This is a genomic window from Robinsoniella sp. RHS (assembly GCF_001029355.1).
Classification (GTDB): Bacteria; Bacillota; Clostridia; order Lachnospirales; family Lachnospiraceae; genus Robinsoniella; species Robinsoniella peoriensis.
Genome location: NZ_JNGB01000007.1, coordinates 1 through 52,612 on the forward strand (window position 1 = coordinate 1; position 52,612 = coordinate 52,612).

Sequence of the window (52,612 nt, forward strand, 5' to 3'; positions counted from 1 at the left end):
CGAAGCCCAGTATGACGGCTTATATGCAGTATGTACCGACCTGCTTGATGACGATGTTTGTGACATTCTGAAAGTAAGTGAGGGCAGATGGCAGATAGAAGAATGTTTTAGAATCATGAAAACAGATTTTTCAGCCAGACCTGTTTATCTGCAAGACGAAAACAGAATAAAAGCGCACTTTCTCATCTGTTTTCTGGCCCTTCTCTTTTATCGCTTACTTGAGAGGAAAATGGATAATAAGTACACTTGCGAAACAATTTTAGAAACATTAAAAGCAATGAACTTTGCTGAAATCCAAGAGCAGGGATTTATGCCCCTGTACAAGCGTCAAAAGATCACGGATGACCTTCATAATGCCTGTAATTTCCGCACGGATTATCAATTCATCACAAAAAGTCAGATGAAAACTATCCAGAAAAAAAGCAAGGGCAGAGAATAAATTACTATAGTCTGTGACACGCAGTAAAACGGCTGCATCCCTCATAAAACAAGGGGATACAGCCGTTCTTTACGTATTCAACTGTCAAAGACAGGATTTTATCACAGGGTATTTTGATTTACAATATATCCCAAAGATATTCTGTAACGTAAAATTGGGATTATCGGGGCCAGCGCTTTTCTCTGCAGGGCAAATCAGGAAGAGGACGGTGCGGTTCTGACTGATACCAATATGCCACACTGGAGAGATCATCCTGCCTTTCAAATAAACCATTGTGAGAGACTCCGATTTGCTGGACTGTCACCCGCAGGTCATCTTCGAAAAAGACTGGATCAGGAATGTGCCACCGGTAAAATCCTCTCATCGGAGGGCAGTCATCATTATGATATGGATTGGAAAGCAAATCGTCATGCCGGGAGTAATAAGGGTATCCCAGATACGGCGTACAATAGGTAGTTTCTACTGTTTTCTGGTTCACTTGAGTAGCAAAACTCCAGGACCCTCCAAAGTAGTCTTCCATCCCTGTTCCGCAGATTGTGGGATATTCCCTGTCACCGTCTATGTAGAATTTCACCTCACCTTCTCCCCACCAATACCGCTGTAAAGCGGATAGTGCAAGATAGGTCCCGATATAATGTCCCTGTCCTTTGATTTCATCTGCTATGACATAGTCCATTCCCGTCTCCGTAACCGGCTGTCTTCTCCAGCTGGCATGAAAATAGCTGCATTCACTTGGCAGTGAATCATAGAGACAGTAGTCTATTTGATAGAAAAAAGCCGGTATCGGATTCACATGCTGGTTCTCCAGGGTAATGCGTGCTCCCTTATGAAACGGCATCTGAAAATATGAATTAAATCCCCTTAATGGCACCACCACAACCGGAAGTGAATTTACCATACATTCCTTCCCAAAGCCACAGCAGAAGAAATCCCCCAGGGGCACCTGCACAGAGGGATATTCTTCCCCGTCCCAGTACATGCGCAGTATCAGATCCCGAAGTACAAAGCAGTCTCCCGGTGATGTTTTATTATCCACCGTAATCCAGATATGACTGATGATGCCGCACCCCTTAATGTCTCCAAGAACAATCGTCTCGCCGGATGGAATATTTTTAAGACAGGGACTTCCTTTTCTGGAAGGCCCCAGGGGACTTGCCGACATACCGCCCTTTCCCTTTTCCCCTGTTGGATTTTCCGCATTCACAGCCCTAGATTTTCCACGCCGGAAAAAGGGAATTGCGCTTAATTCTCCCGGAATGCTTCCATATCTCTCCATATCTATATCACCCCTTATATTCTTTCTTTACTTTCTAGGTTTTTTTATGGGTTCCTGTAACCATCATTCTCCATACCTTGTTTGTCTTTTCCCATCAATCAGTTTTTCCTTCCTGATTTCCAGATATTTTTATCCCTTAGTAGCGCCCATAGTCATCCCTGATGTTACCCATTTATTTAACAAGAAATAAATCACCAGCGGCGGCAGAATTGATATTACGATAGCCGCAAAGGTAGAGCCCCAGTCTACATTTCCAAACGCACCTACATAATCTTTTAACCCCATAGCCACGGTTTTCGCCTTGGAATCGCTGATAAAAGTATTGGCGAAAATAAAATCATTCCAGATTAATATGCTATACATAGATGCAATGGTGATGACCGTATTTCTGGCTAAAGGAAAAACAATCTGTCCAAAGATGCGGTATGATGAACAGCCGTCTACAATGGATGCCTCAATCAGTTCGTTGGGAACAAAACTGTAGAAGCTGACAAACATCATAACGGACAGCGGAAGGGCAAATCCTACCTGCGGCAGAATCATGGAAAAACTGGTATTTAGCACCCCCATTTTGCTGTAAAATATAAAGAGCGGAATCAGGGTAATCTGAACCGGAACCATAATACCAAAAGTAAAAAACGCATAAACTCCCCGGTTAAATCTTATATTAAATTTAGAAATAGCAAAACCGGCAGTCGCACTTAATGCCACAATTAAAATCAGGGATATTCCTGTAACTTTTAAACTGTTCCACATATAACCCCCGATTTTTCCGTCTGAAAGTACCTTTATAAAATTTTCAAAAGTAACTTTACTGGGCAGTGCAAATGGTGCGCTGGCAAGCTCCACAGAAGGCTTAATACTTGCGATAAATAGCCAGATCACCGGATAAATCTGAATAACCAGAAATCCCAGAATGAATATGATAAAAATAATTTTCCCGACTTTTCTTTTCATCCCTTTGCCCTCCTTCGCTTTCTTCTTTCTTTTTCCAACGCTTTCATTTCCCGATCCTCTTTGCTGGTAAACAGTTTCCGGAGTGTAAATACCACTAATACACTTTCAATGATAATAAACACTGCAAGCGCACTTCCATAGCCGTATTGGTTGCTGGAAAATGCCTTCTTATACATATAAGTCGACATGAGCTCACTGGTATTTCCGGGTCCGCCGCTGGTCAGTAAGAACGGGATATCAAATCCTCTGAGTGCCCCCGTCAGGCACATGGTCAGGGTAAGCAGCAGAATATCTTTGATCAGCGGAATTTTGATCTTAAACAGAATCTGAAGTTCTGATGCCCCATCCATCTTGGCTGCTTCGTAGACAGAAGGGTCAAGAGATACCAGGGCTGCATAAAAGATCACCATGTACATACCCGTAAACCTCCAGCCCTCCGGTACCGAGACAGCAGCCAGTACCGTTTTGACATTCGCCAGCCAGGATGTCGCAAGTCCGCCAAGACCCACGGAATTCAGTATTTGGTTTAAAAGTCCCAATGGGCTCCGTGGAGTAAATGCTTCGGAATAGCTGGGTTACCGCCACGGTGGTAACAATACACGGAACATAATACAGCGTCTTTACCAGCGTTACTCTTTTCGTCATATAGGTCAGCAATATGGCAAACAGCAAACCAATCGATAACTGTATTACCACTACAATCAGCAGGTAAACCAGATTGTTTACAAATGCCGTGTAAAATACCTTATCCTTAAACATGGCTATGTAATTATCAAACATTACAAAGGTTTTATTCCCAATCCCGTTCCACTTCATAAAGCTCAGCCTTATAGATTCCTCAATTGGGTAAAACACCGCAAATATGTAAAACAATAATGCAGGGAGCAGAAAAACGGCATAAGCCTTTTTATCGCGTATAATTCCCATATCTTCCTCCTTAAATTAAGTTGTCCAGGGAGCGCCGCCCCCTGGATCTCATGCCGGGTCAGAAATTAATTCCCCGCATTTGCCGCTACAGAATCGTCCACCAGTTTGCAGAAATCTTCTGCCGACATATCTCCCGATGCTAATAACAGCATGTTGTCCTGCATCGTGGTATTGGTATCCGCATCCAGATAAGTATCCCAGGGCTTTAAGAAATGTTCTCCGGTAGACTGCATATCTTTTTGTATTCTCAGATATAAGTCCGAATAACTGACTTCCGCCGGCAATTCTGTTTTAATGGGAGACATCTGCTGTCTTCCTGCATAAAGAGCACCATAATTATCAATTACATACAGAACAAAATCTTTTGTTTTTTCATCAAAAGTTTCCGTGTTAAAAGCCATTCCTATTCCGGAGTTTACACAGAATTCATTTGCTCCGGTCTTTGCCCCCTCTGTGGCGGGCAGATAAAAATAATCAATTTTTCCCGCATCATATGCTTCCTGCATTGCTCCAATTTCCCAGTCACCGATATAATACATTGCCGATTTCCCATCTAAGAACATAGACTGGGCGGTGGCATAATCCGTTGCCGCAAAGCCGTCGTTAAAATACTGACCGATATCCTGCAGGAATTTTACGCCTTTCATTCCCACTTCACTGCTCATAGACTCTTTCCCGTCACGCAGGCCGATAATAAAATCATTTCCGCTTTCCCGAAAAGGCATCATCGCCAGATAACGCTGCACAGGCCAACGGTCTACGCCATCCACGGAAATGGGTGTGACTCCATTATCTTTTAAGGTCTTGCATACATCCAGCCACTCGTCCATAGTCTCTGGTACCTGCAGGTTGTATTTCTGGAAAATCTCCTTGTTATACCAGGTCATTTCCACATGATATTCCAGGGGAAGCGTATACATCGTACCATCTGTAAATTCCTGATATTTCAGCGCCGTGGGATAAAAAGAATCGTATTTTCCATTGTCCTCCAGGAATTTCTTCACATCTACCAGCATTCCGGCTTCCACCAGTTCCTTACAGTAGGGATCCGCATCAATATCTATAATGTCCGGCATATTTCCGCCAGCAATCAAAGTCTTTAATTTTTGCAGATAAGACGGGCGGTCTGCTGTTGTCTCGATTTCAATCTGCCAGTTTCCCCCCTTTTCCTTACTGTACTGCTCTGCAATTTCCCTCATTGTCTGATCAATAGCACCGTCTACCGGCCTGGAAGTTAACCACTTTACACTGGTTACCCCCTCCCCGCTATCCTGTGCTGCTTTATCTGCAGTCTCACTTCCTGCCTTCTTTTCCGTTTTCACTTCCGTACCTTTACTACTCCCGGCTCCACATCCCACCGCAAGTACCGCTGCAGCTGCCATCGCCATCAATACAACCAATGTTTTCTTTTTCATAAGAATACCCCTTTCATTCCTTTTACAATTTATTAGTTTTCACACAGTAATTTATTAGTTTCACACTGCCCTGAATCACATAGATTCCGGCTTTTCCGCCCTTATAACGATACATCCTGGTAGACATCGCTACCTCATCATTTATATATACCACACAGATATCATCCTCCCGGATCAGAAATAATTTAAACCGTTTTCCCTGTGGAAGCTTCCTTGCCGTTTCGATCTGATACGGAACATCTCCTTTAATCTGCCATTGGTAAAATCCCTTTTCGGATCTGGGCCACATATCCCATGCCACCTGATTGCGGCTCCTGTTCATACGCAGGAAATACCCCGTTTCCAGTCCTTTATCCGTATGTAAGGCTATACCGAATTCATGGACATTCGCAGCCTCAAATTCCAACTCCACAGAAAAACAATCTTCCGGTATATCATACAAAATTGCCCCTAAGGTTTCACTGGAAATATCTCCCTCCGGTGACAGACTGCAATTATAGCAGTCCGGGCTTACCGGCTCTGCTGCTGTTTGATAGAAATCTTTCAGAGCCTTCGTAGGCACAGTACGGAGCAAACCGGATTCCGGATCCTGGATCAGCTCGTGAAATGCCATGGTACCGCCCCATTCCCAGGGCCCAAAATCATCCGCTCCAAACTTACTTGCAATCCAGCCGAATGCATAACGTCTCTTCCCGTCAGAAGCTGTCTTAATAGCATAATTTGCTCTGGTGTCAAATACATCATCCTCCGGAATCAGCCAGGGTCCTGACAAACTTTTTGAATAACGGTAATGGGTGGTAAACTGATCGGAAAACGTGGAAAAAACCAGGTACCAGTACTCACCCATCCGGAAAACTTCCGGACATTCCATTGTAATATACATTTTCGGGCTGTAGAAAGGTTCTGCATAAGACCAGTTCACCAGATCTGAAGATTTTGAAAGACCGATGCAACCGCCTCTTAAATCTCCGGAGTCTTTCAGCCTGGCAGCTAATAGCATGTAATAACAGCTTTCCTCTTCATTCCAGAAAACAAATGGGTCACGCCAGTCAAATTCTTCATATATCTCACCATCCGCCGCAAAGAGGAAATCCTTTTTTGTTACCAGATGTTCCGGATCCTCTCCCAATGCCTGCATTACGGTCTGCACGCTTTTTCCATTTATTTTGATATCCGCATTATATGCCGTATAAAATGCATGGTATATCCCCTCTTGGTCTTTCATTACCGATCCGGTGTATGCATTTTTGTTCGGTTCCTCATCTCCTCCTCTTGCGATAGCTTCTCCTTTGTATTCCAGATTTACAAAATCCCGGGTTGTCACCAGATGCCAGGTAGTTTCTTCTGCATACTCTTTCTCTTTCAAACGAGGATCATGAAGATAATAACCATAATAAATTCCATTCTCATAATAAGGTATTAAATCACCTACCCAAGCATTTTCCGGTTGGTAAAACAGCTTTTTCATATCGCCTCTCCTTTCGTGCATAATCTATTTATGCACTGGTGCATTTTGTTTTGTTTGTAACTAAATATTATCATAACGCCTCATCATTTTCAACCTTTTTGCCCCATTTTTTGTATATTCTCTACAATTTACTAGTATTTTTTTATGCATTTTGTGTATAATTTATATATTTATTGTTTATTACCGTGCATTTCGTGCATATTAGATTGATTTTTAATTTTATTGTGCTATAATGGGTATTAAACAGGAGGAGTATCTATGAAATGCACGATTAAAGATATCGCAAAAGAACTGAATTTATCCAGAAATACTGTGGCGAAAGCCCTAAAAGGAAGCAGCGAAGTTTCTCCCAAAACCCAGGAACTGGTTCATGCAAAAGCAAAAGAAATGCACTATACTAACCACTCAGAGTTTTCTCCATCCGCGGCAAAGCCTGCTAATAAAGGTTCCATTCTCTTTTTAACCCGTACTTATGCAAATGATTCCGAATTTTGGAGCAGCGTACTGAAAGGAATTGAAGCCATTCTCTCTGCGGCAAACTACCATCTTGTTCTGGGAATTATGTCTGACACCGATTTAAAAACCCTTCAATTTCCGGGTTCCATCTACGATCCCAATATAAAAGGCATAATCATTGTTGAGATTTGTTATGAATCGGTATGTAAAGCGCTTTTGCAGTTCCACCTTCCCATTGTAACTGTGGATATGCCAAAGAACTACCACGACCTGATTGGAAAATTTGATATTATTACAATGGAAAACAAGATAAACATTTTTAATATTACAATACAGCTCCTGAAAAAAGGAGCAAAGAGATTTGGATTTATTGGAGATATTTACACATCAAATGTAGGGCGGGGATTCCAGGAGAGATATGATGCCCTGAACGAATGTCTCAAAGAACATAATTTAAAATTGGACCAGAACTGTTCTCTGCTCCACGAAACAACAGATGACTTTCGCAATTTTGGGTTAGTAATTGAAAAAATCCAACAGATGTCCGGTCTTCCTGACGTCTTCATCTGTGGAAACGACTGGCTGGCAATCCAGCTTATTTATGCCCTGCAGTTTTTGGGTTATAAGGTTCCCCGGGATGTCAGTGTTACGGGTTTTGATAATATTCCCGCCTCCGAACGGATTGTCCCGGCGCTTACCACCATCAGCACCCCCAAAGAATATCTCGGCATAGCTGCCGCCAGGCAGATTATTGAGCGAATCGATCATCCGGATGCACCCTGCATTTTTGCCCAGTATGCCACTGAACTGATTGTCAGGGGATCTACTGTTTGATTTTGTTATTTGATTTGTTATTTGATTTGTTATTTTATTTTCATTGTTGCTTTCTTCGTCCTGAAACGTATATAAATATAGGGGGAATAAGATCCAAAAAATTGAAGATAAACAGATCCAGCTAAAAAACGGCTGTAAAATATTTATCAGCCGTAATCTGGTACAAAATGTAATTCAATTGTTTCATGAATGGCAGCCTGTAATACAATAAAGCAAAGTGTGGAAATCAGCATTATTATAACAAAATCCCCCTGCAATCTGAATTGCGGTATACAGACGGCAATTCTCCCACCTCATTCTTAAATACCTTTGTAAAGGTACGGTAATCCTGAAAACCTACCTGCAGCGCAATTTTCGCAATGCTTTCATCGGTTGTCAGCAATAATTTCTTAGCCCGCTCCATTCTCAGTCTGGTCAGATAAGCGTGGTAATTCACACCTGTTTCATTTTTGAAAATCCGGCTGATGTAAGCAGAATTTAAATAAAATTCATCCGATAATATTTGAAGGCTGATGTCTTCCGACAGATGATCCTGTAAATATTCCGTCATTCGGTATATGAGCCGGTTGTCAGAATCCGGCGTTAGCTTTTGCTTCTCCTTTTCCATTTTTTCATGCAGAAGCTTTACTTTTAAGTCTTCAATTACCTTTCCGAAACCGGCGAAATTAACCGGCTTTAAAATATAATCCGCCACCTGCAGCCGCAGCGCTTCCCTGCAGTAGGAGAATTCATCATAGCCGGATACCACAATGTATGCGGTATCCGGTCTGTGCTCCTGTATAATGCGGATTGCTTCCAAACCTGAGATAATTGGAATATTGATATCCATCACGACGATATCCGGTTTATATGTTTTCGCATAGTTGACCGCCATCATGCCATCGGTTGCTTCACAGACAATCTCACAGCCATACAAACCCCAATCGAATAATTTCCGAAATCCTTCCAAAATGATTACTTCGTCATCTACAAGCATTACTTTCAGCTTCCGCATATCTTCTCCCTTATTTCATCTTATAATTTCATCTTACAATTTAATCTTTTCATTTCATCTTTTCACTTCATCTTTATTAAATTATATTTTAATCGAATTATCAATTGGTAATGATTTATTTTTCTCTCATCAGGGTAACTTTTACAACCCCATAGGAGTGGCGTCCCTCCAGTGCGGTGTCAACGATCAGTTCCAGTCTGCTGCCTTCAAACTGGTCCGGATTAAACGTAAATTCTACACCGGCATTTGATCCATGTAGATTATTAAGGGGCAGTAATGCGCTTTTTGCTCCCAGAATCTCCACTCCGGAAGGGGTATATAAGGTAATCCTTGCCCACTGCTGCTGGCACATCGCCTTTACATTTGTTACCATAACTTTGATGCTTCTATTTTCCCCATGCTTAAAATGAACAGATCCCTGATAGTCCACCATAACATGAAAAGCCGGAAAGGACTGGCGAACCACATATGGCGAGAGAGCACAGAGGCTTTGTATGGGCAGAAGTTCATTTTTCCCGCCTCCAATACCATTGATAAGCGGAAGGTATTCATCTGTTTTCCTGCAATACAAGTCCTCTCCCTCTTTGCAATTTATATCCATGCCGCCCTCTGCAAATATATCACAAATCTCCTGCCCCAGGAAAGAAGGCATAACCCTCATAACACGGTTTGACAGTTCCGTTGCAGTCTGTGGAACCCACAGCATATGACTGGTTTTGTCAATGCACAAGGTTGCTATTTTATCATCCAGAGGATCCATCCACTTTTCAGGAAGATTGGAAACACCTTTTATAATACCCAGAATTGCCCCAAGCGTAGCACAGGTACAATCCGTATCTTCTCCAAATGCAACCGCCTTACACAGACAGTCACCAAAATCTTCATTTCCATAGAGCCAGCCCGCGATAGTAAATGCCACATTTTCAGGTGCATCAAATCCAGGAGCTCCAACTTCCATCCCTTCATTATCCGGAGTGTTTATTTCACTTAATTTCATTCCCTGTATTCCAAAAGTTCCCGGTGCGGTATTATGAATTTCTTTTCTTGCTTCCCTCAGGCTCATGCCATTGTCGTAACAGGCTATTGCTTTTTTTATTGCTTTTGCGGTAATGCTTTCCTCTGGAATATAGGACAGCCCGATATCAATTAGTTTCCTGGTGCTGCATTCCACAAATGCCGCACTCTGAAGTGCCGCAAAAAAGATTTCTCCATACATGCCTTCACCCGCATGGTCAACAATAGCATCTTCATAAGCATAACGCGCCGCTATTTCCGGATGTCCTGGCGCCAGACATGCCCAGATCTCAGAGCGTATATAGCATCCACAGCTGTCTTTATAGGTATTGTCTACCTGACCGGAAAGGGGCGGCTGCAGTCCTGCACGCAGATTTGCCTTCCCCATGCCATACTCTACCCAGTTGGGAATAATGAATGACAGCCAATATTCCCCTAGTATAGATGCGTCAACGCTGCGGCCGTAACGTTCCACTGCAGCAAGCCATACAATCTGCAGATCCAGATCGTCATTGGGCGGCGGTCCCATGGATAAATCCTGTGTATAAAAATCAATTTCATTTATCTGACGCAAACCCTCAAAAGGTGCGCCTAACACTCCTCCGATATTTTTACCTGCCCAACATCCCATTACTTTGTCCTTATACTGTTCAAAATTTAATTTCATTCTGTATCTCCTTTACTATTTTTAATATAAAAAGTTACCGTAACCCCACCTTGTGGGTTTTCCGTATAAATCAGTCCCCGCTCCCGGGGATAATACATCATCAGCCTATTCTGCACATTTTTGATACCAATATGCCGGTCTTCCCTTTCATCAGTAACAACGCAATCCCCTTCGCTTAAAAGCTGCTCTACCATTTCCCATGCTTCTTTTTCCATACCAACTCCATTATCGGATACCGTTATCTTGACGTAATCCCTGCGGGTCTCGTCCGCTTGTACCGAAAGGCTGATCATCCCCGTATACCCTTTATTGCGCAAACCGTGCATCACACTGTTTTCTACAATGGGCTGCAAAATAAAATTAGGAATTTCAGCCTGTTCCAGCATCTGATCAATTTCATAGGCACACCGGAGGTTGGGATACCGGCAGCTCATCAGCCCCAGATAAGCCTGTACTAATTTCACTTCATGGGCAATGCTGACGATCTGGCTGTCTACTTTCACACTCAGCCGAAAAAAATCTACCAGCATCAGAATCATATTGGCTACTTCCATATCCCCGTTCAGTTCCGATTTCAGCCGGATTGTATCCAGGGTATTGTACAAAAAATGCGGATTGATCTGATTCTTCAAATAAAGCAGCGACATTTTCTGCTGTAAAAGCTGTGCCTCCTTTAGCCTTACTTTTCCTTTATACTCCGATTGGATTAACTCATTGATTCTATCCATCATCTGATTAAATGCTGCAATCATCTGCCCAACCTCATCCTCCACCTCTACTTCAAACCTGAGATTTAGCTTGTCCGGATCAAAGTTTTCCAGGGAATGGGAAAGCGTTAACAGCGGCTGCAAAGTCTTTTTCGTAAAAAAGTAATTAAAGAAAACCGTTACTGCTACCAAAGCAAAAAATAATATACTTAATATCTTTATAAACAACATTGCATTTCCGGTAATAATTTCCATGGGCTTTCGTATAATCAGGGTCATACTGCTATATTCTGAAGTCTGGTACGAAACCAGATACTGCCCCTTTTTGCAGATGCCATTCCTGGCAACCACTCCTGTTTCCTTTACACGATACCGGTCAGAATGAATTTCATCGATATTTTTTCCAATATAGTTCTGACTACTGTCACATACAATATCCCCTTCTTCCGTAATCAGGGTAAATTCCGAATCACCATCCAGATATTCCTCCAGTACCTCCTGCATCACCTCCACCTGGGCGGTTAAAACAATGTGCCCGATCCGCTTGTTTGGCGAAAACCCCTTCACTTCCCTTACCAGATACAGGCAAGTATTCTTTAGTGGGTTTTTTAACAGCGGCATATAAAACCGCATGAATTCCGGCTGTATTCCCAAACGCATGACACAGCCGTTGATCTGTCCTTCCTGTCCCTCCCACATTTCCATTTTTCTGATAAAATTTTGTATATCATAGTCCAGTTTCCGGGCAGGATTTAAAGTGTCATTTGCCATAATTAAAGAATCTGAATTGAAAATATATATGCCGTCAATGTCCTCCCGAATAGTAATCAGGGAGGTATACAGCGCATTCAGGTATTTTTCGGATGCCAGCTGTTCCCCATAGGTATCAATGCCATAATTTTTCAATATGTCCTGCGTCTTTTCATCAGAATAGCACATCATGGATACACGCGCCATATCCTTTAATTTATTGTCCGCAGAACTCAATGAGTTGGCAAGATACACACCCATTTTCTGTTCTTCACCGGCTATCGACTGCCTGTAGTTGACTACGCCCAAAACGATACCCATGATTACAAATCCAATCAGGCTGATCAATGTATTTACCGCCGTAACACGTGTGCTTAAACGCCTGCCCGCTCTCCTCTGCACTTTTGGTTGCCCTTGATTTCCCTGCCCTTTTCCGGATGCAGTCACCCTTTCACTGCCCCGGCAGTCATCCCCGCAATAAGGAATTTTGAGCCAAAAATATAGAATATTGCGATTGGCAGCAGGCAGATCACAAGAGATGCATACATGACTTCTATGGGGAAATTCTGGGAACCTGCTGTTTGTACAAAGCGCAGAGGGACTACGGATATAGGCTGAACGGAAGTATCATTTATAAAAATCATTGCCATCTGTAATTCATTCCAGGCTCCAAGAAAAGTCTGTATCAGCACAAATGCCATGCCCGGTACCGCGATGGGCATCATCACCTTGACAAAAGTTTTAAATACTCCCGCACCATCAATTCGTGCAGCTTCCATTAGTTCATTTGGCAATCCGTCAAAATAATTCTTTAAAACCATCAGGTTAAAACAACTGTTCAGTGTTGCATATGGAAATATCAGGGAAAATGCCGTGTTATTAATATGTAAACCCTTCACAATCTGGAATAATGGAAATATCAACGCTGAAGTAGGAATCATCATCCCTGTTAATAAAAGGTAATACAAAACCTTTTTTCCCGGGAACTCCAATTTTGAAAAGGAAAATGCACCCATTGCAGATACCACCGATACAATCAGCAATGTTCCGAATACTACAATAAAACTGGTCAGAAAATTAGGAAGCAGATTGACTTCTTCAAATACTTTTGTATAATTCCCGATCCCATTTCCTTCAAAAGACCTGATTAACATAAGAATTAAAGGAAATAGGAACAAAAATGTGAATATCACGCATATAATCTGTCCTAATAAACTGTATATCTTCGAATTTCTCATCAACCTGCCAACTCCTTATCTTTATCATTGTGGTAATACATTTTTAATTGAATCAATGTAATTACCAGGGCTATCACAAACATAATCACAACAACCGCTGACCCCTCTCCCTGCTTGAAAAGTGCAAATGATTTTTTATAAATGTATGTTGAGAAAAATTCTGTGGCATAATTAGGACCGCCTTTTGTCAGCACAAACGGCAAATCAAAACATTTGAGTGATCCCAGCATCCCCATGATAAATAACGTATAATGCGTACTTCTTAGCAGCGGGAAAGTAATCTTCGTAAACTGCTGGACCTTGTTCGCCCCGTCAATTGTTGCCGCTTCATACAGATCACCGGATATATTCAGCATATTGGCATAGTACATCAGCATACTGTATCCCGTCCACTGCCAGATATTAACGAACACAATACACGCCAGCGCCCACTTTGGATCTGCCAGCCATTGCTGACAAAGGCTCTCCAAACCTGCACTTCTTAAAAACAGATTCAAAAACCCCCTGTTTGTTTCAAAGATTTTCGAAAAGATATTCCCCACAATCGCCGGGGTTGCCACTACCGGTAAGTAAAAAATAATCCGGTAGAAACCGCTGAAATGAATCTTTCTGGAAAAAAACGATGCAAAAACAAGGCCCAGGAATGCCTGAAAAATAATCGTGCACAGAGCAAAAATCACAAAATTTTTCCCAATCTTCAGAATAACAGGGTCCGTAAGTATCGTGGCATAATTCTTGAATCCAATAAATGTCTTCTGGATATCAATTCCATTCCAATCGTAAAAACTAATTATGAAATTATAAATTATGGGATACACGATGAATATACCAAAAAGTGCTGTCAGCGGCAGAATAAATACATATCCGATTAATTTTTTGCCTTTCACATGGTGAAACCGCTTTTCTTTCACATTTTCCCCTCCCGTACTATCTTTGCTGGGCTTTTGAAGCAGTTTCTATGGTCTCTGCCGCCTCTTTCGGAGTTACTTCGTTCAATGCCAGCGATATCAATGTATCCGTTATACTCTGCTTCAATTCTGCATAAGACATTTCCCGGTAACCGGCAACATTGGTCTCTGCCTGCTTTTGAATATAATCCATATTTTTCAACCCATCCTCGCTCATTCTCCCCACATCTAACTTCAGGTCTGACCTGGACGGACAATACTGGAAATATTGATTGACCAGAATATCCTGCCCGTCATGCAGCATATAATCAATAAACTTCCACGCCGCTTCCGGATTTTTGGTATTTTTATTCATACACAGGCACACGTCCACACCGGCAGTTACCGGACTTACCTTGCCATCATTATTCCAGTCAATCAGAAAGATATCATGATCTGCTCCATCCCCGTTAAAGACTTTGTTTATCTGGGGATCTGCCGTATTCAGATAAGCAGCTCCCGTCCATGAGCCGTTTAGTATCATCGGAATGCTTCCTTCTTTTTCGAAAAGGTCTGTCGTATCACTGTACATATTTACACCCAGTGAACCATCCTGAAAAATGCCCCCGGTAAACAGCGACTGCCAGATCCCGAAGGATTCCACCAATTCATCATCTGTAAATGGTACCTCCCCCTCTATCGCTGCATACAGCTTCTCAGAGTTGATGTCATTAGCTATACTCATCCAGGTGTCAATATTAATCCAGGCGTCTTTTGCACCGATTGCCAGTGGATACTGCCCCTCTTCCCGCAGGACTTCTGCATTGTTTTTCAGGTCATCCAATGATTTTGGTACATCCAGGTTGTAGTCTTTTAGCATGTTCACATCTGCCCAGGCATAGCCTGCATAGGTGAGCCCCAGCGGGAGCCCGTAATAATTGCCGTCCTGTTTGTCCTTCAGCAAGTCTTTGCAATAGTCCAGAAACCCGGATTCCCAATCCTTTCCCCAGGCTTTCTCAGCAAATTCTGTCAGATTCATTTCGAAATCCTGAAATTCCTTAATCGTGGTTCCGGTCTGCATTCCAAATACATCCGGTCCCTGACCGCTCGCCATATCAATCTTCATCTTTTCCACGTGATCCGAATATGGCATATAAACATAGTTTACTTTAATGTCGGGATTCTTCGATTCAAAATCTGCAATCAGCGTTTCAATTGCCTCTCCTTCCCCTGGATTCCAGGTCTGAAACGAAATTTCCGTTACACCTTCCTTCTGGACTTCCTTGTCCGAAGCAGCCGTCTGTCCGCCGCTTTCCTTAGAAGAACATCCCGAAAGCCAGGCGCCCACCACACAAACTGCCAATCCACTGTAAATCCATTTCTTTTTCATTTACGATAACCTCCTTTTCTTTGTGATTACAAGGTACATTATATCTGTTTGCAGTCTGGCATTATACCCGTTTTTTTGTTCATAATGTGTCAATATTATACATATGACACAAAAACAGATATTAAAAAAGACGGATTTGAAATTTATTGATAATTTCAAATCCGCCAATACTGTTTAAATTTAAGTTTACTTTCCACCAACATGGGTGTTCACTGTTTTTCCTTTATTTTCACAAGTTCCTCCACAAACCGCTCTCCCTCATTGACCCGGGGTCTTTAGACAGAGTCTTTAAATACTAGTGCCTCCCGGCGTAAATACGTCGATATATAGTGCCTGATATCTGTGTCAGGTGTGCGTCTGTGAATCGACGGCGTAGCGGGCTACGACTAGATTCACAGACGTGCAGCTGGCGCGGATAGCGGGTGCTGGCATTTTTCTATGCCAGTTCCCCTGCTAATGCCGGTAAAGCATCACCTGTAAGACGGTAAATTGTCCACTCATCCATAGGTATTGCGCCCATGCGTTTATAGAACGCAATTGATGAAGTATTCCAATCCAGACAGCACCAGTCCATACGGCCGCAGCCACGGTCTGTGGCGATTTTCGCAATGCATGCCAGCATCAGCTTGCCATATCCATTGCCTCTTGCTTCCGGCAGAACAAATACATCCTCCAGATACATACAGGCTTTCCCCTGGAAAGTAGAGAAACTGTGAAAATATACCGCAAAAGCTACTGCCTGCCCGTTTTGTTCACCAAAGACAACCTCTGCCTGATTTTTTACAAATATGGAATCATAGAGAATCTCCTCTGTAGCAACCACCTCGTCCTCCATTTTTTCATATACAGCCAGAGCCTTAATGAAATTTAGAATTAAAGGTGCATCTTCTTTCTCTGCAAACCGTATTTTGAATGATGGATCTTTTGTTTCTAAATAATTTGCCATGTGTTTCCTCCATTTTGATGATTTTAACTTTTTCAGATGTGCTTGTATCTTAATGCTTTCGCATACTATACTACCGTCTTTTACATAAAATGTCAAAACCTTGTTTTTAGTATTATAGCGAGCAGTTATATTTGGGTTTAGCTAAGGAAAGACGCTTTGTATATGATAGGTAGTGTACGGAAAGAGAAGGGGCGAGCCAGGACATTGATTTGGAAGGCTTACCTCAGAACTGGTATTTTCTAACCTTCCCAGAGCCCTTTTTGGCGGCACGCGGGCATTCACTCCGAAATCCTGATGCATTTCGCAGCTCACTGCCCGCTTACAATCCGATGTGAGACAGTCGAATCGTATCCGCCAAAAAGCACTCTGGGAAGGTAAGTAAATACTCAGCTCTGCTATACGCCTTCCAAATCAATGTCCTGGCTCGCCCCTTCTCTTTCCGAGATAGCATTCGTTGATACAAAGCTGGTTTTCTCAGCGTGGTGGGACCCTGGGGTTGTGGCATGCTGGACGCTATTGGCGTAAATCAGCTTCATCTTATCACTGTAGTGGGATTCTTCATTCTAATACAGTATATTTATGGTTATAGTACTTACATCCAGTTACTTCTGTGATAGGAAAGCAAGTAAAATTAAACTTTCTCCCAATTCATACTAAACTGTCCAAACACACTCTGCTGAATCCAAAAACGAACAGCTGGACACAGCCCCAGGGTCTCCACTCGGCTGAGAAAACCAGCTTTGTGGCGACAACCTGGATCTCGGAAAGATGGGTGTGGGAAACTGGTATGGACGGAGGAAGCGTAGAGCAGAGCTGAGTATTTACTTACCTTTTCGAAGTGTTTTTTGGCGGATAGTATTCGACTGGCTCCCATCGGATACTAAGCGGGTACTGAACCGAGAAATGCATCAGGATTTCGCGGTGAATACCCGCGTGCCGCCAAAAAGCGCTTCGGAAAGGTTAGAAAATACCAGTTCTGCGGCCAGCTGACGGAGCCCATGCCAGTTTCCCACACCCATCTTTCCGTACACTACCCACATCTACAAAGCGTCATTAATCAGCTAAACCCTAATTTAATCAGAATTTCTACACCCTAAATAACCATTCCATTATTCGGACTGATGATCTGCCCGGTCATCGAACTTTGAACAAGAATACTGCAAACCAGTTCTGCAATATCTTCCGGTGTGGAAATACGCTGTAAGGGCAACTTTCCGCTAAGCCGGTACATCTTTTCTTCTTCCCCCTCCCACCATCTGGTGGATATGGCAGCAGGCGCTATACAATTTACCCTGATATCCGGCGCCAGTACATGTGCCAATGATTTCGTCAGACAGTGCACCGCTCCCTTGGACACCGCATAGGACAGGGACGAGCCGGTACCTGTAATCCCTGCAATACTTCCCATATTCAATATAGCACAGTCTTCCTGCTTACCTTTCTGCTTTTTCATAATCGGCGCAACAGCCCGGGCACAGTAGAACATTCCTTTGACATTCACAGAGAATAAATGATCCCACACCTCCTCTGTGACGCTTTCCATATCCGACAAGTCTATCTGCTTTGTGATACCTGCATTATTTACCAGATAGTGAATTGCTCCCAACGCACTTTCGGCTTCCCGAACCATTTTCCGTACGGCATAATCATCCGATACATCAGCCTGAAGTGTAATTACACTGCCTCCCATAGCTTCTATGATTCTTGCGGTTTCCCGGGCTTCTTTCCCGGAATTTGCATAGTTTAATGCAATTGCAGCTCCGTATTCAGCCAGTTTTATGCATACAGCTCTGCCCACTCCCGTTCCTCCTCCTGTAACAAGAACTGCTTTATCTTTCCATTTATCTTTCCATGTGATCATTTCATCAACCTCCTTACTCTTTTGATTTATTATACATTTATCCGGTTATCGTGTATAATAGTTGATAGTGATAAGATCAATCAGATAAAATGATGAGGTGAAAAAATGGAGAGTTTAGAACTACGAATATTCCGAGAAGCTGCCAAGTCGAATTCAATTTCTAAAGCTGCTGAAAATCTGAATTACGTACAGTCAAATGTAACTGCACATATAAAGAAATTGGAAGAAGAACTGGGCACTACATTATTTATACGCCATGGAAAAGGTGTCACACTGACCGAAGACGGCGAAAAGCTGCTGCATTATGCGGATAAAATTCTTGAAATGCTGGACAATGCTTTATCCGCATTTCAAAAAGAATGTGATAGACTGCAAATCGGAGCAACACAGACACTGGCCGCCTCCCGATTGCCCCTCTGGATATCCGCCTTCCGGAAAATATATCCGGACATCCGATTATCAGTTGTCACCAGCAGTCAGGAGGATCTGATTCAAAATCTGGAAAAGCACGCACTTGATTGTGTATTTGTAGAATCAGAATACATATCACCTTGTGGGAAATCCATCTTTCAATTTTCAGAAGAATTAAGCGTCATCGCTCCTTTGAAGAGTTCGCCGCAATCCCTGCCTTTTCGTCCGATTGTTGTAAATGCTTTGACTACCTGCCCTTTTCGAAAACAGCTGGCCGCCTGGTCTTTTTCTCAAAATCATTCGGAACCGTCAGTCATCGAATTCGATACGGCAGAAGCAATCATGAATGCTGTGTCACTTGGTATGGGGATCTCTCTGCTGCCCTCTAGCCTTATTGCCGGAAAAAATAATCTTACCGCATTTAGAATTCCGGAAATAAAAGATTTTGATCTGCATATGATGACTCTTGGCGGGCAGCAAAACAGACAGGTATTTCAATTCAGAGACATTGCAGCCACTTTTTATTAAAATACAAAATACCCCTGAAAAAATGCCTGTGCAGCAAAATTCCTGCACAGGCATTCTGATCCCGGGAGAGTTTATCTGCCCGGACTTAACACACGGATGGTGTAATGTCCTTTTCCCATATGTTTTGATTGATAAAGAGCTTTATCACCGTATTGATAAAGTCTATGATAATCCGTCGTCCCCTGATTATAAATACAACAGCCAATACTGACATTTACAGGAATATAATTGATACAGGCAATCTGAAGCCCCCGTATCTTTTCATAGAGACAGTCAAGACTCTGCCTGCAGATGGATTCATCCGCACATTTCAAACTGTACACAACGAACTCATCTCCTCCCATTCGGAAAAATACATCTTCTTTTGAAAATTGAGCCCGAATAACTTTTGCAATTTCTTTCAAAACTTCATCACCACTGGCATGACCATAAGTATCATTTATGGACTTAAAATCATCAATATCTAAAATGCAAAATGCCCCATACTCTTTGCGCTCAGCAAGATGCTTTATCTTTTCCTCACCGATACCCCTGTTATAGATTCCAGTAAGCACATCTTTCTCAGATTTCTCCCTGAATTTCACATAGTTTTCCACATTCTCAAGCCTGTCATCCAGGATAAAAAAATTAACACCGGCTGCCAGAAAATAAAATGCCACTAAATCAACGAAATCTTCTAAAAACAACTGAAAATCCTTAGCCAGATAGTTACATATACAGTAGATAACAGCAATGATTGTAATATAGAGACATACTCTCCAGGGTTTATCCAATATAAATAATGGCAGGACACAGATAAAAATCATTATTGTTATGGAAGGCTGGGTCGGGTCCAGGAATGTTCCCAGCATAATTGCCATGATCATAACCGGCGTTATCACTGCATAAAAGGCAAATATGATATGTTTTATCTTCTTCTTATGTAAAAATTCAGCCAAAAATAACATCGCAACATAATAGACTGCCATAATTAGAAACTGGGTATTAAACGTAACAATGTCTCTCAATAAAAGACAAAATAATAAGACTGCAACGGAAATAATAACCCCAACAACGGAAAAGTCCCTTAAGCTTTTATAATTTCTAATCCTGATCTCTTCTGGATATAAATCAACTGTTTTACCTAAAAAATTAGTTTTTACTTTCTGGAACATTTCGTATCTCCTTTGTGTCTCTTATAAATATTGAAGCATGATATAAATTATGATTAGTTATCTCATATATTCAATATAGGATTACAGTATAACATAATATCGAATAAATTACAGCATTACATATGCTGTAAATCTAATTCAAATCGAATTAAAATCAATTAAATTGTGACCTTACCTGCCCTTACAAATATAAAAAATGCCGGCTGACCTGTTACTAATTACTAACTTCAGCCAGCTGGCATTTATACTTTATAATGTTGATTATAATTAAGATTATTTTCGTTGTACTTTATATTCACCATATCGCCATTGTCAAGCGTCTCAGCTTCCATCAATTACCATACAGATCCATGACTCTCTGAACCATAGCTTCAACATCAGATTTTGACACTGTCTTTTCCGCTCCATCTATATCACTTTTTTTGAGAACGCCTACCCGTTTCAAATTTTCTACATCTGACATCGCCCATTCCGGCACAGAACTGATATCTACATCTTCTTTCTGCTTTTTACTGGCTTCCGGCTCAGGCAGTGTTCCAAACGCCCTGCTCACAATCACCAGCATATCCATACCGTCAGCCTCTTCGTTCTCACGATCTTCCAACCCTTTCAAAAGAGAATCTCTTTTTATTCTGTTGCCATATTTAGCAGCAGTTTCAACCATAAGATCCGATGCCTGTCCCAGAGTCATGCTCCCTTCCGATGCCTGGGAATCCTTCGAATCCTGTTCTCCCTGAGCTTCTCCGGGTGCTTGCGTTTCCCCTGTCTTTTGCGTTTCCCCTGCCTTTTGTGTCTCCCGGGTCTCTCCAGCATTCTGTGTCTCCTGGACCTTTTTGGTTTCTCCCGTTGTCCCACTTTCTTTTGCTGTGGGACTGCATGCTGTGATACCAATTGCACAGCCCAGTAAAATTCCAGTTAATACAGCCGCTTTTTTTGCTTTCAAATTAAATTCCTCCTTATATTTAGCTTCCCTAACATTTATTATATGAAATTTGTAGGAATAATCAAGTAAAACCTTTCTTTTCTGGCAGAGCCCGATTTTTCATATGTAAAATCAAAATAATTATGGTTACATGATGGCTTTAGATATACACCTAATCTGTCGGACACTTGCTGATTGGCGCAGGATTATTATTCTGATGATGTAAATTATTTCCCAGTCCAGGAATTCTGATGAAAAGAACATTTAAAAGAACCTGCTATGATTATCCTCATAACAGGTTCTCTTCTTAATTATCTTCTTATTTATCTACTTACACTTATCTATTTTCCACACAAAATAATTTACAGCCAAACTTTACACAATAGCTCCTCCCCCATCAACAACAATAAACTGCCCCTGCACATAACTGGAAGCGTCACTGGAAAGATAGAGCACGGTACCATTCAGTTCCCCTTTTTCTCCCGGACGTCCGGCGGGATTCATCATGGAATATCCCTGTAAGAACTTCTCGGATTTAAACAGCGTCCCGCCAGTCATCTCTGTTTCAAATAAAGCAGGACCGATTGCATTTACGGTAATTCCAAATTTTGCATAAGAGCACGCCATGCCTTTGGTTAATCCAAGAACGGCAGATTTGGAGGCATTGTAGGAATGGCGGATAAACATATCATCTTTATCTGCGATAACCGCATTGACGGAAGCAATATTGACCACTTTTCCATATTTCCGTTCTTTCATCTGAGGAACAATGTATTTCGACATGAGGAAGATACCCTTTACATTGGTATCAAAAGATTTATCCCAATCTTCTTCGGTCATGCTGTCCACCCCGCCTCGTACCGCAATACCTGCATTATTTAACAGAATATCAATATGTCCGAAGCTATCCAATACCTGCTTCACCGCAGCTTTAACGCTTTCTTCATTCGTGACATCACAGCCCACAGCCATTACTTTTCTTCCTGTATTTTCAATTTCCTTTTTTACCTGATTCAGCTTTTCCACACGCCTTGCCAGAATTGCCACATCTGCTCCTGCCTTTGCATATGCCAGTGCTGCGTCTGCTCCCAATCCTGAGCTTGCACCTGTTACTACTGCTGCTTTACCTGTCAAATCAAACAAACTACTCATATCTGATTGCCTCACTTTCTATATATTGTTATTTAAATGCGTCCAGTTTCCATAAATGTTGTCCTGTCATAACGCCCCGTCAGCAGATAAGGAATAATATCATCAGCATCTAAATTTTCTACCAGATTCAGTTTATGCACCAGCAGGCTGTTTTTAGAATAGGCTCCGCCTACGATGGTATGAATCGGAAGTTCCGACCAGGGATCGTCAATACTGGATTTCATATTCAATGAAACCATTCCCGGTTCCCAGGATTGATAATTGTATTCGCACAGATTCATCAGAAGTGCTCCGTTGCAGAAATGGGACACCCCATTTTCATCCGGCTCCCTGTCAAAATGATAATAGAATCCTCCGCCATAGGTCTTCTTTCCTGCTTCCGGCGCCTGGTACAGCATATGAGTCAGCGGGCTGTTGTATTCGCCAAGCTCCATAGCTGCCTCAACCAATTGTGTCCCTCTTCTGGTAACGCTGGCTGTTACAGAATTCCCATTTCGCCGGATGACAAATTCTCCTCCCAGCTTTTTGGGAATGCTTCCATTATCACGTCCGCACTGGACTGCCATTTCTGCTCCCTGCCCTCCAAGTACCAGACCAAGCGGATAAAGTCCTAAGGTTTTCCCATACGTAGCATAGACACCCAGAATGGCTTCGTAATAATCGTCAGCAAATGTAGGATTCTTAACATGGCAGATGGACAGGGTTACCACCGGAATGGAAAATGGTTTCAGCGGCGGCGGCAGCAATCCTGCAATCGCGGATGGATCTGACAGATAACTAATGTACAGTCCCTCCTGATTATCCATTAGTGATACTTTTCCAAATTCAGGAATCTCTTCAGATGCCACCCGGAAACTTGGCACCTTTTTCTTTTCTGCAAACAGTTGACGGCCTGCTTCGTATCCGGTGCGGACAGCAGGTGCAATGGTTCCATCTTTCACCGCACTTCCCACTACCTTAAGCTCAATATTCTTTTCCTTCAGTCCCTCTGCAAGAGAAGCATCCGGGCGGAAACCCAGCGAGAGCACGACTGCCTCTGCAGGCACATGCACTTCCTGATGATCTTCTGTTTGTTCCAGGATAACACCATCCGGACGAACCTCTTTTAAGGCATGCCCAAGCAGATACTCTGCACCATACTTAGTCAGACGTCCGCAGACATCCGCCACATTTGTATGATTACATCCGGGAGCGACTTCGCCCAGCATATCCACAATTTTCACTTTATTTCCCAGATCACCCAGATATTCCGCTGTTTCCAGACCGGTCAGTCCTGCTCCGATTACCACAACCTGCTTATCCGTAATCTTTGCATTTCCGTTTAGAACCTCTTCTACGGTGTAGACATTTTCTCCATGAATGCCCGGTATTTTTGAAGGAACTACGGACACAGAGCCAGTTGCGATAATGACCCCATCCGGTTCACATTCCATAACATTCTCTATGGCCGCCTCTGTATTTAATCTTACTTCCACACCCAGACGCTCAAATTCCTGCCGGTAATAGTCTGCAATCCACTGCATCCGCTCTTTCAGCGGCGGTTTTTTTGCCAGATTAATGGTTCCGCCCAGTTCTGCCTTCCGATCCATCAGGACTACCTTCACACCACGCAAAGCCAATGTCTGTGCGGCACACATTCCCGCAGGTCCTGCACCTACAACCACAACCCGGTTCCCCCTGGTATCACGGGGAAGACCGCTGTACTTACGCTCTCTTGCCAATCTGGGATTCAGAGCACATTCCGGCGGAAGCCCGGCTGCATTATACTCATTCAGGCTTTCAAAGCAGCGCAGACAGGAAATGCACTTACGCAGTTCTTTTTCTCTGCCTTCCTGCACCTTCCTTCCCCATTCTTCATCCGCCAGCCACGCACGGCCAAGAGAAACAAAATCTTCCACCCCTTCTTCCAGGAATTTCTCTGCCACTGCCGGTTCACGAATAGCGGATACCCCTATAATCGGTATTTTTACATGACTCCTAACAGCAGCCAGCAAATCGTGCCTCCAGCCCTGGGCAAATGAAATCGGCTCGATACAGGTCATTCCCGTTTCATAAAGGCCGCAGCTTACGTCCAGGAATTCAATCCCGGTCTTTTCTAATGCCATGGCGATTCTGATGCCGTCCTGGATATGAATATAATCTTCGGTCACACCGGTCTGATTCAGAAACTCTTCCACCGAAAGGCGGACACCAACCGGAAAATCCGCACCACAGGCTTTTTTGATACCTGCAATAATCTCAGTCACAATACGCAGACGGTTTTCAAAGCTGCCCCCATACTCATCCTCTCTTTTATTGGTATAAGGAGATAAAAACTGCTGTAACAGATACCCGTGAGCCGCATGAAGTTCCACTCCGTCACAGCCTGCTTTCTGCACCCGTACCGCACCATCGATAAATTGCTGCACCAGTTGCTTTATTTCTTCAGTCTTCAGGGCACGTGTCTCCTGCCGCAGGTATTTGCAAGGTATGGCAGATGGTGCTGCTACCGGCTGTCCGCCCATCAGCGCTGACACGGTTTCCCTTCCGGGATGATGAAGCTGTATAAAGATTTTAGTGCCATGTTTATGTACCGCATCAGCCAATTCAGACAACGGTGCGATGTGGCGGTCCTTGGTAACCGACAGCTGCCTCATAAGTCCTGCTCCATGCCCGTCATTGATTCTGGTAATTTCCGGAATGATAAGTCCGGCTCCTCCTATTGCCCTTGCCTCATAATATGCGATCATATCATCGGTAGGGGTTCCGTCCAGATTCGCCAGTCCAATTCCCATTGGTGACATGACCAGGCGGTTTTTCATTTCTACATTTCCGATACTGCCAGATTCAAATAGTTTTTTATACATACCATTACCTCCTGAATTAGATTCTATTCACTTTCTAATGAATTAACCTTATACCAGAAGCCGGTGTTTTTCAACGTGCACCATGTATGATAAATATTTGACAATTTGTGCATCGTACACTATACTGAAAACAAAGCATATATCTGATCCGTTTATTCCTTTTCAAAAGTTTCCCTAAAGTGAGGTAATCCTATGACATTTCACCGTTTAATTGACCAACTGTCTTATGAATTTTCCATCGATATTGTATCTTCCAATGAGGAATGGGAGATACAGGATATCGCCCTTCTGGATGTGCGGCAGAAGGATTTTCTTCGCAACACTCTATACTTTGGTTATGATCACCAAATGAAAAACTGTAACATATCCTCAATTCAGTGTATTCTTGCCCGAACCGGAAATGATTCCCCTTCCCCTGCTGTTCCCGGCAATAGTGCCTTAGTGGATGAAGCATCACTGTTTTCCGTTTTTAACAATGCTAAAACAATCATTGAATCTACCCGAAGCAAAGGATTGTATGAAGAACTGGCAGCACTTGCAGATAGAACCCGCTCTATGGAAGCCGTGTTAAATGCTGCCTCCATCCGGCTTGGTAACTCACTTGTGCTAAATGATATTAATTTTAAAATCATTGCTGCTTCTGCCTCCATTCCTGTTATTGACCCACTCTGGAAGACGAATATCCGCCAAGGCTACTGCAGTTATGATTTCATAGGTGCCGTACGACTGCTGGAGCCACTGAAAAACGCGGCCCAGACCACTGATGCCGTGGAGGTCAGCTGCACTGAATCCCCATACCGGAAACTGAGCAGCAAAGTTTTTCATAATGGAGTGCAGGTCGGATTTATACTGATGATTGGCGGTGAAACCGCGATTCTTCCTGTCCACCGGGAAATGCTCAGCACCTTAAGCCAGGTAATCAGCTATATTCTTGCTCATTATATGCCGGATTTGTTTCCGGTTACCAGCCCCCACCAGCAGCTGCTCTACGACCTTTTGATTGGAGCGCCGTCCGAAGATATCGCCCCCAGGCTAAGCGGAATCGCTTTTCCCCCTAAAATGTCTGCTCTGTGCATCAATCCCACACAATATCTGGGCAGCCGGCACCTGAAAGACCACACAGTGAAAAACCTGAAACTCCTATTCCCCGGCACCCATGTTACTTATCATAAAAAGAACGTTGTTGCAGTCATTCCTATAGAAGAAGCTGCAGATATCACCACAGAGCTTTTGGAAAAACTGACGAAATTTTCCGATACGGAACACGTCAGAATTGGAATCAGTAACACCTTTACCCATATCAAGAATTTTATGCTGCATTATGAACAGGCAAATTCCGCCCTTGAACTGGGATTGAAACTGGCTCCCGGGGAAAATATCTGCCGCTATCTGGATTATCAGATTTTTGACCTGTTTTCCAACATAAAATCCCCCGAGTCCCTGGGGCGGTTCTGCCATCCTGCGCTGTCACTTTTAAGACAATATGACCATAAAAATAATACACAGTTTTATCAGACACTCTGTGCATATCTGGATTGCGGATGCAGTATTAAAATCACTTCTGAACAGCTCTACATCCATCGTAATTCCCTGGTTTACCGTTTAAACCGGATCACCGATGTTTGCCGGGTGGATCTGGAAGATACACAGACCTGCTTCTTACTGCGTCTTTCCTTTTTGATTGACAAATATAACGGGTTGAATCAGGAGCAGTTGATATCCAAAATGTTTCATTGCCAAACCTCAAAATGTGCGTTATAATTACTTTAATTGCTATTTAGACAGAACCAGGAGGTGAGATGTAGGTATGAAAGACGACCAATATGAACAACTAGCCGCAGTTCTTCGTCCAATGCTGAAAAAAAACCTGATCCAAACATACGAAGCCTACATCAATTGCAGTAGAGCAGGTCACTATATCCGGAAAAATATACTTAAATTAAGGCACGATGATCTCACCTTAGAGAAAATAATTGCCCACGCAGTAAAGGAAGCCGCCTCTGAATCGATTGATGTGGAGGAGGGAATCCGTAAGCTGCGTGAATTGCGCCGGGTTTATAAGCGAAACTGGTCGGATACCATTCGCGAAGAGGTCATGGATCCTGAGAATTTGAAACCGCGTAACCCCCAGCTGCTACGTAAAGAAGCGGAAGCAGCTTATGACATCAGCATTTATAAGAGAACTGACCATCGTAAATCGGTGGAGGCCCGCATGCGGGAGCGTTATGAAGAAATTGAAAACTGGAGGGCGGACGTAACCGCTCTGATTACTGATTTCCATTTTTATGGAGGAAAACCAGCCAAATCACAGGCAAATGCTTTTATTCATGATATTGCTCTTGAATCTTTGATCATTGTCAACCGTGAATTCAATGGCTCTTTAGAAGGGTACACAACGAAATTCCCAATGGTCTACATGCAGGCGCCGATCTTCAATTACCGAAGCACAAATCTGGATTTTGAAGTTGAAATCCTGCAGAATGAAATCCGTCTTTTCAACAGTTATGACTTTGAAGGCGGAAATGTCCGCGTGGAAATGAGTACGGAGAATCTGGACCTTCCATCCGTCACTTCCGCAGACACTTTAGACGAAATCAAATCTAAATATAATATTAATACTATGACTAAACGGGATCTGGATATGAAGGACCGCGAGATTCTGAACTGTCTCTATACGATGATGTCCGCAGAAACAGTTCGTACAAGATTAATTACCGGGAAATTAAAGAATCTGGCCCGGCTGGTATTTAACATTGAAACTCCGCGTAAAAAGCATCTGGATGATATCAAAGAACGGCTCTTTAAACTACAGGACTACAACTATTCGGTAACTATTACCGATAAGGAAACCGGTAAAGAGGCCGAAAAGCTTCAGTTGAATATGATTGTAACTGCCCGTGTTTATGAAGACCACGGTGTAGTTTATTTTGAAGTTCAGCCAAGTGACCAAATGATTAACACTTATATTCAGAAAAAATATGTCAATATTCTTTCCCAGAGTTATCGTTTGATTGATTCGCCGCAAACAAAAGCAATCTTGGTTATGCTTCAGTCCGAACGATTGATGTCTTACATGAATAACAGCCTTGATGCGACTTTTACTTTGAATTACTTCCGTGCACATATGAAATTACCGCGGATGAATCCGGCGGCATTGAAAAAAGAACTGGACAAGCATCTAAAGATATTGAAGGATAAGCAAATCGTTGTGGACGAATATTCAATTAAACGTGCGGAAATCGATGTTCATTTTACACCTTTAGAGGACCGGGAGCTGATAGCTTACGGTATTGAACGCAATCTTCTGGCTGAAACAAATATTATTGACGCTGAGTATACCGTAAAAGCTTAGAGAGTGTCTTACTATAAAGAGGTAACCCCATGAAACATACTGAAGAATCTGATAACAGAGGAGGACGATCCGTACGCCGTGCTCCTAACAGCTCCCGAAGAATATAATTTCTGCATACGATACAGCTGCTGGTGGAATCTATACAAAATGCTGTATATTCCATCGACAGCAGCTGTCATGTAATCACAAAGCTGTTCATTGCTTCTCCTAACAGAAAATAAGAAAATGCGGTTCTATATATACTTCTCGAGAGTAGTCAGCAATTGCTGATAGTCAATTGGTTTTGAAACATGCTCGTTCATCCCTGCCATCAATGCTTTTGCAATATCCTCGGCAAATGCATTTGCCGTCAATGCAATAACCGGAATGCTGTCAGCCTGGATATGATTACTGTTCCGTATCATCCTGGCTGCTTCGAAACCATCCATTACCGGCATCTGAAGGTCCATCAGAACAGCCTGGTATGTACCTGGACTGGATTTCTTAAATACTTCCAGAGCCTTCTTCCCATTTTCCACACCGTCAATTACCAGCCCCGCCTCCTGTAATATAGTTTTTGCTATTTCCATATTCAGTTCATTATCTTCAGCCAGTAAAATCCGTTTTCCTTTAAATTTGATCAAAGCCTTTTCCAAGATCATTTCTTCCTGACTGCCATCTGTATCATCTTCATCTATAAATTCTGTTTCGAGACCTGGATCTGCTGTTTTCAGATAAAGTGTGACAATAAAACGGCTTCCCTCACCCAGTACACTTTCTACCTGGATATTTCCCTGCATAGTCGCTACTATCCCCTGTGCAATCGGCATTCCAAGACCCGTTCCCTGTATATGCTGTACCTCTACATCCTCTGACCGGGAAAACGGATCAAAGATACGCTTCAGATAATCCTTCGACATTCCGATCCCATTATCTTCCACCGTAAAGACAAAACATCCAAGCTCTGAAGCTCGTGCGGTAACCTCCTGTATGGTTACACATATTTTTCCTCCGTCCGGCGTATACTTCACAGCATTAGACAGGAGGTTCAATAATACCTGCCTGATCCGGTTCATATCCCCAATTAACAGCTTATGAACGAGATCAATATATTTAAACTGTAATTCATGGCCTTTTTCCTCTGCAGCCGAACGAATGATAGAGCTGATACTCCTCATAAGTTCTTTCAGATGAAACGGCTCTTCTAACAGTACCAGTTTCCCTTTTTCAATCTTTGACATATCCAGAATTTCATTGATCAGTCCCAGAAGATGTTTACTGGATATATTAATCTTTTCCAGACAGTCTGTCACCCTGTCTGCTTCATCTATATGAGAAGCCGCTATAGCCGACATCCCTACAATTGCATTAAGGGGTGTCCGGATGTCATGGGACATCTGCGCCAGAAAATTACTTTTTGCTTCGTTAGCATTCTTCGCTGCTTCATATGCGGCCAATAATGCCTTCCTGTTTTGAGCTTCCTGCTCTTTCTCTTCCTCAACACTGTGCGCTGCAAGAATAATTTTAACCGGGATCCCATTTCTGCTCTCGGCCAATATAATATGTAAACGCATCCATCCAAAATATCCGCCGTAATCTCTCCGGTACTCCAAGTCGTAGATAGGTTCTTCCTGACCGACCCTGCTGCGGATTTTTTCTATGGAAAGCTCTTGAATGAACCGATTCCGGTCTTCTTTTTGAATCAGACGTTCACTATAGACTCTCATGAGAACTTTATAGTCATCACTGTCGCCAATATAGTCGGCAATATCTTTACGCTGATTGAAAGCCTGATATGTCCCGGCTGCAAGATCCACATAAAATACCGAATGATAGAAAGAAGACAGCCCCCTAATAATATTCTGATATTCAAAATATAATTTCTTCTGCTGCTCTTCTGCCAGCTCCTTCTGTTTTTGTTCATTAATATTCATATTTGCAAAAATAACCCTGGTTACCACACCATCCTGCATCTCTGCAATACTGAAACGTGACCGTACCCACTCCAGATGATCCTGATACATCCTTCTGAAATCAATATCAAAAACCGGCTGTTCCAAGGTAAGCGTCTGCCGCAAAATATCCGGATTTCCGGCTCTTCGCATTTTTTCCTGATCATCTTTATACACTTGTGTCTGTATAAATTTCTCATAATACTTATTCAGTTCTCCCTTGGGAAATTCATGACTGTTGCGAATCATATCTTCCTGCCAGATAGCTTCCTCGATGTTATTTTCTAAATCAAAAATGTATATGGAATAATAGCACTGGCATAAATTGGACAATACATTTTCCCTCTGCTCTGCCTCCTGTTTTTCGTCTATATTCCTAATTGTAAACAGGATACGCTCTACCATATCCTGTCTGATTATGGTGGAATAATATTTGTAGTAGTGGAGAACCCCTTCACTATCCCATAAACGAAGCCGTCCTTCCATGTAGTTGTTTACCTGATATTTACCTGCATCTAAAATCTGATCCAGTTCCTTCTTATCCTCCGATGGCATTTTCCCAATCATCTGTTGGTAAAAATGTTCAAAATCCCCATGATGTGATAAATGAAGAAGATCACCTGAGTAATGGATACAATTATACTCTGTTTTTTCCAAATCCATGCTGACAACCAGTTTATACATCTGGGATACTGCTATCTGAGAAGTTGTCTCATCCATTCTCTTGGCAACTTCCCCGTCCTGCTCATCAAAAGCAGCTATGATCCATGGATACTCGGCTGAATACCGCGAAGAAGGAACTAACCGGATACGCCGCCATCCTCCATCCACGTTCCGGTACAGCCTTTCTAACCATTTATCCCCTTTCGACAATATATCCCTGACCTTGCTTAAGTCCACCATATCCAGCACAAGTTTTTTATATTCCGGCGCTACGATCTGTTCTGCATAAAAACGGAAATATTCTTTATAATCAGAGTATTTCAATGCAAGTTTTCGAAACTCCTCCGGCGCTTTCACAATTTTATAGGAATCATCCTTCAGGTTACACATGAAAATACCGCTGTAGCTTTCACTCAGCGTCTGTATCACCAAATCATGCTCATGTTCCAGCATAACGGTATCCGTGATATTCTGATGGTATCCCCTCAGACAAATTCCTTCTTCATAGCTCCAATCCCTGACACCGCCGCAGCGAACATATATTCGTCCCCATTTTGGGTGTGTCCAGTTATATTTCACTTCTGCCCTGCTATCAGAAATTATTTTATCTACTCCCGTCTGCACTACATGATAATGCTCATCTGCAATGCGGTTATACCACACCCGGTAGCATTCTTCAGGTGTAGGCGCCTCTTCGAATCCCAGCAATTCCAACATGACATTATCCACATACATCCTGGGTTCTTTTTTCTGATCCAATTCGATTGCCCATAATCCGGTCTGGGCCTCTCGTAGTACTGCCCGCATCTTATCTGCTTCCTTAAATCGTTCCAATATCGTTGCCCTTTCTTTTGCAAGTTTTAATTATATGGCTTCACTGCGCATAACCAAATAGTTTATATGCATAACCAAGCAATTTCTGCGCATAACCAGACAGCTTCTGCGATAAATCACTGCTAAGAATGAATTAACCGTTTTGGTTAATCACTTTATAATTTATTTTAACATTATATAACTTACTTTGCCAACCGTTTCCACGTAATAATATTGTATACAATAAATACAATTCAGTTGATTCATCATAATTTATACAGGTACCTTACTTTTTTTCAAAAACATGTTGACAAATTAGAAAGGTACCTGTATTATATAAATCAAGGTACCTTTGTTTTTTCAAATACACAATCAGATACAGAAAGGAGAACACCAATATGAACGATCAAATAAAAGATCTAATGGAACTATTTACAAGAGCAGATGCATTGCTGCACCGATATCAGGGGGCATACTTCCGAAACTTCGGTCCTTTCTCAAGCCCTCATAAGGGACAGGGCCGCGTACTCTCCCTCTTGAAACTACAGCCTGAGATCACGCAAAAGGAACTCGGATATTTATTGGATATGCGGAATCAGTCACTTGGAGAACTTTTAGGAAAATTAGAGCGAAATGGGTACATTACACGTACTCCCTCAGAAAAAGACCGTCGTGTAATGAATATCAGACTCACGGATGATGGATCAAAAGCGGCTGAAGAGCTGGGCGGAAAACAAGATGATGTAAACCAAATCTTCTCTTGCCTGAGCGATGAAGAACAGGCAATGTTGAGTGATTATCTGGAACGGCTCATCAATGCATTAGAAAAAACCTTTGAAGAAATGGGTATTCCGGAACATGACCACGGACATCATGGGAATCGTCCTCTTGATCATCCTCATGGACATCCTCATAACCATCCGTATGATCAGCAGCAGGGACATCCTCATGACCATCCATATTGCCAGCAGCAGAGACATCCGCATGATCATCCGCATGACTATCCATATTGCCAGCAGCAGGGACATCCTCATGACCATCCGCGTGGACAGGAACGTAATTTCGGCAGACCACAGGACTTCGGCAATCCTATTGCCGATAAACACATTCACAGGACAAATTTTGAGGGACGACCGGATTATTCTGGATACCCAAAACATCCGGGACATCTGGAAGAAGCCTCAGAAGGTTTTACCGAAGACACAGAACGTCCTGAATTCTACGAAGGTATGGATTGTCCCAAACATCCCGGCTGCCACGGAAACCGCTGCCGGAAATGCGATTTTGATAATAAAAAGGATTCGCATACCGGGATCAGCGAAGCAAAACAAGAACAGGAAAATAAGTTGTAATTAAGATGCAGCTTCGGGAGGGAATAGCTCCCTCCCATTTTTGCACTCAAAAACAGGTAAAAGGAGTGATAATTATGTTTACAAGTATCGTGTTATTTTTTTACGGCATTCATCTTCTGATAAAAGACCTGGTAAATGGCTTGCAAAGTAAAATAATTAGATTAGCATAATGAATTTACAAAATGCTTAGCTTTTCATTCCAGTCATCACCAATAAACATTATCACGCTTTATTGATAAAAGAAGATAAAAGCAAACCAATCTGTCATGGGATGGTCCGGTTTTTATCTTCTCTTATATATCAGGACGCTCTGTCTCCTGTCATATGATACACCCTGTCCGTAATATTCATGGTAGACTGCCTGTGGGATACAAGCAGTACAGTCCTCTCTCTGCAGGCTTCCTGCAAGGATTTCAGTACAATCCCTTCATTCAGGCTGTCCAGGCTGCTGGTAGGTTCATCCAGTAAAATAAATGGCGCGTTGTGCAGAAATGCTCTTGCAATTCCAATTCTCTGCCGTTCCCCTCCGGACAGCGTATCTCCAAGCTCTCCAACCGGTGTGTCATACCCTTTTGGCAGCTTTTCTATAAATTCATGAATGGAAGCTTTCTTTGCGGCCTGCATGATCTCCTCTCTGCTGGCATTGGGGTTGGCAACTGCAATGTTTGCTGCAATAGAATCATGGAAGAGATAGGTTTCCTGCGTTACATAGCTTTCCATATTTCTCAAATCAGAGGTATTAATATCCCTGACATTTTTATCTGAAATTTTAACACTGCCCTTTTGCACATCAAAGAAACGCATCAGTAATTTTAAAAGTGTTGATTTACCGGAACCGCTTTTTCCAAAAATTCCGATGATTTCCCCTTCCTTCATTTTCAGGGAATAATCCTTCAATATTTCTTCTTTTCCATATGCAAAGGAAACCTGTTTGCAGCATACACTGGAAAATCCGGTTGCTGCTTTTCCGGTAACCTCTTTGATCTCCGGCTCCTCCTCTAAAAGAGATAAAACCCGCTCACCGCTTGCCAATGTCTGGTTCAGATTATTGGAAAGGCTTGATAGTGCCGCAGTAGGTCCAAATGATCCCATCATGGCAATGGTACAGATAATTACGCCGGTAAAATTGCTGTATCCCGCAGTATATGCATACAACATTAAGAACAGCATACTGAAGGAAAATAGAAGGATCACCAGATTAGTAGCAGCTCTGGAACCGCCCTCCATTTTCTGTAATTCTTCCTGTTCCCCGGATAATCTCTCCGATTGTTCCCGCATACGCTTCTTTTGTTCATTTCCGCATCCATATTGAACGGTCTCGTGAAGCCCCCGAAGATTATCCAGAACGAAACTGTTCATTTCTCCCAAATCATTGCGGTATTTCATTCCTTTGGAAGAACCACGTTTTGAATTCCAAAGCGGAAGCCAAACCCCTACAATAAGGTAGCCCACCAGTGCCAGTATTCCAGCCGGAAGATAAAAATATCCAATAAAGCATGCCATAAACAGGGAGGTTAAAAATGCAATGGCGATTGGAGAAATCGTGTGTGCATAAAACACTTCCAGCAACTCTATATCACTGGTGATAATAGAAATCAGATTTCCTTTATCCTTGCCTTCCAGTTTCGCCGGAGCCAGTTTTCTAAGTGCAGAAAATACTTTGTGACGGATAATTGCCAGTAATTTAAATGCAATGTAATGATTACAAGCCTGTTCCCCATAGTGGAGAATTCCCCTGCAGATGGCAAACGCAATAAGCAGGCCAAAGGTAACTGTTAAAGACAACAGATTCTTTTCACCCAAACCATGCAGGATCCCCACACCTGCCAGTATAGTCAGAAATATTGCAAACAGATATCCCACAACACCAAGCAGGATTGCCGCAGCCATCACATGCATTAATGGTTTGATCAGACCGATCAATTTTCCCATAATTTTAATTCCACTTCTACGATGCATATTCTGCTCCTTCCTTCTGTCTGTATTGTTCCAACTGCTGTTGATTTTCATAAAGTTTTGCATAAACACCGGCATTGCCGAGTAAATTCTCATGAGATCCCGATTCTGCTATTTTCCCATTCTGCAGTACATAGATGTAATCCGAGGAAACTACATTTTGCAGGCGGTGGGAAATCAGAAGCACCGTTTTGTGTCCCGCCAGTCCATAGATGACTGACATAATCCGTTCTTCACTTTCAACATCAATATTGGAAGTCGCTTCATCAAATATATAGATTTCCGAATCATGCAGTAATGCTCTGGCCAATGCCAATCTCTGCTGCTGTCCTCCGGAAAGGTTGGACGCCTTTTCCTGAAGCTGTGTATTCAGTCCCTGACCGGCATATAAAAATTCATATAAATCCACATCCTTTAATACCTGATCCATCTGTTCTTTAGATGCAGAAGGATTCCCCATCGCCAGATTCTCCTCAACGGTACCTTTAAATAAATAACTATTCTGCCCAACCATGGTAATATGTGACATAAGGCTGGCTTCTGAAATGTCCGAAAGTTCTTTTCCTCCAATGGTAATACTGCCTTCATAGCCTTTGTTCCTGCTGGTCAGGATCGCCGCCAGCGTACTCTTGCCGCATCCGGAGTTGCCTACCAGCGAAACAATACTTCCCTTGGAAATCGTAAGATTAACATGATCTAAAATCTTACGTTCGCTGTCATAACAAAATCCCGCATCTTTAAATCTGATCGTATGATTTTGCTCCGGTACCTCCTCTTGCCCGTTTTTCGTTTCCTGCAGATCCAAAAGGCGGAACATCTTATCACTGGCTGCCATTCCGTTCATAGCAATATGAAAGAAAGACCCCAGTACACGGAGGGGAATAAAGAATTCCGCTGCCAGAAGAATCAGCGTAACAGTACCTGCCAACCCAATATTTCCTGCTATATATTCCCGGACTGCAACGATCATACCAATCGCCGCTCCTCCGTAAGCCACCAAATCCATAACACTGATGGAATTCAGCTGCATGGTTAATACACGCATGGTTACCCGTCGGAACTGTTCAGACTCTTTATCCATTTCTTCCGCTTTTTTCCCGTCAGCCTGATAAATCTTAAGTGTGGTAAGACCCTGTAGATTTTCCAGAAAGCTATCTCCAAGTTCTGTATAAGATCCCCAGTATTTATTCAGAAGCTTTTTTGCAAACTTCTGTACTCCCATAATGGATGCAGGAATCAGGGGAACGCAGATAAGCAGCACAATACATGCTTTTAAACTGATAAATGATAACACTACAAATAAAGTCAGCGGTGCAAGCAGGCTGTAAAAAAGCTGGGGCAGGTATTTACCAAAATAGATCTCTAACTGCTCCACACCTTCTACTGATACCTGGACAACCTCTGCCGTAGAGATTTTTTCCTTATAGGAAGCTCCCAATCGCAGCAGTTTTTCGTAAATTTTCTCCCTGATTGTAATTTTTACATCCCGGCTTGCAAGGAAGGATGCTTTTGCAGCAAGCCTGTCACAGCCAAACCGTATCAAAACAGATACCGCCAGGATGCAGGCACTGACTGCCAAAAGCTCCGTTCCCAGCATCCCCCGATATGTTTTTTCAATTAAATTTCCAACTGTCGCAGCTGCTGATATATTTGCAATCAGAGCCACCCATTGCCACAAAACATTCTGTATTATATATTTTTTAGAATCAGCCAGCAAGCCGACTAATCTTGTTTTAATCATGGCGTTTTGCCTCCTTCTTTTTTTCTTTCAGGGTACACCACATATGGTGTATTGCCATAAACGGGTGATAAAAAAGCATTCTGGGACCGGAAAACCGCATCACTTCCCGAATCTTTTCCCGCATTTCTGACTGGTAACAATGTACCCGGCAGTTGCTGCAAAACGTCTTATTCTCCATAAAAGGACATCTCTGAATTTTTTTTTCAGCATAAGCAAGTAAATTCCTGCATTCCGGACATAATTCCTTCCGGTTGTTATCCTGTTTTTTATTTTGATTACTATTATGGTTTTTCCTGCAATATAATTGGATCATCATGCTGACTGTTTCTTGTTCCTGGAGACGCTTTAACTCTCCCTTACTACGTTCTGCTGCCATATTAATCTGTTAACTCCGTTCTGTCTGCTGCATATTCCATATTTTTCTTACCACCTGGTATTGTTGCAATTCGAAAAAAGAAATAATAATACTTAAACAACACAAGCAGCACGATTACCACCCGTCCTGGAATATTGTGCATCATAAAAAATGCAAGGGTCAGCATCGCCGATACCGGCAGCAGGATAAAGAGTTTTGTCTTCAGTGTCATAGCCCGGTTACGGACAAAGCTGTCCAGGTGCTTTCTATAAAGTCCGGTATTCATAAACCAGTTATGAAACCGCTTCGACCCCTTTGCAAAACAAAATGAAGATACTAACAAAAACGGCGTGGTGGGCAGAATTGGCAATACCACCCCGATTGCTCCTATTCCCAAGCTTAGAAAAGCCAGTATCAGCCACAGTAATTTAAATGGATTCTTTTTCATATACGCCTTCCTTCCTTTTTCTGATCTTTTAACGGATAAATGCTTTCCGAATTAGCAATAGCTAACTTATCTACGCTATAGTTATATATTACGAAACGGAAACTGTCAATGTGAATAAAAAAGTGTTGCACATGCGCAACGTTGTGGTATGAATCCGAAAATTGCTGATAATTTCTATACCTAATCGTTGTGCCAGTGCAACACTTCATAAATTAATGATAAACTTTATCAATTTATATTATATATATAGCACCAATATTGCCGTACTTTCCGGCATCCCGGCCTCTTCTTCATTGCAGGTCATGGTCAGAAGTACCGTTCCCTGGAGGATATTGCTCTCCTGAATATAAGTAAAAGTAATGGCAGACAAAGGAATCCGTACCTTGTTATTCTTAATACGCGCCAGCTTACAGATTCCGTCTTCGCTGTACTTCATAGTCTGCATCCGTCCTCTGAGAGACACGTCTGCCATATGGGATACGGGCATCTCCACATCCAGCGCGGTTAGCTCCAGATATCCGTCCCTCTTTCTGCAGATCATGTTTCCCGGGTGCCGAAATGCCTGATTAGCCATTGAAATCCTGCCTGGTATGCGGTCTTTTTCCCGATAGAAGGTAAAGGAAATGTCATAATCACCCACGGCTAAATAATCACTTAGTTTTCTGCCATTAAAAGTCTGTACGTGCTTATCACTTGCCTTCAGGGAATCACAGGCTCTATGTAATATTCCAAGTCTTCTTAAAATCTGTACCACATCCTCGCTGCATGCTTCTATGATACACCTGGCCTGATCTTCTGCCCGGATGGAATCCATGCCTTCTTTTTGCAGCCATAAACTGATCTCAGCCAGCTTGCAGCGGTAATCCTTTAGTAAATCTTCCCCAAACGGGGTAAATTCATATTCCTCTGTCAGTATACTCTTAGAAACGCACTCCCCATAAAAACGTGATAAAGTCGAAGCATTTACCGAAAGCTCTTCTCCCAGTCTTCGCAGTCCCGGTCTTTCCTTATTCAGCAAATGTTTATGTAATACCTGCAAATATTCATACTGCTTCCCGGTCAATTTGCAATCTGTATTTTTATCATTCCGGTTCATGTGTACCCCCTGCCTTTTTTTCTTACATATATAATATCATACCATGGCTGCTGTTTTTTACAATATCTATATTGATACTTTTTCTCATATATGTCTTTTATTCAACCTTTTATACTCAACTTCTGCTTTATCTTCTCATGCTTTCCTCTGCGTTCATTCTTATTACGCATTCATCTTCTGCATTTATCTGATTACATCTTTTGCTCATCTTCAAATAATACTCTTCTTATAATTTTTACAAACTGCAATAAAGTAAATACCATATAATATAAAAAGCAAGCCCACTGCACTGGCTATCGCTCCCCAAATCCATCCATGCCCCTCAAAAACAGGAAAACTATAGGACTGAGGCTGCATAATATTCATGGAATTGAACACCAGACTGCTGCTGATCACAACAGCCGGAATCACCGGCAGGAGAAAAAATGCAGCCAGCTGCTTATTTACAGTTTGATTTACTGTCTGAGTGCTCATACCAATATGCCTTAATATATCATATTGCTTTTTATGTTTTCCGCAATCACTGAGAATCTGAGTTACTAAAATCGTAGCACCTGTGATGACAAATATAAGCGCCAGATAAAAAAGCGCTATCATGATCGAATAGACATCCGCATAATTCTTCTTAAATGCCGATCTTCCGGATATATAGTCTTTGCCGGCATCCGGTATACTTGTACCATAAGCACCCATATCACTGCTGGACACCATTAAATTCCTGTCTAGAATCTCCAGGCGTTCATCCTGTGCACACAAATTTTCTAACGCTATACTGCTGACCGGTTCGGAGGTCTGCGCCGTATATACCTGGTATATCACAGGCAGTTTATCCGCCATTTCATCCGGTACGACAATAATAAAATCCATACCGTTACCATAAGAATCTGCCTGGTTAAAAGGTGCTGTGTTAATGCTGTTTAACTCCATCGTTTTACCATTCATGACAACCTGACGATGCATGTATTCGCTGTAAGCATCTTGCAGTGCCGGAACGCAATGTATGATATATTCATTTTCTTTTATCTGAGGAACATCTATGGCAAGCATTCTGCACAACGCACGGTAGTCGCTGTATTTCATGTAAGTATCATATTGGTATTCCACATATATCTCTTGCGGCAGATCGCTGTAACTGGCAGCAGCCTTAGCCCGGATATCCCGAAATGTCTGATCCTCATTATGATAGATATGATATAAATGATCTGCTTCCACCGGTACAGTCTCTTCTATTCTGCTGCGGTAACCGGAAAAATTACTGTTTGGGTTTTTACTGAGAATAACAATATCAAACACATTCAACTCTATCGATCTGCCGGCTATCTCATTTACGGAAACTGCAACGCCCATAGCAGTCAGTGCCAGTGTAAAGAGTACAGATATCATGCACAGTGTCATACTTAGGGATGCTATCTTAGAAGTAAAAGAACGGAGTAAAAAAAGCCTGTTTTTGCTGTATTTTATATTTTCCCTGCTGCCGAATACCTTTGCAAGAAACCCGGGAACACTCTGGAAAAAACCAAACAGAAAAAGTACGATTAATACCAGTCCCAGCAAGACATCATACCCTTTCCCAAGGGGCATATACATAAATAAACCAATTCCGCCCGCGCCGAAAACAAGTGATATTACAAAAACCACAGCCATCCAGCCGGTTTTTTCCAAACTGGTATTCTCATTTCTTTTCTCATAATAAAGCAAATCGTACAACTTCATTTTCCGGATAGATCTGCCGTTTTTCCAGAGTGCGAAAATAAAAATCATCAGAAAATACAAGCCTGTCAGTGCAATTGCCGGTATGGAAAATGAAATAGAGAACTGATAATCTATACCAAATAAATTTAAGATTATAATTTTCAGGATTTCAGAAATCAGGTATCCAAATAAAGTGCCGCAAACAAATGCCACTCCGCAGATCAGAAAATTTTCTTTGAAAAATAATTTGGAAATATTTTTATTGGAAATACCCAGTATCATATAGGTACTTAACTCTTTACTCCGCTTCTTTAACATAAAATTAGTCATGTAATGAACCAGCCATCCCAGTATAAAAACAATCAGGAGGGAAATCGTAATTATCATGTAAAATAAAATTTCAAGTTCAGGCAGACTGGCAACAATATCTGAAAAAATAAGCGCATTAAAACCATACATGAAAGAAACGGTGCAGGTAATTGTAATGAAATAAATCATGTACTCCCTTGTCTGCCGCTTTGCATTCCTTATGGACAGTTGTTTTAGCATGGAACATCACCTCCCAATAAGGAGAGCACATCCAGAATTTCATGATAGAATTTTGAACGCGTTTTCTCACCTTTCCATATTTCATTGAAGATCTTTCCATCTTTTAAAAATAAAATACGGTTTGCATAACTGGCTGAGAAAGCATCGTGGGTAACCATGAGAATAGTGGCTGTCAAATCCCGGTTTAACTCTTCCATCACCTCCAACAGCCTGAATGCCGATTTAGAATCCAGAGAACCGGTAGGCTCGTCAGCCAATATCAGTTTCGGCCTGGTAACAACAGCTCTTGCACATGCACATCGCTGCCGCTGTCCACCGGATACCTGATACGGGAATTTAGGCAGAATATCCTCAATCTGCAGCTTCCCTGCGATTTCCATGACACTTCTGGTAATTTCTTTAGGCTTCATCCCTTTTATCGTCAGGGGCAAAGCTATATTTTCCTCAATTGTCAGGGTATCCAGCAGATTATACTCCTGAAAAATAAACCCCAGATTATCCCTGCGAAAGGCTGTGATTTCCTCTTCTTTAATTGTCGTAATGTCATCCCCGTCTAACAGGATTTTACCCGATGTTACCGTATCAATGGTGGAAATACAATTGAGCAGTGTCGTTTTTCCGGAACCGGAAGCCCCCATTATACTTATAAATTCACCTTTTTCCACACAAAAGCTGACCTTATTTAAAGCCTTAGTAATATTCGTTTTCGTACCATAATATTTTTCGATATATTCCACCTGCAACAACATATACTTACTCCTTTTCGCTTTTTTCCCGAATCATCTTTGAAACTTACTCCGGAATGCTGTCATTGTAGCAGTATTTTCCCCTCTGTTGTATACAGGAAGCTTTATTTTAACTTACAAATTTGAAAGAAAACAAACCATCACTGCCCCTGAATATAATTTCCTTTTGGAAAGAAAAGCCTGATAGCCGTATACTCCCCCGAAACAGACATGGCTGAAATCTCTATTCCCAGTTTTTTGCTCAATTCCCTGCACAGATATAGCCCAATCCCGGTAGAATTATGGTTCGCCCTGCCATTGCTGCCTGTAAATCCTTTATCAAATATACGGCTCTGCTCACTTTCTTTAATCCCTATTCCATTGTCCCGGATCGTAAGCGATACACCCTGCTCAATCTGTTTTGCCAATATATCGATCTGTAGAGAATCCTGCTTTCCGTATTTGATGCAATTAATGATAATTTGATTAATGATAAACTCGACCCATTTCTGATCCGTATATACCGCGAGATTTACCTGCTCTGCATTTACAGCAACATGGTTTGAAATCAACAGCTGCTTGTTTCTGGCAAGCACATTTTGAACTGCTGACTTTAAGCTCACTTCTTTGATCATATAATCCTTTTCGACATTTCCCATTCTGGCATAATAGAGCACTCTTTCCACATCTGTTTCAATCTGCTCTACCTGGGATAGAATTTTCCTTGACTGGTCCGTCTTATGGTTCTCACATATTAGTTTTGTTCCTGTAATCGGTACCTTTATTTCATGTATCCATTTTTCAATAAAATCCCGGTACTCTTCATTTTCACGCTGTGCCCGGGATACTTCATCCGCCATGGACTTCATTGCATTTTTCATAATCCGGAAATATACACCGCCTTCTCTTGAAACAGGAACCTTCGCTATTTCAGCAGTAAGGTATTTCTGTTCCAACGCATCCGACAGCGATATTAACTCCTCATAATATTTCTTCCGGTATCTGTAATCCGGAAGCAAGTAAAAAAACAATATGATCAGCCATAACATTATGATTACCATTATCTCCCCAATGCCATTTCCGATCATATACAAAAATATGGACAGACCACAAATGCAGGCAGCATTTAAAAGCAATGCGCCCGATCTGTCCGAAAGATAATCTTTTAATTTCATACTGATCCCCCCCTGAATAGCGCAAGCTGGCCTTTCAAACTTTGTACCCCATTCCTCTTTTCGTCTGAATAAGATCATTCACGCTAATCTGTGTAAGCTTGTCCCTGATTCTTGTCATATTCACACTTAAAGTATTATCATCTATATGGATTTCATTATCCCATAAATATTCGATTAACTCCAAACGCGAAACAACTTTCTGGCTGTTTGTAAAGAGATAATAGAGTATTTTCAATTCCGTCTTCGATAGTTCCACTTTCTGATCTTTATACTGAATAAATGCAGATATGGGAAATAACCTCACTTCTTTATATTCGATGAATTCCATTGGGGCACTTGTGCCCCCCGTTCTTCGAAGCAGCAGATTAATCCGCGCCAGAAGTATGGGAATATTATATGGTTTCGTAATGTAATCATCACCACCAAGAGTCAACGCCTGCAGCTCATCGAAAGCGGTGTCTCTGCCGGTAATAAAAATGATGGGAACCGAAGAAAAACTGCGGATGGAAGAACATAAACGAAAACCATCCTGCTCCGGAAGGTTGATATCCAGCAGGATCAGGTCCGGTTTGTATCTTTTTATATCCACCACACAGTTTTGAAATTCAAGAACTGCTTCCACCAGGTATCCCGCATTTTTTAACAGGATCGTCAATTCCTCCCTGATGATTAGTTCGTCTTCTATAATTAAAATTTTATTCATTTTTATCCTCCGATTGGTACTGCAGCGAACGATTTATAAATAACTCACTATTAAAGAGCTTCTTTGTACAATATACACCACATGGAGGACAATTTCCAGCTGATTCTTCGTTTGCGTTTATCTTTGATTCCCAGAAATATTCGTGTTTTATCCTTTCACAATCTGAAACTGATACACATTTACAGAAGCCGCCGGAATCTGTATTTTAAAGCCATCCGTTGTTTCCACCGGCATTTCTGCTTCCTGCGCCCTTACACGGTCCGGATCATCAAATGTATTGCATGCCTGAGGCGAGTCCCCTTTCAGCGTCTGACCTCCCACATACTTACAATCTTCCGGGAATTCAAAAAATACTTCCTGCTCTTTCTGCCATTCTGTATTAACAATATTAACGCTGACTACATCCTTTTTTACAGAGGCAAACAGAAACAGTTTATCAGGCTTTACTTTTGTATTGAAATTTAACGCCTCCCCGCCCCGATGCACTTTATACATCTGAAAAACGTCATAATTAGGAGTCCGCACACATTGATCCCCATCTGTCAGAATGAGAGAATTTAATACATTTACTGTTTGTGCCACACATGCCATCTTCACCGCCTTACAATTTCGGTGAAAAATGTCTAACGTTAATGCACTTGTGACGGCATCCCGCATTGTACATTGCTGATACAGCGCCGGACGGTGTGCAAACGAAGCCCCGTGCCAATTTCCCCATTCTCCGATAATCAAATCGACCTGTGGTTTCAGAGTCTTAAAAAAAACCTTCACTTTCCGGATAGTCAGAAATCCCATCCAAAACCAGTTTTTCCTGTTCCCGGATTACCTCTTCCAGTTCCAGGCAGCCATTAATAACCTCATACCATTCTGCTTCTAAAAAATCTGTTTCCTGTTGAGTGAGATCTTTTAAATTCCAGTTATAAAAGTGAATATCATATCCGTCCAAAGGCGGCTGGCGAAACTCTGCCATAGATTCAAAAAACTGTTTCGTCCATTCCACACGTTCTTCTTTTTTGTTGCCGTCCGGCCCACAGGCAATACGTTTCATCTGTATTGGGTTTTTCCCCTGTCCTTTAGAAAACACAGGAAATGCCGTAGCATATTTCCGGTATTCTGCTGCATAACTTTGAGGGGTGGCGTTTCCCCCGCCTGCCCACATTTCATTTCCGATCCCCCAATATTCCACCTGAAATGGTTCTTCGGACCCATTTTCCTTACGTTCCAAAGCCAGCGTGGTTTTCTCTTTCCGATTACAGTATTCCATCCATTCTTTCATCTCGGCTACACTGCCGTTCATTAAATTAATATTCAGCCAGGGCTTTGCACCCACATATTTACAAAGCTCCATAAATTCATGTGTACCAAACTGGTTACTGTCTAACTCAAATGTTCCGAAATTTTCATTATAGGTGACAGGCCTTTTTGATCTTTCACCAATCCCGTCTCTCCAGTGGTAAGTATCTGCATAACATCCACCCGGCCAGCGTATTACTGGCGGTTCTAATTCTTTTAACGCATCTGCCACATCCTTTCGGATACCATGATAATTGGGGATATGGGAGTCTTCCCCCACCCATATGCCATCATAGATGCAGGATCCCAGAAATTCAATAAACTGACTGTGAAGTTCCGGTTGAATGTGACCATCGGTTTCAAATGTATTAATAACTATTTTATTGATATTTATTTTATTATTCATCTTATTGTTATTTATCTTTTTCATAATGAATACTCCTTATATTTGGATTTCTATACATAAAAATACCAGAAAAAGAAGTTGGATTATACTATATTCTTAATGCTTTTGTCACATTTTTAATGACGGTCTATCCTTTTTTCCTTATCAGTAAAACTCTTTATCCCATATCTTCTCCGGTACTGAACCGGAGTCATATCACTCCATTTTTTAAACACTTTGCCAAAATGACTCTGGGAACTGAATCCAAAATAATATCCGATTTCTTCCACTGTATAATCGGAATAGATCAGAAGATTCTGTGAAAGCTTCACTTTACCCTTCATAATATAATCATTAACTGTAATTCCTTCTTCCCGCTTAAAAACAGCGGAAAGATACTCCGGCGTTACATGCAGTTCTTCCGCTATCTTATAGATCACAATCTTTTGGTGCATATTTTTATAGATCAGCCGTTTCGCTTCTTCCACAATCCTGTTATTTTCCCCGGAACGATTCTTTTCATAAACCAATTCAGCGTATTCCATTTTTGCTTTGTTTACCAGCGCCATTATCTGTCCCTGATCCTTTGCGGCATCCACCCGTAAGATGTAGCTGTCATTTATAGAAAAGGAATCCTCCGGCAGCATTCCTCCGTCAATTGCTGCTCTTGCCGCAATTGCCAGGGCAACAATCGCCAGATTCTTTGCCGCCTGAAGGGGATTTTGGGAGAGCACTGCGTATTCTCCCTCTACAACTTCCTCCATACACCGTTTTAATTTACCGGTATCACCTTCCCGGATACTGTTTAATTCCCGTATTTCATGTTCATAAGAATTATGTACCTTTTCGTTTTCCTGATATTGAAAATATACCCGGTTCAATTCCTTTTTAATGCCGTGCTGCAATTCATTATTGTCAAAATTGCGCTGTATTAAATCCGAAATTTTCATATCTTTTCCGGTCAGAACATGATAAAGCAATAACACCAGTTCGCAAAACAACTCAAATTCACAATAAGAAATTCTGATCTTTTTCTCCGGAATTCCATGCTGCCTTGCATAGGCTTCTCCAATTGGTATCCCTTCCTGGAACTGAACGGTAAAATCAATGCTCACCGGTCCAATAATATACCGGTCTTCTCCACCTAAAATCACACCATAGTATATCGGATATTTTTCTAAATAGATACAAGGACGATCCATATCCGCCATGCCAAGCAGATGGGATCTCCAGATTTCATCATGTAGTACGGGATCTGAACAGGATCCATCCCCCAGATACTCCCTTAACCGGTTTTCTCTGTCAAATATTCGAATAGAGGTATGTGCGGTACGCATGATATGCTTTAAGATAATATTTAGCATTATGATTTTTCCTTTTTATCTTTATTTCAGAGCTCATAAAACTAAGTATAATTTATATAACTTTGAAATACAATCGCAAAAAATATCCATACAGAATTAATTTCTCTGCATGGATGATATACATGACTGCTATTTTTCCTGTTCTACTTTCTTTTCCGCCGGCAGACCATAATGTTTCCTGACCTCATACTCTATTTCATCCAGCACAACTGGATTTTCTTCCAGATATTGTTTTGCACTTTCTCTGCCCTGTGCCATTTTTGATCCCTGATAAGAATACCAGGAACCGCTTTTTACCACAACACCAATATCGGCCGCCAGATCTAAGATATCCCCTTCTCTGGATATTCCCAATCCGTATATAATGTCAAATTCTGCCTCTTTAAATGGCGGCGCTATTTTATTTTTCACCACTTTTACTCGTGTTCTGTTCCCGATACGGTCTCCGGCACTTTTAATGATATCTATTTTTCTCACATCCAAACGGACGGATGCATAGAATTTTAGTGCCTTTCCTCCTGTGGTAACTTCCGGACTGCCAAACATGACTCCAATCTTCTCCCGAAGCTGGTTAATAAAGACGACTATACAATTGGATTTACTTACTACAGGGGTCAGTTTTCGAAGTGCCTGAGACATTAACCTGGCCTGCAGTCCCATGAAGACATCTCCCATTTCACCGTCTATTTCCTGCCTGGGCACCAACGCTGCGACAGAATCAATTACCACAATAGCAACGGCATTGGAACGCACCAGAGTCTCTGCTATCTCCAAACCCTGGTCGCCGCTGTCCGGTTGGGAAATGTAGAGTTCGTCCGTATTTACACCTATTTTTTTCGCATACACCGGATCAAGCGCATGCTCTGCATCTATAAAGGCTGCAATTCCTCCTCTTTTTTGCACTTCTGCAATCATATGCAGGCTTACCGTTGTCTTTCCACTGGATTCGGGACCAAAAACTTCTATAACTCTTCCTTTTGGAATTCCTCCCAGACCCAATGCTATATCCAGACTCAAAGCCCCGGTTGGCACTGTCTCTACCGACATTGCTTCACTGGCATCCCCTAATCTCATAACAGAACCTTTTCCAAAGTCCTTTTCGATTTTACTGACTGCCTCATCGAGTGCCTGTAATTTAGCAGGAGTTGTCATACGGTTACCTTTAACTTTCTGACGGCATCTGCTCTCTTCTTCTTCGTCAGAGCCAATTTCGCTTTTCTGATCTCTATGCGCCTTAAATCCTCCGCTTGTTTTTGTTCGATTCTTTTTTCTTCTTCTATCTTTTCCCGTTCTTCCTTGATTTGAACAGCCTGTTTATAACATTCCTGCTGCAATTTTTCATTTTCCAATACCAGACATTTTTCAAATACATATGGAAACAAAAATATTTTGGTTTCATTCATATCTGAAAACTGTATTTTAATCTTCAGTGGATTATTTTCTGTAATAACACCTTTCCCAAAACTTTTATGACATACCTTTTCGTTTTTTAATGATTTCATTTATACGTTCTCCATTTCAGCCCCATTGGCTTATTCTCTATTATCTTATATTAACACAAAAAAAATAAAATTGTCAGTGTTTTCTGCAAAACATTTATTTTTCGTTAAATTTTATGAATATATACTCTTTTTATATTGTGCATTTTATCATAAAATTTGTGTTTATATATTTTAACAGTACAAAAAAGTAGAACGCCTGCCCGTTCAGCCTGAAACGGCGCTGTATTCAAACCATTTAAAATCAGCTCCACGAACACATTTCTTTCCATTTCCGGAAGCATACATCGCAATATAATTCCCGGTAAAGACACCCCCTGTTTCCGTAGTCAGATACCCGGTTTCTCCTCTTCCGATTTCTTCATACCGGGTGCCATCCATGCTGCAGCGGAAAATATATGTTTCTTTCGTTGCCTCCACTTCCAGATATATCCGCTCTCCGGTGCAGGGGATTTTGTTTTCTGTCTTCCACAGACTTCCTATCTGTCTGCGGAATATGATGCAGTCTTCCCCATCCTGCCTTGTTACTGCGGCTTCATAGTGGTGGCGGTTATTCATATAAACCGTCAGCCCCGCTTCTTCTCCATCCTGTTCTCTGACAAAATGTACTTCTGTCCTGGCAATGCAGTTATGGTGCTCCTGCCTTCGTCCAAGCCATGCGATGCTATCCGCCTCCGAAAGTGCTATTTCATTGCCATAGAGAGTAAGCCCTCTCCCCGAGGCGATATCCCATAATTGCGGATAAGGATTATATATAAAATTCCAGGCATAATCCAGCTTTTCAGAATCAAAGGTATCTCTGACCGTGATCTCTTCCTTTTTTGAATCGTACATTTCCGTGCATGCAGGCAGACAATCTGTTTCTACTTCCTCTTCCACTACTCCATTATTTCCCATCACAGGCCAGCCATTATCATTCCAGGCCATGGGTACCAGCATGGTTTCCCGTCCCAGATTATGACGGAATGGATAGGAAACGGGACGGATTCCAAGGCATACGCCCCACCAGTTTCCATTCTGATCCCGGGTAATATCTCCATGCCCGATCGCCTTCAGGGATGTCCCTCTGCTCCTGTTTGTCAATACCGGATTGCCGCTATAGCCTTCATATGGCCCCCATATATTCCGGCTTCTGGCTGCCGTCAGCATATGCCCATATTCTGTTCCTCCTTCTGAGATAAACAGGTAATACCAGTTATTGATTTTATAAATATGGGGGCCTTCCGGACAACAGCCTCCGGTTCCGCCCCAGATATATGTTCTTTCCGTCTTCCTTTTTCCCGTATCTATATCAATTTCGCATAAATAGATTTCTCCATGGGTACCGCAGTAATAGACTTTCCCATCGTCGTCAAAAAACAGGGACGGATCGATCCCGGGACAATCCAGCCAGATGGGATCAGACCATTCACCACCCGGATCTTTGGTCCATATTATAAAATTTTGTTCATTTTCCCCAATGCCTGTACCGTTGGAAACATTTGTTGTTATGACATAGAAGATTCCCTTATGGAAACGGATGGTCGGGGCATATATGCCTGTAGCATTCGGTGTCCCTTTGGCAAGAACCAGCTGGTCATTCCTGGTAATACAATGTCCGATCTGGTCCCAGTGCACCAGGTCTCTACTGTGGAAAACAGGTATCGCAGGAAAATACTCAAAGGAACTTGTCACCAGATAATAGTCATCTCCTGCTCTGCAAATGCTGGGATCCGGATGGAATCCAGGTATAATTGGATTTTTGTATTTCATATAATCTCTCCATTTCATATAGTTTTATTTTCATTAATCAATGCAAACTCATAACTGCATAATTAGAAACAGAAAAATCATATCATAGCACTTGTACATTTAACACCAGAAAAATTACAGCTGTTTTACTGTATTTATTATACCATCTTTCTTATCCGTTTTGATCCACCCAGTCCCAGAGACTTCCCTGCTGGAACTTCTGAAATAGACCAACGTGCTCCAGCCTTTCATTTTCGTGCAGTCCGCCTTTGTTTATCTGTACATTTCCAACCTTCAGCAATTCCCTGTCACTGTACATGCGCTTACGGATGCTCAGCTGGTAGATCAGGCTGAACCTGTTTGTTATGGAACTTTGGCTTAAATCTGAGAGGCAGATTAACTGGATGTTGAAGGTCTTCGCAATATCAATCACTGCCTTTAGCAAATGCTCAGAAGATGTCCTTGCAAATGGATTATCCATTATCATTACCTTAGATTCCTGCATATTATTTGCTCTGGCATCCCTTCTGGTTACTTCTCGTATATAGGAGATCAGGGTAGACACCATCGTAAAGAATACGACGAATTTTTCTCCACCGGAATTCTGCGCCATGGCATCTTCCCACTTTTTCATGCCATTGTTTTTATCATTCAGATCAATTTTATATACATAAACCGGAATTTTATTGGTGCCGATCAGTTGATTCAGCAGTTCCCTGCTGGACATAAGCGCAGTCAGCTTATCTTTCCACTTCTTCTCCTGGCTGCCATCCCCAGCCTTACATAATTCCACCATGGTCTGAAGGCTGTGATCTATATAACTCTCCATACGGCCACGCATATCACTTCCAAGTTCATCCGGCACATCTATACGCAGCATCTGTACCGGCCGGCTCTTCCCGGTGAGCCTGATTTTGGAACTCTGTGCAATCAGCTTTACATCATCATAGATCAGAGCAGCATGACTGATGCACTGGTCTATAATCTGATTCCTGGTCCGCGCTATGTTCTCAAGCTGGCTGTCATAAAACGCTGACAGTTTCAACAGGTTTTCCCGTTTTTTCATGAATTCTTCCATATAAAAATAAACAATATCGAAACGGATCTGTTCATCATCCAGATTAAGTGTACTTAAAGATTCCAGAATATCGGTTACACACTGATTTTTACCCAGATAATTCCTTCTGATTTCCCGATACAGATTCTGACATGCTTTTCTGGACTGGTTTTCTGTTGTTCTGGCATTGCGGTAACTGTCCTTGAGCTTCGTGAACTGGGCTTCCATATCCTCTTCCAGCCCGAAATCACCGATTGGTACATATGCAACTGTAATAATATCCTGAATTCTGCCTACCAGGCTCTTGCAGATATCCCCAAGCCGGCTGGCAGCTTTTTCTTTTTCATGGAGCTGATCCAGTTCTGATTTCAAGTTTTTAAGCCGGCGGTCATAATCCTGCAGGATCCGGCTCTTCTCCAAAGGCTCTGTAAGCCCCAGATTATGCAGAGCCGCAGCAGCATAATCCAGCATTGTTTCCATTTTACCAAATGTAATCCTAAGATTGCCCAAGTTACGATCTGCCTTTATCTTTTCAGCCTCTAATACCGAAACTTCTGATTTAAGACGCTGCAATTCCTGTCTGTCATAGTGAAGTGTCTCATAATCCTTTTGATCCACTTCGATTTCAGCAAGTGCATCCTCTATCGTAGAGAGCTGCTGTAATTTTCCACGCAGCATTTCTTCCAGACTTGACAAAGCTTCTTTCTGGTTTTTCAGAAGCTGTTCATATTCCTGCTCCATTTGTTCATATGAATCATCCAGCAGGTTAGCCTCCCCGGCATTCTCATATTTCCGATAACTCTCCCGGGTTCGGTCAAACAGCGTATTCTTCTCGTAAAGAATACTCTTGATCCGTTCTGCTTCAGCCCGGCAGTTTTCCAGCTCCTGCCCGGCTTTTTCCCTCTTTTCTTTTAACGACATACTTTCAGCAGATGCATCCCCTAAGTTACGGTAATGTATCTGATATTGTTCATCATCTGCCAGAAATTTTTCCAGAAGCTCCTTCCTGGCATTAATTTCACGAAGGATTATTTCACACTCCCTGTTATTGAATTCCAGTGAGGTCCATTCTGCCTCCAGGGTTTTCAGTTTTTCTTCCAGCTCTTTCTTTTGCACAGAAAGCTTCTCTATTTCCTGCTCATCCGCTGAAACCGCCTTACTTAACTGCTCCGCATATGACTTCCCATATTGGAAATTATTCAGGTCATCCCATGCCTTTCGCACATTTTCCAGCTCCTTTGAAATGTGCACAGTCTGCTCTTTTAGCCTCTCTTCCTGGATTTCCAAATCCTTAAGATATTTTTCCCTCTGTATATCTACGAAGATTTCGTCTTCGTAACTGCTGATAAAAGATGCCTGCGTACCTGCCTGTACCAGCTGATACTGCTGCTCCATCACCGTATCCAGATGCTCATAAGATAATACAGGGACTACCTGTCTAAGCAGGCATTGTTTGAGTGGAATCTGCCCTATTTTGGAAATATCCTGCTTTT

42 protein-coding genes are annotated in these 52,612 nt (G+C 42.1%); 6 read left to right on the forward strand and 36 right to left on the reverse strand.

Annotated features, from left to right (window positions below):
* Window positions 1-439: transposase (locus RHS_RS04965; RefSeq protein ID WP_047832508.1), on the forward strand; the 439-nt coding region annotated here is incomplete at its 5' end.
* A 160-nt stretch (window positions 440-599) separates the two neighbouring features.
* On the opposite strand, the gene RHS_RS04970 is transcribed toward RHS_RS04965, so the two are convergent.
* The 6 genes from RHS_RS04970 to RHS_RS04990 form a co-directional block, all read right to left on the reverse strand.
* The gene (locus tag RHS_RS04970; protein ID WP_047832509.1) at window positions 600-1,715 is read right to left on the reverse strand and encodes a glycoside hydrolase family 172 protein; all 1,116 of its coding nucleotides are present in this window, start codon (window positions 1,713-1,715) and stop codon (window positions 600-602) included.
* Window positions 1,716-1,844: 129 nt separating this feature from the next.
* Complete coding sequence (locus tag RHS_RS04975) at window positions 1,845-2,672, reverse strand: carbohydrate ABC transporter permease (RefSeq protein ID WP_047832510.1); 828 nt, start codon at window positions 2,670-2,672, stop codon at window positions 1,845-1,847.
* Entirely contained in the window at window positions 2,669-3,151 is a 483-nt protein-coding gene (locus RHS_RS30160; RefSeq protein ID WP_395021379.1) for a carbohydrate ABC transporter permease, read from the reverse strand. Before RHS_RS30160 ends, RHS_RS04975 begins: the two co-directional genes overlap by 4 nt.
* Window positions 3,048-3,599, reverse strand: a complete 552-nt coding sequence (locus tag RHS_RS30165; RefSeq protein ID WP_395021384.1) for a carbohydrate ABC transporter permease — start codon at window positions 3,597-3,599, stop codon at window positions 3,048-3,050. Before RHS_RS30165 ends, RHS_RS30160 begins: the two co-directional genes overlap by 104 nt.
* Window positions 3,600-3,664: 65 nt before the next feature.
* On the reverse strand, window positions 3,665-5,014 hold the full coding sequence (locus RHS_RS04985) for an ABC transporter substrate-binding protein (RefSeq protein ID WP_047832511.1): 1,350 nt from the start codon (window positions 5,012-5,014) through the stop codon (window positions 3,665-3,667).
* A gap of 22 nt (window positions 5,015-5,036) precedes the next feature.
* Window positions 5,037-6,482 (reverse strand): glycoside hydrolase family 32 protein, encoded by a 1,446-nt coding sequence (locus RHS_RS04990; protein ID WP_047832512.1) that lies wholly within the window; start codon window positions 6,480-6,482, stop codon window positions 5,037-5,039.
* A gap of 258 nt (window positions 6,483-6,740) precedes the next feature.
* Here RHS_RS04990 and RHS_RS04995 point away from each other — a divergent pair, with 258 nt between their 5' ends.
* The gene (locus RHS_RS04995; protein WP_047832513.1) at window positions 6,741-7,772 is read left to right on the forward strand and encodes a LacI family DNA-binding transcriptional regulator; all 1,032 of its coding nucleotides are present in this window, start codon (window positions 6,741-6,743) and stop codon (window positions 7,770-7,772) included.
* A 235-nt stretch (window positions 7,773-8,007) separates the two neighbouring features.
* Here the strand turns inward: RHS_RS04995 and RHS_RS05000 are convergent, their stop codons facing one another.
* From RHS_RS05000 to RHS_RS05035, 9 genes are all read right to left on the reverse strand, one after another.
* Window positions 8,008-8,766: a helix-turn-helix domain-containing protein gene (locus RHS_RS05000; protein WP_047832514.1), complete on the reverse strand. Its 759-nt coding sequence runs from the start codon at window positions 8,764-8,766 to the stop codon at window positions 8,008-8,010.
* 115 nt (window positions 8,767-8,881) lie between these two features.
* A complete protein-coding gene (locus tag RHS_RS05005; protein ID WP_044297332.1) occupies window positions 8,882-10,447 on the reverse strand; it encodes an ADP-ribosylglycohydrolase family protein in 1,566 nt (521 codons plus the stop codon).
* A complete protein-coding gene (locus RHS_RS05010; RefSeq protein WP_395021355.1) occupies window positions 10,444-12,306 on the reverse strand; it encodes a sensor histidine kinase in 1,863 nt (620 codons plus the stop codon). Before RHS_RS05010 ends, RHS_RS05005 begins: the two co-directional genes overlap by 4 nt.
* 41 nt (window positions 12,307-12,347) lie before the next feature.
* Window positions 12,348-13,142 carry a carbohydrate ABC transporter permease gene (locus RHS_RS05015; RefSeq protein WP_027291941.1) on the reverse strand — a complete coding sequence of 265 codons (795 nt, stop codon included), beginning with the start codon at window positions 13,140-13,142 and terminating at the stop codon, window positions 12,348-12,350.
* Window positions 13,142-14,053 (reverse strand): carbohydrate ABC transporter permease, encoded by a 912-nt coding sequence (locus RHS_RS05020; protein WP_242849005.1) that lies wholly within the window; start codon window positions 14,051-14,053, stop codon window positions 13,142-13,144. Before RHS_RS05020 ends, RHS_RS05015 begins: the two co-directional genes overlap by 1 nt.
* A 16-nt stretch (window positions 14,054-14,069) precedes the next feature.
* Entirely contained in the window at window positions 14,070-15,419 is a 1,350-nt protein-coding gene (locus tag RHS_RS05025) for an ABC transporter substrate-binding protein (RefSeq protein ID WP_047832516.1), read from the reverse strand.
* Window positions 15,420-15,855: 436 nt separating this feature from the next.
* The gene (locus RHS_RS05030) at window positions 15,856-16,365 is read right to left on the reverse strand and encodes a GNAT family N-acetyltransferase (protein WP_027291944.1); all 510 of its coding nucleotides are present in this window, start codon (window positions 16,363-16,365) and stop codon (window positions 15,856-15,858) included.
* A 908-nt stretch (window positions 16,366-17,273) separates the two neighbouring features.
* A complete protein-coding gene (locus RHS_RS30170; RefSeq protein WP_276325433.1) occupies window positions 17,274-17,396 on the reverse strand; it encodes a hypothetical protein in 123 nt (40 codons plus the stop codon).
* A gap of 62 nt (window positions 17,397-17,458) precedes the next feature.
* Window positions 17,459-18,226, reverse strand: coding sequence for an SDR family NAD(P)-dependent oxidoreductase (locus RHS_RS05035; RefSeq protein ID WP_047832517.1), 768 nt, complete (start codon window positions 18,224-18,226; stop codon window positions 17,459-17,461).
* 105 nt (window positions 18,227-18,331) lie between these two features.
* On the opposite strand from RHS_RS05035, the gene RHS_RS05040 reads away from it, so the two are divergent.
* The gene (locus RHS_RS05040) at window positions 18,332-19,165 is read left to right on the forward strand and encodes a LysR family transcriptional regulator (RefSeq protein WP_047832518.1); all 834 of its coding nucleotides are present in this window, start codon (window positions 18,332-18,334) and stop codon (window positions 19,163-19,165) included.
* A gap of 71 nt (window positions 19,166-19,236) precedes the next feature.
* Here RHS_RS05040 and RHS_RS05045 read toward each other — a convergent pair whose 3' ends face one another.
* From RHS_RS05045 to RHS_RS05060, 4 genes are all read right to left on the reverse strand, one after another.
* Window positions 19,237-20,319, reverse strand: coding sequence for a GGDEF domain-containing protein (locus tag RHS_RS05045; RefSeq protein WP_047832519.1), 1,083 nt, complete (start codon window positions 20,317-20,319; stop codon window positions 19,237-19,239).
* 331 nt (window positions 20,320-20,650) lie between these two features.
* Window positions 20,651-21,262 carry a hypothetical protein gene (locus RHS_RS05050; protein WP_047832520.1) on the reverse strand — a complete coding sequence of 204 codons (612 nt, stop codon included), beginning with the start codon at window positions 21,260-21,262 and terminating at the stop codon, window positions 20,651-20,653.
* Window positions 21,263-21,616: 354 nt separating this feature from the next.
* Entirely contained in the window at window positions 21,617-22,393 is a 777-nt protein-coding gene (locus tag RHS_RS05055; protein ID WP_395021361.1) for an SDR family NAD(P)-dependent oxidoreductase, read from the reverse strand.
* Between the two features lie 32 nt (window positions 22,394-22,425).
* Window positions 22,426-25,239, reverse strand: coding sequence for an acetoacetate decarboxylase family protein (locus tag RHS_RS05060; RefSeq protein ID WP_047832521.1), 2,814 nt, complete (start codon window positions 25,237-25,239; stop codon window positions 22,426-22,428).
* A 192-nt stretch (window positions 25,240-25,431) separates the two neighbouring features.
* On the opposite strand from RHS_RS05060, the gene RHS_RS05065 reads away from it, so the two are divergent.
* Window positions 25,432-27,000, forward strand: a complete 1,569-nt coding sequence (locus tag RHS_RS05065; RefSeq protein ID WP_044293256.1) for a CdaR family transcriptional regulator — start codon at window positions 25,432-25,434, stop codon at window positions 26,998-27,000.
* 46 nt (window positions 27,001-27,046) lie between these two features.
* Window positions 27,047-28,591, forward strand: coding sequence for a hypothetical protein (locus tag RHS_RS05070; RefSeq protein WP_027291949.1), 1,545 nt, complete (start codon window positions 27,047-27,049; stop codon window positions 28,589-28,591).
* A 233-nt stretch (window positions 28,592-28,824) separates the two neighbouring features.
* On the opposite strand, the gene RHS_RS05075 is transcribed toward RHS_RS05070, so the two are convergent.
* Complete coding sequence (locus RHS_RS05075; protein WP_047832522.1) at window positions 28,825-32,022, reverse strand: ATP-binding protein; 3,198 nt, start codon at window positions 32,020-32,022, stop codon at window positions 28,825-28,827.
* A gap of 374 nt (window positions 32,023-32,396) precedes the next feature.
* On the opposite strand from RHS_RS05075, the gene RHS_RS30175 reads away from it, so the two are divergent.
* Entirely contained in the window at window positions 32,397-33,350 is a 954-nt protein-coding gene (locus tag RHS_RS30175) for a MarR family transcriptional regulator (RefSeq protein ID WP_395021364.1), read from the forward strand.
* A gap of 300 nt (window positions 33,351-33,650) precedes the next feature.
* On the opposite strand, the gene cydC is transcribed toward RHS_RS30175, so the two are convergent.
* The 16 genes from cydC to RHS_RS05155 all read right to left on the reverse strand — a co-directional run.
* Window positions 33,651-35,309 (reverse strand): thiol reductant ABC exporter subunit CydC, encoded by a 1,659-nt coding sequence (gene cydC, locus RHS_RS05085; protein WP_047832523.1) that lies wholly within the window; start codon window positions 35,307-35,309, stop codon window positions 33,651-33,653.
* Complete coding sequence (locus RHS_RS05090; RefSeq protein WP_047832524.1) at window positions 35,299-37,047, reverse strand: ABC transporter ATP-binding protein/permease; 1,749 nt, start codon at window positions 37,045-37,047, stop codon at window positions 35,299-35,301. Before RHS_RS05090 ends, cydC begins: the two co-directional genes overlap by 11 nt.
* On the reverse strand, window positions 37,040-37,423 hold the full coding sequence (locus tag RHS_RS05095; RefSeq protein ID WP_044288797.1) for a nitrous oxide-stimulated promoter family protein: 384 nt from the start codon (window positions 37,421-37,423) through the stop codon (window positions 37,040-37,042). Before RHS_RS05095 ends, RHS_RS05090 begins: the two co-directional genes overlap by 8 nt.
* A 1-nt stretch (window position 37,424) precedes the next feature.
* Window positions 37,425-37,850, reverse strand: a complete 426-nt coding sequence (locus tag RHS_RS05100; protein WP_047832525.1) for a YbaN family protein — start codon at window positions 37,848-37,850, stop codon at window positions 37,425-37,427.
* Window positions 37,851-38,088: 238 nt separating this feature from the next.
* A complete protein-coding gene (locus RHS_RS05105; RefSeq protein ID WP_027291954.1) occupies window positions 38,089-38,946 on the reverse strand; it encodes a hypothetical protein in 858 nt (285 codons plus the stop codon).
* A 210-nt stretch (window positions 38,947-39,156) separates the two neighbouring features.
* Complete coding sequence (locus RHS_RS05110) at window positions 39,157-41,187, reverse strand: FtsX-like permease family protein (RefSeq protein ID WP_047832526.1); 2,031 nt, start codon at window positions 41,185-41,187, stop codon at window positions 39,157-39,159.
* Window positions 41,181-41,936, reverse strand: a complete 756-nt coding sequence (locus RHS_RS05115; RefSeq protein WP_027291956.1) for an ABC transporter ATP-binding protein — start codon at window positions 41,934-41,936, stop codon at window positions 41,181-41,183. The genes RHS_RS05110 and RHS_RS05115 overlap by 7 nt, the downstream gene beginning before the upstream one ends.
* A 137-nt stretch (window positions 41,937-42,073) precedes the next feature.
* Complete coding sequence (locus RHS_RS05120) at window positions 42,074-43,087, reverse strand: sensor histidine kinase (RefSeq protein WP_027291957.1); 1,014 nt, start codon at window positions 43,085-43,087, stop codon at window positions 42,074-42,076.
* A gap of 34 nt (window positions 43,088-43,121) precedes the next feature.
* Window positions 43,122-43,790 carry a response regulator transcription factor gene (locus RHS_RS05125; protein ID WP_044288799.1) on the reverse strand — a complete coding sequence of 223 codons (669 nt, stop codon included), beginning with the start codon at window positions 43,788-43,790 and terminating at the stop codon, window positions 43,122-43,124.
* Window positions 43,791-43,937: 147 nt separating this feature from the next.
* Window positions 43,938-44,585 carry an alpha-L-arabinofuranosidase C-terminal domain-containing protein gene (locus tag RHS_RS30180; protein WP_395021371.1) on the reverse strand — a complete coding sequence of 216 codons (648 nt, stop codon included), beginning with the start codon at window positions 44,583-44,585 and terminating at the stop codon, window positions 43,938-43,940.
* Complete coding sequence (locus RHS_RS05130) at window positions 44,545-45,513, reverse strand: hypothetical protein (RefSeq protein ID WP_395021373.1); 969 nt, start codon at window positions 45,511-45,513, stop codon at window positions 44,545-44,547. Before RHS_RS05130 ends, RHS_RS30180 begins: the two co-directional genes overlap by 41 nt.
* 92 nt (window positions 45,514-45,605) lie before the next feature.
* Entirely contained in the window at window positions 45,606-46,832 is a 1,227-nt protein-coding gene (locus tag RHS_RS05135; RefSeq protein ID WP_047832527.1) for a helix-turn-helix domain-containing protein, read from the reverse strand.
* A 129-nt stretch (window positions 46,833-46,961) separates the two neighbouring features.
* Window positions 46,962-47,984, reverse strand: coding sequence for a recombinase RecA (recA, locus tag RHS_RS05140; RefSeq protein ID WP_044293269.1), 1,023 nt, complete (start codon window positions 47,982-47,984; stop codon window positions 46,962-46,964).
* Window positions 47,981-48,334, reverse strand: a complete 354-nt coding sequence (locus RHS_RS05145) for a hypothetical protein (protein WP_044288800.1) — start codon at window positions 48,332-48,334, stop codon at window positions 47,981-47,983. The genes recA and RHS_RS05145 overlap by 4 nt, the downstream gene beginning before the upstream one ends.
* Before the next feature lie 204 nt (window positions 48,335-48,538).
* Complete coding sequence (locus tag RHS_RS05150) at window positions 48,539-50,083, reverse strand: glycoside hydrolase 43 family protein (protein WP_047832528.1); 1,545 nt, start codon at window positions 50,081-50,083, stop codon at window positions 48,539-48,541.
* Between the two features lie 151 nt (window positions 50,084-50,234).
* Window positions 50,235-52,612: hypothetical protein (locus RHS_RS05155; RefSeq protein ID WP_047832529.1), on the reverse strand; the 2,378-nt coding region annotated here is incomplete at its 5' end.

Coding starts and splice junctions, on each gene's coding strand:
- RHS_RS05065 (WP_044293256.1), top strand. CDS start 25,432: ATGACATTTCACCGTTTAATTGACCAACTGTCTTATGAATTTTCCATC.
- RHS_RS05005 (WP_044297332.1), bottom strand. CDS start 10,447: ATGAAATTAAATTTTGAACAGTATAAGGACAAAGTAATGGGATGTTGG.
- RHS_RS05100 (WP_047832525.1), bottom strand. CDS start 37,850: ATGAAAAAGAATCCATTTAAATTACTGTGGCTGATACTGGCTTTTCTA.
- RHS_RS05045 (WP_047832519.1), bottom strand. CDS start 20,319: ATGTTCCAGAAAGTAAAAACTAATTTTTTAGGTAAAACAGTTGATTTA.
- RHS_RS05000 (WP_047832514.1), bottom strand. CDS start 8,766: ATGCGGAAGCTGAAAGTAATGCTTGTAGATGACGAAGTAATCATTTTG.
- RHS_RS05035 (WP_047832517.1), bottom strand. CDS start 18,226: ATGATCACATGGAAAGATAAATGGAAAGATAAAGCAGTTCTTGTTACA.
- RHS_RS05060 (WP_047832521.1), bottom strand. CDS start 25,239: ATGTATAAAAAACTATTTGAATCTGGCAGTATCGGAAATGTAGAAATG.
- RHS_RS05125 (WP_044288799.1), bottom strand. CDS start 43,790: ATGAATAAAATTTTAATTATAGAAGACGAACTAATCATCAGGGAGGAA.
- RHS_RS04990 (WP_047832512.1), bottom strand. CDS start 6,482: ATGAAAAAGCTGTTTTACCAACCGGAAAATGCTTGGGTAGGTGATTTA.
- RHS_RS05025 (WP_047832516.1), bottom strand. CDS start 15,419: ATGAAAAAGAAATGGATTTACAGTGGATTGGCAGTTTGTGTGGTGGGC.
- RHS_RS30165 (WP_395021384.1), bottom strand. CDS start 3,599: ATGGGAATTATACGCGATAAAAAGGCTTATGCCGTTTTTCTGCTCCCT.
- RHS_RS05150 (WP_047832528.1), bottom strand. CDS start 50,083: ATGAAATACAAAAATCCAATTATACCTGGATTCCATCCGGATCCCAGC.
- RHS_RS05130 (WP_395021373.1), bottom strand. CDS start 45,513: ATGAAAAAGATAAATAACAATAAGATGAATAATAAAATAAATATCAAT.
- RHS_RS05135 (WP_047832527.1), bottom strand. CDS start 46,832: ATGCTAAATATTATCTTAAAGCATATCATGCGTACCGCACATACCTCT.
- RHS_RS05040 (WP_047832518.1), top strand. CDS start 18,332: ATGGAGAGTTTAGAACTACGAATATTCCGAGAAGCTGCCAAGTCGAAT.
- RHS_RS05070 (WP_027291949.1), top strand. CDS start 27,047: ATGAAAGACGACCAATATGAACAACTAGCCGCAGTTCTTCGTCCAATG.
- RHS_RS04985 (WP_047832511.1), bottom strand. CDS start 5,014: ATGAAAAAGAAAACATTGGTTGTATTGATGGCGATGGCAGCTGCAGCG.
- RHS_RS30175 (WP_395021364.1), top strand. CDS start 32,397: ATGAACGATCAAATAAAAGATCTAATGGAACTATTTACAAGAGCAGAT.
- RHS_RS04970 (WP_047832509.1), bottom strand. CDS start 1,715: ATGGAGAGATATGGAAGCATTCCGGGAGAATTAAGCGCAATTCCCTTT.
- cydC (WP_047832523.1), bottom strand. CDS start 35,309: ATGCATCGTAGAAGTGGAATTAAAATTATGGGAAAATTGATCGGTCTG.
- RHS_RS05090 (WP_047832524.1), bottom strand. CDS start 37,047: ATGATTAAAACAAGATTAGTCGGCTTGCTGGCTGATTCTAAAAAATAT.
- RHS_RS05120 (WP_027291957.1), bottom strand. CDS start 43,087: ATGAAATTAAAAGATTATCTTTCGGACAGATCGGGCGCATTGCTTTTA.
- RHS_RS05030 (WP_027291944.1), bottom strand. CDS start 16,365: ATGGCAAATTATTTAGAAACAAAAGATCCATCATTCAAAATACGGTTT.
- RHS_RS05105 (WP_027291954.1), bottom strand. CDS start 38,946: ATGAACCGGAATGATAAAAATACAGATTGCAAATTGACCGGGAAGCAG.
- RHS_RS04995 (WP_047832513.1), top strand. CDS start 6,741: ATGAAATGCACGATTAAAGATATCGCAAAAGAACTGAATTTATCCAGA.
- RHS_RS04975 (WP_047832510.1), bottom strand. CDS start 2,672: ATGAAAAGAAAAGTCGGGAAAATTATTTTTATCATATTCATTCTGGGA.
- RHS_RS05115 (WP_027291956.1), bottom strand. CDS start 41,936: ATGTTGTTGCAGGTGGAATATATCGAAAAATATTATGGTACGAAAACG.
- RHS_RS05145 (WP_044288800.1), bottom strand. CDS start 48,334: ATGAAATCATTAAAAAACGAAAAGGTATGTCATAAAAGTTTTGGGAAA.
- RHS_RS30180 (WP_395021371.1), bottom strand. CDS start 44,585: ATGGGATTTCTGACTATCCGGAAAGTGAAGGTTTTTTTTAAGACTCTG.
- RHS_RS05055 (WP_395021361.1), bottom strand. CDS start 22,393: ATGAGTAGTTTGTTTGATTTGACAGGTAAAGCAGCAGTAGTAACAGGT.
- RHS_RS05110 (WP_047832526.1), bottom strand. CDS start 41,187: ATGCTAAAACAACTGTCCATAAGGAATGCAAAGCGGCAGACAAGGGAG.
- recA (WP_044293269.1), bottom strand. CDS start 47,984: ATGACAACTCCTGCTAAATTACAGGCACTCGATGAGGCAGTCAGTAAA.
- RHS_RS05095 (WP_044288797.1), bottom strand. CDS start 37,423: ATGGCAGCAGAACGTAGTAAGGGAGAGTTAAAGCGTCTCCAGGAACAA.
- RHS_RS05015 (WP_027291941.1), bottom strand. CDS start 13,142: ATGAGAAATTCGAAGATATACAGTTTATTAGGACAGATTATATGCGTG.